This window comes from Xenorhabdus aichiensis (genome assembly GCF_028598775.1).
Classification (GTDB): Bacteria; Pseudomonadota; Gammaproteobacteria; order Enterobacterales; family Enterobacteriaceae; genus Xenorhabdus; species Xenorhabdus bovienii.
Genome location: NZ_JAQRFO010000034.1, coordinates 1 through 50,692, shown reverse-complemented (window position 1 = coordinate 50,692; position 50,692 = coordinate 1). Strand labels below are relative to the sequence as shown.

The 50,692-nt window shown below is 51.3% G+C and carries 20 protein-coding genes; 12 read left to right on the top strand and 8 right to left on the bottom strand.

What is annotated here, in order from left to right; genetic code table 11:
• Nucleotides 1-22,486, top strand: a 22,486-nt coding sequence (locus PSI22_RS14705) for a non-ribosomal peptide synthetase (protein ID WP_273580403.1), incomplete at its 5' end; no start/stop codon positions are given.
• A gap of 238 nt (nucleotides 22,487-22,724) precedes the next feature.
• Here the strand turns inward: PSI22_RS14705 and yegD are convergent.
• On the bottom strand, nucleotides 22,725-24,077 hold the full coding sequence (gene yegD, locus PSI22_RS14700; RefSeq protein WP_273580402.1) for a molecular chaperone: 1,353 nt from the start codon (nucleotides 24,075-24,077) through the stop codon (nucleotides 22,725-22,727).
• Nucleotides 24,078-24,340: 263 nt separating this feature from the next.
• Here yegD and PSI22_RS14695 point away from each other — a divergent pair, with 263 nt between their 5' ends.
• From PSI22_RS14695 to ulaA, 3 genes are read left to right on the top strand one after another with little or no spacing between them, the layout of a single operon-like run.
• Entirely contained in the window at nucleotides 24,341-24,784 is a 444-nt protein-coding gene (locus PSI22_RS14695) for a PTS sugar transporter subunit IIA (protein WP_273580401.1), read from the top strand.
• A 38-nt stretch (nucleotides 24,785-24,822) separates the two neighbouring features.
• Nucleotides 24,823-25,110, top strand: a complete 288-nt coding sequence (locus PSI22_RS14690; protein WP_273580400.1) for a PTS sugar transporter subunit IIB — start codon at nucleotides 24,823-24,825, stop codon at nucleotides 25,108-25,110.
• A gap of 12 nt (nucleotides 25,111-25,122) precedes the next feature.
• Nucleotides 25,123-26,379 (top strand): PTS ascorbate transporter subunit IIC, encoded by a 1,257-nt coding sequence (gene ulaA, locus PSI22_RS14685; RefSeq protein WP_273580399.1) that lies wholly within the window; start codon nucleotides 25,123-25,125, stop codon nucleotides 26,377-26,379.
• A 373-nt stretch (nucleotides 26,380-26,752) separates the two neighbouring features.
• On the opposite strand, the gene cdiI is transcribed toward ulaA, so the two are convergent.
• The 5 genes from cdiI to PSI22_RS14660 are packed head-to-tail and all read right to left on the bottom strand — an operon-like array spanning nucleotide 26,753 to nucleotide 38,620.
• Entirely contained in the window at nucleotides 26,753-27,106 is a 354-nt protein-coding gene (gene cdiI, locus PSI22_RS14680; RefSeq protein ID WP_273580398.1) for a ribonuclease toxin immunity protein CdiI, read from the bottom strand.
• Nucleotides 27,103-29,409, bottom strand: a complete 2,307-nt coding sequence (locus PSI22_RS14675) for a hemagglutinin repeat-containing protein (protein WP_273580397.1) — start codon at nucleotides 29,407-29,409, stop codon at nucleotides 27,103-27,105. Before PSI22_RS14675 ends, cdiI begins: the two co-directional genes overlap by 4 nt.
• Nucleotides 29,394-36,365, bottom strand: coding sequence for a two-partner secretion domain-containing protein (locus tag PSI22_RS14670; RefSeq protein WP_273580396.1), 6,972 nt, complete (start codon nucleotides 36,363-36,365; stop codon nucleotides 29,394-29,396). The genes PSI22_RS14675 and PSI22_RS14670 overlap by 16 nt, the downstream gene beginning before the upstream one ends.
• A complete protein-coding gene (locus PSI22_RS14665; RefSeq protein ID WP_273580395.1) occupies nucleotides 36,362-36,901 on the bottom strand; it encodes a toxin-activating lysine-acyltransferase in 540 nt (179 codons plus the stop codon). Before PSI22_RS14665 ends, PSI22_RS14670 begins: the two co-directional genes overlap by 4 nt.
• Nucleotides 36,902-36,913: 12 nt before the next feature.
• Complete coding sequence (locus tag PSI22_RS14660; RefSeq protein WP_273580394.1) at nucleotides 36,914-38,620, bottom strand: ShlB/FhaC/HecB family hemolysin secretion/activation protein; 1,707 nt, start codon at nucleotides 38,618-38,620, stop codon at nucleotides 36,914-36,916.
• A 747-nt stretch (nucleotides 38,621-39,367) separates the two neighbouring features.
• Here PSI22_RS14660 and PSI22_RS14655 point away from each other — a divergent pair.
• A complete protein-coding gene (locus PSI22_RS14655) occupies nucleotides 39,368-39,970 on the top strand; it encodes a phage baseplate protein (RefSeq protein WP_273580393.1) in 603 nt (200 codons plus the stop codon).
• Between the two features lie 310 nt (nucleotides 39,971-40,280).
• Here the strand turns inward: PSI22_RS14655 and PSI22_RS14650 are convergent, their stop codons facing one another.
• Nucleotides 40,281-40,472, bottom strand: coding sequence for a hypothetical protein (locus PSI22_RS14650; protein ID WP_273580392.1), 192 nt, complete (start codon nucleotides 40,470-40,472; stop codon nucleotides 40,281-40,283).
• Between the two features lie 545 nt (nucleotides 40,473-41,017).
• On the opposite strand from PSI22_RS14650, the gene PSI22_RS14645 reads away from it, so the two are divergent.
• From PSI22_RS14645 to PSI22_RS14615, 7 genes are all read left to right on the top strand, one after another.
• A complete protein-coding gene (locus tag PSI22_RS14645) occupies nucleotides 41,018-42,769 on the top strand; it encodes a type VI secretion system baseplate subunit TssF (protein ID WP_273580391.1) in 1,752 nt (583 codons plus the stop codon).
• A gap of 34 nt (nucleotides 42,770-42,803) precedes the next feature.
• Nucleotides 42,804-44,822, top strand: a complete 2,019-nt coding sequence (locus tag PSI22_RS14640; protein WP_273580390.1) for a type VI secretion system Vgr family protein — start codon at nucleotides 42,804-42,806, stop codon at nucleotides 44,820-44,822.
• Nucleotides 44,819-45,601 carry a DUF4123 domain-containing protein gene (locus tag PSI22_RS14635; protein ID WP_273580389.1) on the top strand — a complete coding sequence of 261 codons (783 nt, stop codon included), beginning with the start codon at nucleotides 44,819-44,821 and terminating at the stop codon, nucleotides 45,599-45,601. Before PSI22_RS14640 ends, PSI22_RS14635 begins: the two co-directional genes overlap by 4 nt.
• Nucleotides 45,602-45,643: 42 nt before the next feature.
• Entirely contained in the window at nucleotides 45,644-47,509 is a 1,866-nt protein-coding gene (locus tag PSI22_RS14630; protein WP_273580388.1) for a lipase family protein, read from the top strand.
• A 5-nt stretch (nucleotides 47,510-47,514) separates the two neighbouring features.
• Complete coding sequence (locus tag PSI22_RS14625; RefSeq protein ID WP_273580387.1) at nucleotides 47,515-48,300, top strand: hypothetical protein; 786 nt, start codon at nucleotides 47,515-47,517, stop codon at nucleotides 48,298-48,300.
• Nucleotides 48,301-48,508: 208 nt separating this feature from the next.
• Nucleotides 48,509-48,631 (top strand): PAAR domain-containing protein, encoded by a 123-nt coding sequence (locus PSI22_RS14620; protein WP_273580386.1) that lies wholly within the window; start codon nucleotides 48,509-48,511, stop codon nucleotides 48,629-48,631.
• 147 nt (nucleotides 48,632-48,778) lie between these two features.
• Complete coding sequence (locus PSI22_RS14615) at nucleotides 48,779-49,267, top strand: hypothetical protein (RefSeq protein ID WP_273580385.1); 489 nt, start codon at nucleotides 48,779-48,781, stop codon at nucleotides 49,265-49,267.
• A gap of 1,168 nt (nucleotides 49,268-50,435) precedes the next feature.
• Here PSI22_RS14615 and PSI22_RS14610 read toward each other — a convergent pair.
• On the bottom strand, nucleotides 50,436-50,692 hold a 257-nt coding region (locus PSI22_RS14610; protein WP_273580384.1), incomplete at its 5' end, for a hypothetical protein.

Here is a 50,692-nt window from a genome sequence, read left to right as displayed (position 1 = left end):
CCAAGAACCGTCCCTGGCGGCACAATCAATCCACAACCCAGAGGCGCAGGCGCTGGGGCTGACATCACGCCATCTGGCGTATGTGATCTATACCTCAGGCTCGACCGGTCAGCCCAAGGGAGTGGCGATCGCCCACCGCAATACGGTGAATTTCCTCACCTGGGCGCAACGGACTTTCAGCCCGGAGGAATTGGCACATACTCTTTTTGCCACCTCGCTTAATTTTGATTTGGCGGTGTACGAATGCTTTGTGCCGCTGCTTTCTGGCAGTACAGTTCACCTCGTCCCTGATGCGCTGTCGCTGATGACCGCAGCACAACCAGTCAGCCTGATCAACACGGTGCCATCAGCCATCGCGCACTTGATTGAAGCCAAGGCGGTTCCCATGACCGCCCGGACGGTCAATTTGGCCGGTGAAGCATTAAAACCCCACGTCATTGAGCATTTGTTTGCCGATACATCCGTACAGGATGTATGCAATCTTTATGGTCCCTCTGAGACGACAACTTATTCAACCTGGATACGGATGAACCGGGCGGAGGGCTTTGCCAGTCATATCGGCCGCCCGATCGCCAATACCCGGATCTATATTCTCGATGCCTACGGTCAGCCCGTTCCGCTCGGTGTGACCGGCGAAATCCATATCGCTGGCGCTGGTGTTGCCCGTGGCTACCTGAACCGCCCCGAACTGACGGCCGAGCGTTTCCTTGCCGATCCGTTCTCCGCCGATCCGGATGCTCGTATGTACAAGACCGGCGACCTCGGCCGCTGGCGTCCCGACGGCAATATCGAATATCTCGGCCGCAATGACTTTCAGGTCAAACTGCGTGGCTTCCGCATTGAGCTTGGCGAGATAGAGACCCAACTGATGCAATGTCGCGGTGTGCGCGAAGCGGTGGTACTGGCGCGTGAAGACGAGCCGGGCCAGAAACGTCTGGTCGCCTATCTGCGGCCTCTGGACGGCGTTGAGCTGGTTCCCGCTGAACTGCGTCAACAGCTTGCCCAGCGCCTCGCCGAGTATATGCTGCCCAGCGCCTTTATGACGCTCGACGCCTTCCCGCTCACCCCCAACGGCAAACTCGACCGTCAGGCGCTCCCTGCCCCCGACCTGTCTGCTGTGGTCGCTCGCGGCTATGAAACTCCGGTCGGTGAGGTGGAAATCGCTCTGGCACAAATCTGGCAAGATCTGTTGCGGCTGGAGCAAGTCGGCCGTCACGACCACTTCTTTGAACTCGGCGGCCACTCGCTGATGATCGTCAATCTGATCGAACGGCTGCATGGACTTGGTTGGCGGCTCGACGTCCGCAGCGTATTTGCCACCCCCGCTCTCACTGAGATGGCGCAGGCTATTCAGGGTGACACCAACGCCTTCGTCGTGCCGCCTAACCGTATCCCCGAAGACTGTACCGCCCTCATCCCCGACATGCTATCGCTCATCTCACTGTCCCAGGATGAGATTAATGCTATCGTCGACACCATCCCCGGCGGAGCAAGCAATGTGCAAGATATCTATCCGCTAGCACCGTTGCAGGAAGGTATCCTGTTCCATCATCTGCTACAGGCACAAGGTGATGCCTATCTGTTGCAGAGCCTGCTCGCCTTTGACAGCCACGAGCGTCTTGATACTTTCCTGTCCGCGCTGCAACAAGTTATCGACCGCCACGATATCCTGCGTACCGCCGCCTGCTGGCAGGGATTGGCGCAACCGGTTCAGGTGGTCTGGCGTCAGGCGCCGCTGTGTGTCAATCGCTTTACTCCAACCACAGCGGACGATGTCCCGGCTCAGTTATTGGCTCACACCGATCCACGCCAACACCGTCTCGACCTGAGCCGTGCGCCGCTGTTCGCTGGCGACATCGCCCATGATCCGGCACAGGATGAATGGCTGCTGGCTCTGCGTTTCCACCATCTGGTCAGCGACCATATGACACTGGAGCTGATTTTCGCTGAGATTGCCCAAATACTACAATGGCAGGCAGAGACACTCCCCACAGCACTGCCTTACCGCAACTTTATCGCCCAGACTCTGAATGTGCCGGCCGCAGTGCATGAGTCCTATTTCCGCGCCCAGCTTGCCGACGTCGACACACCGACGGCACCGTTCGGCGTGCTCAAGGTGCCGGGCGATAACGAGCCTGTCACCGAAGCCCGTCTCCCGATCACACCCGCTCTGGCAGAAGCTATCCGCGCTCAGGCTCGTCGTCTGGGAGTCAGTCCGGGCGTACTGTTCCATGTGGCCTGGGCTCAGGTACTGGCACAAACCAGCGGCCATAATGATGTGGTCTTTGGCTCTGTGCTGCTGGGTCGCCTGTTAGGGGTCGCTGGCGCTGATCGTATACTGGGGATGTTTATCAATACCCTGCCAGTACGAGTCTCTCTGGTCGGCCGCAGTGTGCAGGAAGTGGTGCAGGCCACCTACCGCGATTTGATGACGCTGCTGGAGCACGAGCAGGCACCGTTGGCGCTGGCACAACGCTGTAGTGGCGTGCCGCAATCAATGCCGCTGTTCAGTGCCCTGCTTAATTACCGTCATAGCCAAACCAGCGAGGCAGACGCGGTTAACACGATTTGGACAGGTATACGCGTGATCGCCGTTGAGGAACAGAGCAACTATCCGCTCACCCTGTCGGTGGATGATCTGGGAGCCGGTTTCCACCTGACCGCTCAGGCCGTAGTCGGGATCGATCCGGTTCGCGTAACCGCCTATCTGGTTACTGCCATCAGCGGTCTGGTCGATGCCCTGGTTCGCGACCCGCAACGATTGATTCAGGATGTACCGATCCTACCGTCCTCGGAGCGGCAACAATTGTTGATGGATTTCAACGCGACTCAGGCGGACTTCCCGCAGGACGCCCTGATCCACCAACTGTTCGAGGCTCAGGTAGCACACAACCCCGACGCCACTGCCGTAGTGTACGAGGATCAGACACTCAGCTATGGCGAACTAAACCGCCGCGCCAATCGGCTGGCCCATCATCTGATCGGGCTGGGCGTGCGTCCGGACGATCGGGTGGCGATTTGTGTCGAACGCAGCCCGGAGCTGGTGGTCGGTCTGCTGGGTATCCTCAAGGCGGGCGGCGCCTATGTACCACTCGATCCGGCCTATCCGGCCGAGCGGTTGGCCTATATGCTTGATGACGCGGCACCGGTAGTTTTACTCACCCAAACGACACTGGCTAACACGCTGACCAGCCCCATATCTACGCCCGTACCCACAATCGTACTCGATGCCCAAGAACCGGCTATGGCAGCGCAGCCAGACTACAATCCGGACGCTCAGGCGCTCGGTCTGACGTCACGTCATCTGGCGTATGTCATCTATACCTCCGGCTCGACCGGTTTACCCAAAGGGGTGATGGTCGAGCATCACGGACTGAGCAATCTGATCGCCACTCAGCAAGGCATCCTGGCGATCAAACCCGATAGCCGTATCCTGCAATTTGCCTCAAACAGCTTCGACGCCGGCATCTGGGAATGCTGCATGGCACTTCTAGCTGGCGCCTGCCTCCATCTTGCCCAGCGTATCCATCTCCTGCCTGGTGCTGCCCTGCTGAATACGCTAGAAACCCATGCCATTACCCATGTGCTGCTGTCACCAACAGCGTTGGCGGCACTGGATACAGTCCCGGTGACACTGCAAACTCTGATCGTAGGCGGTGAGGCCTGCTCACCCTCACTGGTCAAACGCTGGGCTGAGGGTCGGCGTATGGTTAATGCCTATGGACCCACTGAAAGTACGGTTTGCGCAGCCATTTATCTGTGCGATAGCCAGGAAGAAGGAGCACCGCCCATCGGCCGCCCGATCGCCAACACCCAGATTTATATTCTGGATACCCAAGGACAACCTGTTCCTCTCGGCGTGGCCGGCGAAATCCATATCGCGGGTGCCGGTATTGCCCGTGGCTACCTGAACCGCCCCGAACTGACCGCCGAACGTTTCCTTGCCGATCCGTTCTCCTCAGCCCCGGACGCCCGTATGTACAAGACCGGCGATCTCGGCCGCTGGCGCCCCGACGGCAACATCGAATATCTCGGCCGCAATGACTTTCAGGTCAAACTGCGCGGCTTCCGTATCGAGCTCGGCGAAATTGAAGCTCAATTGGTGCAATGCCCCGGTGTACGCGAAGCCGTGGTGCTGACCCGCGAAGACGAGCCGGGCCACAAGCGCCTGGTTGCCTATCTGCTGCCCCAGTCTGGTGTTAAGCTGGTGCCAGCCGAGCTGCGCCAGCAGCTTGCCCAACATCTTGCCGAGTACATGCTGCCCAGTGCTTTTATGACGCTCGACGCCTTCCCGCTCACCCCCAACGGCAAACTCGATCGTCAGGCGCTCCCCGCCCCTGATCCGTCCGCGATAGTGGCACGCGGCTATGAAGCCCCGGTCGGTAAAGTAGAAATCACACTGGCTCAGATCTGGCAAGACCTGCTGAGGCTGGAACGGGTCGGCCGTCACGACCACTTCTTTGAACTCGGCGGCCATTCGTTGCTTGCCGTCCAGCTCGTGGCACGCGTGCGTCAGGATCTGGCGCGGGAGTTGCCACTACAACAGATTTTCGCCCAACCCCTGCTGGCAGAGCTAGCCCAAACGCTGACCGGCACGTCGGCAACCACTCAGGTCTCTATCCCCGCCGCCGATCACAACCGACCGCTACCATTGTCTTTCGCCCAGCAACGGCTGTGGTTCCTTAGTCAGCTCGATCCCGCCGCCAGCCTGGCCTACCATATCCCGGTAGCGCTGCGTCTCACCGGCCAGCTTGACCGCCACGCCCTGCTCACCGCACTCGATCGCTTGGTCGCCCGGCAGGAAAGCCTGCGCACCCGCGTTGTCCTAGTCGAAGGACAGCCCTGTCAGCACATCGATCCCGCCGATATCGGCTTTACCCTGTCCTATCAGGACCTGCGCCCACTGGAACCACTGGCGCACACCCATCGTGTAGCCGAACTCGCCACCCTTGAAGCTCAGACGCCTTTCGACTTTACCCAAGGGCCACTGATCCGCGGTCAATTGCTGCAACTGGCGGACGAGGAGCATGTGTTACTGCTCACTCAGCATCACATCATGGCTGACGGCTGGTCCATCAGTGTGCTGGTGCACGAACTGGGCACCCTCTACCGCGCTATCCTCGGTGGTCATAGCGATCTGTTGCCGCCGCTGCCCATTCAGTACGCCGATTATGCGGTCTGGCAACGCGACTGGCTGCAAGGAACTGTTCTTACTGAGCAGCGCGATTTCTGGTGCGCCCAGCTCCAGAACGCCCCGACCTTTTTGGAACTCCCCACCGATCGGCCGCGCCCGTCGGTGCAAACCTATGCCGGCGATCGGGTTCCCTTCCAGCTTGATGCGACCTTGCTGGCATCGCTCAAGGGGCTCGGACAGCGCCATAACACGACCTTGTTTATGACCGTACTGACCGCCTGGAGCATCGTTCTCACCCGGCTCAGTGGTCAGGATGACATTGTCATCGGCACTCCGGTCGCCAACCGCCCGCACCGTGAACTTGAGAACCTGATCGGCTTCTTTGTCAATACTCTGGCCTTGCGCGTCACGCCGGGTAATGCCCCTCGTGTGGCCGATTTGCTCGCGCAGGTTCGTGAGCGTGCGCTCGCCGCCTATGCCCATCAGGATCTGCCCTTCGAGCAGGTGGTGGAAGCATTGCAGCCCGATCGCAGCCTGAGCTACAGCCCCGTCTTTCAGGTGATGCTGACCTTAAACAACACCCCAGCCCAAGATCTGACATTGCCCGGTCTACAACTCACGCCTCTTGAACAGGTGCGCCATAGCGCCCACTTCGACCTGACGTTATCGCTGACCGAAACCGAGGCGGGTCTGGTCGGTGATCTGGAATATGCCGCCGACCTGTTCGACTCCGCAACCGTTGAACGCATGGTCGGTTATCTGGAAAACGTGCTGAAGGCGATGGCGGCCGATGCGACACAAACTATTGTGGATCTGCCGATACTGCCGGCATCGGAGCGGCAACAATTGCTGACCGGCTTCAATGCCCTCCGAGTAGACTTCCCGCAGAACACCTTGATCCATCAGCGGTTCGAGGCTCAGGCGGCACATTCTCCCGATGCCACCGCCGTGGTGTTTGAGGATCAGACGCTCAGCTATGGTGAACTGAACCGCCGCGCCAATCGTCTCGCCCATCATCTGATTACGCTAGATGTGCGTCCGGATGATCGGGTGGCAATTTGTGTCGAGCGCAGCCTGGAGCTGGTGGTCGGTTTGCTCGCGATCCTCAAGGCCGGTGGCGCCTACGTGCCGCTCGACCCGACTTACCCGGCCGAACGGCTGGCGTATATGCTTGATGATGCCGCACCCGTGGTGTTGCTGACCCAGACGACGTGGGTTGACACGCTGACCCGCTCCGTCTCTACGCCCGTACCCACAATCGTACTCGATGCCCAAGAGACGTCCCTGACGGCGCAACCGGATCATAATCCGGATACGCCGACGCTGGGGCTGACGTCACGCCACCTGGCGTATGTGATCTACACCTCGGGCTCCACCGGACTACCCAAGGGGGTGATGGTCGAGCACGCCCATGTCACCCGCCTGTTAGCCGCCACCCAAGAACGTTTCCAGTTTGATGGCAATGATGTGTGGACCCTATTCCATTCCTTTGCTTTCGATTTCTCGGTGTGGGAACTTTGGGGTGCCTTGTCTCATGGCGGCCGGCTGATCGTCGTACCGACTGACTGTCTCCATTCACCGCAGGCGTTCTATGCGCTGCTGTGCCGTGAGCAAGTCACCGTACTGAATCAAACGCCCAGTGCTTTTCGTCAGTTGATTTCTGCCCAGGATGCCACACCGCATTCCCTGCGCTGCATCATCTTTGGGGGGGAAGCGTTGGAGTTGCATACACTTGCCCCGTGGGTCACCCGTAACCCCACCCGACAGACCCGTCTGGTCAATATGTACGGCATCACCGAGATCACCGTGCATGCCACCTATCGTGAACTCACGGAATCCGACATCACTCTGGGACGCGGCAGCTTGATCGGCCAGCCGCTACCCGATTTGCGGGCATATATCCTTGATGCCCACGGTCAGCTTGTTCCTCTCGGTGTCACTGGCGAAATCCATATCGCCGGTGCCGGCGTGGCCCGTGGCTACCTGAACCGGCCTGAACTGACCGCGGAGCGCTTCCTTGCCGATCCGTTCTCCTTCGATCCGGACGCCCGTATGTACAAGACCGGTGACCTCGGCCGCTGGCGTTCCGACGGCCATCTCGACTATCTCGGCCGCAATGACTTTCAGGTCAAACTGCGCGGCTTCCGCATTGAGCTCGGCGAGATTGAGTCTCGATTGGTGCAATGTCACGGCGTGCGCGAAGCGGTGGTGCTGGCACGCGAAGACGAGCCGGGCCAGAAACGTCTGGTCGCCTATTTGCGGCCTCAGGACGGCGTTGAACTGGTTCCGGCTGAACTGCGTCAGCAACTCGCCCAGCACCTTGCCGAATATATGCTGCCCAGCGCCTTTGTGACGCTCGACGCTTTCCCGCTCACCCCCAACGGCAAACTCGACCGTCAGGCGCTTCCTGTCCCCGACGCGTCCGCCGTAGTGGTGCGCGGCTATGAAGCCCCGGTCGGTGAGGTGGAGACCGCTCTGGCACGAATCTGGCAAAACCTGTTGGGACTGGAACGGGTCGGCCGCCACGACCATTTCTTTGAACTGGGTGGTCATTCGCTGATGATCGTCAGCCTGATCGAAGAGCTGCGCGGCCTTGGTTGGCGGCTTGAGGTTCGCAGCGTGTTCGCCGCGCCCGTCCTCGCCGAAATGGTACAAACCCTCCAGAGTGACACCGACGCTTTCGTGGTGCCACCCAATCGCATCCCCGAAGGCTGCACCGTCCTCACGCCCGATATGCTGCCCCTAGTCTCGCTGTCCCAGGCTGAAATTGATGCCATCGCCGACGTGATCCCCGGCGGAGTGGCCAATGTGCAGGATATCTATCCACTGGCACCACTACAGGAAGGCATCCTGTTCCATCACCTGCTACAGACACAAGGTGATGCCTATCTGCTACAGAGCCTGCTCGCCTTTGACAGCCGAGAACGTCTTGATACTTTTCTGGACGCTTTACAGCAGGTCATCGACCGCCACGATATCCTGCGCACCGCCGCCTATTGGCAGGGATTGGTGCAGCCGGTTCAAGTGGTCTGGCGTCAGGCGCTGCTGTGTATCAATCACTTCACCCCAGACACGGCAGACGGCGTTCCAGCCCAGCTACGGACTCACACTGATCCACGTCGACATCGCCTCGACCTGAGCCGTGCGCCGCTGTTCGCCGCCGACATCGCCCACGATCCGGCCCAAGATGAATGGCTGCTCGCTCTGCGTTTCCACCATCTGGTCAGCGATCATATGACGCTGGAGCTGATTTTTGCTGAAATTGCCCTGCTGTTACAGGGACATGCCGAAAGGCTGCCTACGGTACTGCCCTACCGCAACTTTATCGCCCAAACCCTGAGCATACCGGCTGCAGTTCATGAGGCTTACTTCCGCGATCAACTCGCCGACGTCGACGAACCGACGGTGCCGTTCGGTGTACTCAAAGTACAGGCTGACGGCGAACTCGTCACCGAAGCCCGTCTTCCACTTATACCTGCTTTGGCGGAGGCTATCCGCGCTCAGGCTCGCCGTCTGGGGGTCAGTCCGGGCGTACTGTTCCATGTGGCCTGGGCTCAGGTACTGGCGCAGACCAGCGGCCGCGATGATGTGGTCTTTGGCTCCGTGCTGCTGGGTCGTCTGCAAGGGGGTGCAGGTGCTGACCGAATACTGGGTATGTTTATCAATACTCTGCCAGTGCGGGTTTCTTTGGCCGACCACAGCGTGCAGGCCGTAGTACAGGCGACCTACCGCGGTCTGACCATGCTATTGGAGCACGAGCAGGCACCGTTGGCGCTAGCTCAACGCTGTAGCGGCATGGCGCAGTCGATACCGCTGTTCAGTACCTTGCTCAATTACCGTCATAATCAGGCCGGCAAGGCAGATACAGCTGAGACGACCTGGGCAGGTATGCGCATTTTAACAACAGAGGAGCGAACCAACTATCCGGTCACCCTGTCAGTCGATGATCTGGGAACTGGTTTCCATCTGACCGCTCAAACTGTGACGGGGATCGACCCGACCCGCGTCACCGCTTATCTGGCTACGGCAATCAGTGGCTTGGTCGATGCTTTGACCCACCATCCGCAACAGTTGATTCGAGATGTGCCGATCCTGCCGCCAGCAGAGCGGCAACAACTGCTGGTGAACTTCAACGCCACCCAGGCGCACTTCCCACAGAACGCCCTGATCCACCAACTGTTCGAGTCTCAGGTGGCATACAAACCCGATGCCACCGCTGTGGTGTTTGAGGATCAGGTACTGAGCTATGGCGAGCTGAACTGCCGCGCCAACCAACTGGCTCATCATCTGATCGCGCTGGGTGTACGGCCGGACGATCGGGTGGCGATTTGTCTGGAACGCAGTCTGGAGCTGGTAGTCGGCTTACTCGCTATTCTTAAGGCAGGCGGCGCTTATGTCCCGCTCGATCCGGCTTATCCGGCCGAGCGGTTGGCCTATATGCTTGATGACGCGGCACCCGTGGTCTTGCTCACACAGACGGCATGGGTTGACACGCTGGTCAGCCCCGTGACTACGCCCGTACCTATAATAGTACTCGATGCTCAGGAACCGGCTGTGGCAGCACAACCCACCCACAACCCGGAGCCGCAGACACTAGGGCTGACGTCACGCCATCTGGCATATGTGATCTACACTTCAGGCTCCACCGGGTTGCCCAAAGGCGTCATGGTCGAACACCGGAATGTCCTTCGTCTCATCATCAATAATGGTTTTGCCGATATTGGCTCCGATGACTGCATTGCCCATTGTGCCAATATTGCCTTTGACGCATCAACGTGGGAAATCTGGTCTGCTCTGCTAAATGGCGGGCGTCTGTATGTGGTTTCACCCTCAGTGCTGCTCGATCCGGTACGTTTCTGCGATTCGCTGATCAAAGGGCAAGTCACCGCCCTTTGGCTAACGGCCGGCTTGTTCAACGAATATCTCAGCGATCTCGGCCCCCTGCTTGGGCAACTACGCTACCTGCTCATCGGCGGCGATGTACTCGACCCCAGGAAGATTCAACGTGCACAATTGGCTGAATCTCAGCCAGCACATCTCATCAACGGCTATGGTCCGACAGAAACCACGACGTTTGCCACAACCTATCACATTGCATCACCCGTCGATGTTGCTCACGCTATTCCCATCGGCCGTCCGATCGCCAATACCCGGATCTATATCCTTGATTGCCACAACCAGCCCGCCCCCCTCGGTGTGGCCGGCGAAATCTATATTGCCGGTGCCGGCGTCGCCCGTGGCTACCTGAACCGTCCCGAACTGACCGCCGAGCGCTTCGTTTCCAATCCGTTCTCCGCCGATCCAGACGCGCGCATGTATAAAACCGGCGACCTCGGCCGCTGGCTTTTCGATGGCAACATCGACTATCTCGGCCGCAATGACTATCAGGTTAAACTGCGTGGCTTCCGTATTGAGCCCGGTGAGGTAGAGGCTCGTCTTGTGCAATGTCACGGGGTGCGCGAAGCGGTGGTTCTGACCCGCGAAGACGAGCCGGGCCACAAGCGCCTGGTTGCCTATCTGCTGCCCCAAACCGGTGTTGAACTGGTTCCAGCCGAACTGCGTCAGCAACTTTCTCAACACCTCGCCGAATACATGTTGCCCAGCGCTTTTATGACGCTTGAGTCCTTCCCGCTGACCCCCAATGGTAAACTCGACCGTCAGGCACTCCCTGTCCCCGACTCGTCTGCCGTGGTGATACGCGGCTATGAGCCGCCACAGGGAAGAATAGAAACCGCTCTGACCCAGATCTGGCAAGACTTACTGGGGCTGGAGCAGGTCGGCCGTCATGACCACTTCTTTGAACTCGGCGGCCATTCTCTGCTTGCCGTCCAACTCGCCGCGCGTGTACGGCAAGATCTGGCGCGGGAATTGCCGCTACAACAACTCTTTGCCCAGCCCATCCTGACGGATCTGGCCCACGCACTCACCGGCGCTTCCGTGACGACTCAGGTCATCATCCCTGTGGCCGACCGCAGCCAGTTGCTTCCGCTATCCTTCGCCCAGCAACGGCTATGGTTCCTTGGGCAGCTCGATCCCGCTGCCAGCCAGGCCTACCATATTCCGGCAGCGCTGCGTCTTACTGGCTCACTCAACCACCACGCACTGACCACCGCACTCGATCACCTGGTTGCCCGGCAAGAGAGCCTGCGCACCCGCTTTATCCTGGTCGAGGGCCAACCCTGCCAGCACATTGATCCCGCCGATATCGGCTTTGCGCTATCCTGCCAGGATCTGCGCCCGTTAGACTCAGCGGTACGTAACAACCGTGTCACCGAGCTCGCCGCCCTTGAAGCGCAGACGCCCTTCGACTTTATCCGAGGCCCACTGATCCGCGGTCAACTACTGCAATTGACGGACGAAGAGCATGTGTTGCTGCTCACCCAACATCACATCATCGCTGACGGCTGGTCCATCGGTGTGTTAGTACACGAACTTGTCGCCCTCTACCGCGCTGCCCTCGACGGCCACAGCGATCCATTGCCGCCACTGCCCATTCAGTACGCCGATTATGCCGTCTGGCAGCGTGACGGGTTGCAGGGAGCAGTCCTTGCCGAGCAGCACGGCTTCTGGAGCAGCCAGCTTCAGGGCGCTCCAGCCTTGCTGACACTCCCCACCGACCGACCACGTCCCCCGGTGCAGAGCTATGTCGGTGGCCGAGTGCCTCTCCACCTTGAGACTACGTTGCTGGCATCACTTAAGGGGCTTGGACAGCGCCATAACACCACCTTGTTTATGACCGTATTGACCGCCTGGAGCATCGTTCTTGCCCGGCTCAGTGGTCAGGATGATATCGTTGTCGGCACCCCGGTCGCTAACCGCCAGCATCGCGAATTCGAGGGTTTGATCGGCTTCTTTGTCAATACCCTGGCCTTACGCGTCACGCCAGGTGACGTCACCAATGTGGCCGGGTTGCTCACGCAGGTTCGTGAGCGAGCACTCGCCGCCTATGCTCATCAGGATCTTCCCTTCGAGCAAGTGGTAGAAGCCTTGCAGCCCGACCGCAGTCTGAGCTACAGCCCGGTCTTCCAAGTCATGCTGGCCTTAAATAACACCCCGACCCAAGATTTGTCGTTGCCCGGCCTACAGCTCGCTCCCGTTGAACAGGTACGCTATGGCGCTCACTTTGACCTGATGCTATCGCTGACCGAAACTGAGGTCGGTTTGGTCGGTGATCTGGAATATGCCGCCGATCTGTTCGACCACGCGACCGTTGAGCGCATGGTCGGCTATGTGACTCATGTGCTGGCGGCGATGGCGGCTGACACGACACAAGCCATTGCCGGCCTGCCGATGCTGCCAACCTCGGAACGACAACAGCTGCTGGTGAACTTCAACGCCACCCAGGCGGACTTCCCGCAAGACACCCTGATCCACCAGCTATTCGAAGCTCAGGCGGCACACCACCCCACCGACACCGCCGTGGTGTGCGGGGATCAGGCGCTCAACTATGACGAACTGAACCGCCGCGCCAATAGGCTGGCTCATCATCTGATCAATCTGGGTGTACGCCCGGATGATCGGGTAGCAATTTGTGTCGAACGCAGCCTGGAGATGGTGGTCGGTTTGCTCGCTATCCTCAAGGCAGGCGGTGCCTATGTGCCGCTCGATCCGGCTTACCCGACCGAGCGGTTGGCGTATATGCTGGATGACGCGGCACCCGTGGTATTGCTCACCCAGATGGCATGGGTCGACACGCTGAACAGCGCTATACCTACGGTGGTACTCGATACCCAAGAACCGTTTATAGAAGCGCAGCCAACCCACAATCCAGAAGCGCAGACGCTGGGTCTGACATCACGCCATCTGGCGTATGTGATCTACACCTCCGGCTCCACCGGGCTGCCCAAGGGAGTGATGAGCAGCCATCAAGCCCTGTGTAACCGGCTGTTGTGGTTCGTTCGCGACATTGTGACACCGCCACTGGTGGCAGCGCTGAAAACCAGCATCAGCTTCGTCGATTCAGTGACCGAGACACTTGGCGTATTACTGGCCGGTGGCAAACTGGTTGTTTTCGATAACCATGAAGTGAAAGATCTTACGCGTTTCGGCAAAGGCTTACGCCACGCCGAGGTTAACTACCTGGTGGTGGTGCCTTCGCTGCTGAAACTCCTGATACAGGGGAGTGGCAATTACCTGAAATCGATTAGGACGTTGATTTGCAGCGGGGAACGACTTGCGCCTGAGCTCGCTCGGCAGGTAATAACGGATTACCCTTGGATCCATCTGCTGAATTTCTACGGTTCATCCGAAATCAATGGCGATGCGACCTGGTATGAATACTGTGCTATGGCCGGCGTGCCGGATGTTTCAGTCATCGGCAGACCCATCGCCAATACCCAAAGCTATATCCTCGATCCCCACGGCCAACCCGTTCCCTTGGGCGTCACTGGCGAAATCCATATCGCCGGTGCTGGCGTTGCCCGCGGCTACCTGAACCGCCCCGAACTCACCGCCGAACGTTTCCTTGCCGATCCGTTCTCCGCCGATCCGGATGCCCGTATGTACAAAACCGGCGACCTCGGCCGCTGGCTTCCCGACGGCAATATCGAATATCTCGGCCGCAACGACTTTCAGGTTAAACTGCGGGGTTTCCGTATCGAGCTCGGCGAGATCGAGGCCAAATTGGTACAGTGCCACGGGGTGCGCGAAGCGGTGGTTCTGGCGCGCGAAGACGAGCCGGGTCACAAGCAGCTGGTCGCCTATCTGCGGCCCCAAACCGGCGCTGAATTGGTTCCGGCCGAGCTGCGTCTGCAACTCTCCCGGCAGCTCGCCGAGTATATGCTGCCCAGTGCCTTTATGACGCTTGAGGCTTTCCCACTCACCCCTAACGGCAAACTTGACCGCCAGGCGCTTCCCGCGCCTGACCCGTCCGCCGTGGTGACACGTAATTATGAAGCGCCAGTGGGAGAGGTAGAAAACGCTCTCGCCCAGATCTGGCAAAACCTGCTGGGGCTAGAACGGGTCGGCCGTCACGATCACTTCTTTGAACTCGGTGGACATTCGCTGATGATCGTCAGTTTGATCGAGCGACTGCGTGGCTTCGGCTGGCGGCTCGACGTTCGCAGCGTATTCGCCGCCCCCGTCCTTGCTGAACTGGCGCAAACCATCCTGATACATCAAGATGCTGCCGACGCCTTCGTGGTGCCGCCCAACCGTATCCCCGCGGGCTGCACTGCCCTCACGCCCGATATGCTGTCTCTGGTTTCGCTGTCTCAGGCTGAGATTGATGCTATCGTCGGCATGATCCCCGGCGGAGCGAGCAATGTACAAGATATCTATCCATTGGCACCGTTGCAGGAAGGTATCCTGTTCCATCACCTGTTACAGGCACAAGGCGATGCCTATCTGTTGCAAACTCTGCTTGCCTTCGACACCCGCCAACATCTCGATGCTTTTCTGACCGCGCTGCAACAAGTCATCGACCGCCACGATATCCTGCGTACCGCTGCCTGCTGGCAAGGGCTGACGCAGCCGGTTCAGGTGGTCTGGCGTCAGGCGCCGCTGTGGGTCAATCACTTTACCCCAGCCACAGAGGACGACGTCACGGCTCAGTTACGGGCTTATACTGATCCACACCAGCACCGTCTCGACCTGAACCGCGCGCCACTGTTCGCCGCCGACATTGCCCACGATCCGGCACAGGATGAATGGCTGCTGGCCCTGCGTTTCCATCATCTGGTCAGCGACCAAATGACGCTGTCGCTTATTTTTGCCGAAATTGCCCTGCTGTTACAGGGGCAAGCCCAAACACTGCCCGCCGCGCTGCCCTACCGCGACTTTATCGCCCAGACCCTGAGCGTGCCGGACACGGTGCATGAGGCCTACTTCCGCTCCCAACTCGCTGATGTCGACGAACCGACAGCGCCATTCGGTGTGCTCAAAGTGCAGGGCGACGGTGAACCCGTCACCGAAGCCCGTCTCTTGCTCACCCCCAATTTGGCAGAGGCTATCCGCGCTCAGGCCCGCCGTCTGGGAGTCAGTCCAAGCGTGCTGTTCCATGTCGCTTGGGGGCAAGTGCTGGCACAAACCAGCGGCCGCGACGATGTGATCTTTGGCTCCGTGCTGCTGGGTCGCCTGCAAGGAGGCGCGGGTGCCGACCGAGTTCTGGGCATGTTTATCAATACGCTGCCGGTGCGGATCTCTCTGGCCGATTGCAGCGTACAGGAAGCAGTTCAAGCCACCTACCGCAGCCTCACAATGTTGCTAGAGCACGAACAGGCACCGTTGGCGCTGGCGCAGCGCTGTAGTGGTGTGGCTCAACCGATGCCGCTGTTCAGTGCCTTGCTCAATTACCGTCATAGTCAAGCCGACGAAACCGGCGCGGTTGATACGATTTGGGCAGGCATGCGTATCGTCGCAACCGAAGGGCGAACCAACTATCCGGTTACCCTCTCGGTGGATGATCAGGGGATCGGTTTCCGCCTGACTGCCCAGACTGTGACGAGTATCGATCCGGCTCGCGTGACCACTTATCTGGCCACCGCTATCAGCGGCTTGGTCAAGGCGCTGGTCAGCGACCCGCAACAACCCATCCTGCAAGTGCCAATCTTGCCGGCATCGGAGCGGCAACAATTGCTGACCGGCTTCAATGCCATCCAAGTAGACTTCCCGCAGAACACCCTGATCCATCAGCGGTTCGAGGCTCAGGCGGCACATTCTCCCGGTGCCACCGCCGTGGTGTTTGAGGACCAGACATTCAGCTATGGTGAACTGAACCGCCGCGCCAATCGTCTCGCCCATCGTTTGATTGCGCTAGGTGTGCGTCCGGACGATCGGGTGGCGATTTGTGTCGAACGCAGCCTGGAACTGGTGGTCGGTTTGCTCGCCATCCTCAAGGCCGGTGGCGCCTATGTGCCGCTCGATCCGACTTATCCGGCCGAGCGGCTGGCGTATATGCTTAATGATGCGACACCAGTAGCTTTGCTGACCCAGACAACACAGGTTGACACGCTGACCAGCCACGTCCCTGCGCCCATACCCACAATCGTACTCGATGCCCAGGATGCATCCCTGATGGCGCAACCGGATCACAATCCGGATACACAGGCACTGGGGCTGACGTCACGCCATCTGGCGTATGTCATCTACACCTCCGGCTCCACCGGATTACCCAAGGGGGTGATGGTCGAGCACGCCCATGTCACCCGCCTGTTAGCCGCCACCCAAGAACGTTTCCAGTTTGGTGGCAATGATGTGTGGACCCTGTTCCATTCCTTTGCTTTCGATTTCTCGGTGTGGGAACTCTGGGGTGCCTTGTCTCATGGTGGCCGGCTGATCGTCGTACCGACTGACTGTATCCATTCACCGCAGGCCTTCTATGCGCTGCTGTGCCGTGAGCAAGTCACCGTACTGAATCAAACGCCCAGTGCTTTTCGCCCGTTGATTTCTGCCCAGGATGCCACGCCGCATTCCCTGCGCTGCATCATCTTTGGGGGAGAAGCGTTGGAGTTGCATACACTTGCCCCGTGGGTCGCTCGTAACCCCACCCGACAGACCCGTTTAGTCAATATGTACGGCATCACCGAGATCACCGTGCATGCCACCTATCGTGAACTCACGGAATCCGACATCACCCTGGGACGTGGCAGTTTGATCGGCCAGCCGCTACCCGATCTGCGGGCATATATCCTCGGCACCCACGGCCAACCCGTTCCTCTCGGTGTCACTGGCGAAATCTATATTTCCGGTGCCGGTGTCGCCCGTGGCTACCTGAACCGTCCTGAACTGACCGCTGAACGTTTCCTTGCCGATCCGTTCTCTTCTGATCCGGACGCCCGTATGTACAAGACCGGTGACCTCGGCCGCTGGCTCCCCGACGGCCATCTCGACTATCTCGGCCGTAATGACTTCCAGGTCAAACTGCGCGGCTTCCGAATTGAGCTCGGCGAGATTGAGTCCCGATTGGTGCAATGTCACGGCGTGCGCGAAGCGGTGGTACTGGCGCGCGAAGACGAACCGGGACAGAAACGCCTGGTCGCCTATCTGCGGCCTTTAGACGGCGTTGAACTGGTTCCCGCCGAACTGCGTCAGCAGCTTACCCAGCACCTTGCCGAGTACATGCTGCCCCGCGCCTTTATGACGCTCGACGCTTTCCCGCTTACCCCCAACGGCAAACTCGACCGTCAGGCGCTCCCTACGCCCGACTCGTCCGCCGTGGTGGCACGCGGCTATGAAGCCCCGGTCGGTGAGGTGGAAACCGCCCTGGCGCAAATCTGGCAAAACCTATTGGGACTGGAGCGGGTCGGCCGCCACGACCATTTCTTTGAACTAGGTGGTCATTCGCTGATGATCGTCAGTCTGATTGAGCGGCTGCGTGGCCTTGGTTGGCAGCTCGACGTTCGCAGCGTGTTCTCCGTACCTGTCCTCATCGATATGGCGCAAGCTATCCTGAAGTCCCAGAGTGACGCCGACACCTTCGTGGTGCCGCCCAATCGCATCCCCGAAGGCTGCACCGCCATCACGCCCGATATGCTGCCTCTGGTCTCGCTGTCCCAGGCTGAGATTGATACCATCGCTGACGCGATCCCCGGCGGAGTGCCCCATGTGCAGGATATCTATCCGCTCGCGCCGCTACAGGAAGGTATCCTGTTCCATCACCTGCTTCAGCCGAACAGAGATCCATACGTTATATCGTCGCTGTTGAGCGTCGAAAACCAGACAAAACTTGATGCATTCATTGCGGCATTACAAGCCGTCATCGACCGGCACGATATCCTGCGTACGTCTATCCACTGGATCGGGTTATCCCAACCCGTTCAAGTGGTACATCGACACGCACAATTGCCGGTCAATGTCCTGACATTCGATGACGATAGTGACGTGGTTGCCAGTATGCAAGCGCGCATGGCGCTGTCACATCAGCACATGGATTTGTCCCATGCTCCACTGATACGGTTGCAAGTCGCCACCGAACCATATTCGTCCAAGTTATACGTCTTGTTCCAGTTGCATCACATCATCGACGATAACCTCTCACTCCGGTGTTTGCTCGCAGAAACGGCCGCTTTCCTGATGGGACTTGGCGCGGATTTGCTGCCATCCGTTCCTTATCGTAACTTTGTCGCCTATGCACGCCAGGAAGGTAAAACTCAGGAAGCGGAAGCCTTCTTCCGGACATTGCTGGCCGATATCGACGAGGCCACCGCGCCTTTTGGCCTAGCTGATGTTCAGGGGAATGGCGAGCATAATGCGGCGGCACGGAAGGTTCTTGATGTTGAACTCTCACAAACAATTCGTAAAACAGCGCGCCGCTTTGGTACTAACCCCGCAATTTTGTTCCACGCAGCTTGGGCGCTCGTCGTCGCACGCACGAGTGGACGCGATGACATTGTATTTGGCACCGTTTTGTCAGGCCGCATGTCGGGAGTTGATGGGAGTGCACGCGCTTTAGGCATGTTCATCAATACCCTGCCCTTGAGACTGAAGCTAAGAGGAAGCAGCGTAGATGAACTCGTCAAAATGACGAACGACGCATGCGCCAGCCTGCTGCTTTACGAACAGACCCCATTGTCGCTTGCACAGCGTTGCAGTGGACTCGGTGGCATGTCCCTGTTCAGTGCCCTGCTAAATTTCCGACACGGTAATGACAAAAATACCCGTACACCTAGTCTGGATCTGTTTGGTCTGGCAAGTTTGGATAGCTGCGAGCGCACCAATTACCCATTTGAAATGTCCATTGATGATGATGGTGAATATTTTGTACTGTCAGCTCAAACCGTCAATGATATTGATCCAAATAGAATAAATACCTATCTCACAAGAGCGATAGAACAATTGATATCGATACTAATTGAAGCGCCAGATACGCCTGCGCTGGACTTGGACGTGCTGCCCGAAGACGAACGCCAACAACTGCTGGTGGACTTCAACGCGACTCAGGCGGACTTCCCGCAGAACGCGCTGATCCACCAACTGTTCGAAGCTCAGGCAGCGTACCATCCCGATGCCACCGCCGTGGTATGCGGGGAGCATGCGCTCAGTTATAGCGAACTGAACCGCCGCGCCAATCGTCTGGCTCATCATCTGATTGCGCTGGGGGTGCGCCCAGATGATCGGGTGGCAATTTGTCTGGAACGCAGCCCGGAGATGGTGGTGAGCCTGCTCGCTATTCTCAAAGCGGGCGGCGCCTATGTGCCGCTCGATCCGGCTTATCCGACCGAACGACTGGTGTATATGCTTGATGACGCGGCACCTGTGGCCTTACTGACCCAGACGACATGGGTTACCAGACTGGTCAGCCCCGTGCCTACGGTGGTGCTCGACGCCCAAGAACCGGCTCTGGCAGCACAACCCACTGACAATCCGGAGCCGCAGACGCTGGGGCTAACGTCACGCCATCTGGCGTATGTAATCTACACTTCCGGTTCTACCGGCTTACCCAAAGGGGTGGCGATCGCTCACCGTAATACCGTGAATTTCCTCACCTGGGCGCAGCGGACTTTCAGCCCAGAGGAATTGGCACATACGCTTTTCGCTACTTCACTTAATTTTGATTTAGCGGTGTACGAATGCTTTGCACCACTCGTCTCTGGCGGCACGGTTCATCTCGTTCCTGATGCGTTGTCGCTGGTCACCACCGAACAGCCGGTCAGCCTGATCAACACCGTGCCGTCGGCCATCGCGCATTTGATCGAGGTTAACGCGGTTCCCGCAACCGCCCGGACGGTCAATTTGGCCGGTGAAGCATTGAAACCGCACGTTGTTGAGCATTTGTTTGCCCACTCATCCGTACAGGATGTGTGCAATCTGTATGGTCCCTCTGAGACAACGACTTATTCGACCTGGATACGGATGAACCGGACGGAGGGCTTTGCCAGTCATATCGGCCGCCCGATCGCCAACACCCAGATCTATATTCTCAACCCACATGGTCAGCCTGTACCCCTTGGTGTGGCTGGCGAAATCCATATCGCCGGTGCCGGCGTTGCCCGTGGCTACCTGAACCGCCCCGAATTGACCGCCGAACGCTTCCCCGCCGATCCGTTCTCCCCGACACCGGACGGCCGCATGTACAAGACTGGCGACCTCGGCCGCTGGCATCCCGATGGCAATATCGACTATCTCGGCCGTAATGACTTTCAGGTCAAACTACGTGGCTTCCGTATCGAACTCGGTGAGATCGAGGCGCAACTGATGCAATGTCACGGCGTGCGCGAAGCGGTGGTGCTGGCACGCGAAGACGAGCCGGGCCAGAAACGTCTGGTCGCCTATGTACGACCTCTGGACGGCGGTGAGCTGATTCCCGCTGAACTGCGCCAGCAGCTTGCCCGGCACCTCGCCGAGTACATGTTGCCCAGCGCCTTTATGACACTCGACGCTTTCCCGCTGACCCCCAACGGCAAACTTGACCGTCAGGCGCTCCCCGCCCCTGATTCATCCGCCGTGGTGGCGCATGGCTATCAGGCCCCGATCAGTGCGGCGGAAACCGCCTTGGCGCAGATCTGGCAAGACTTATTGGGACTGGATCAGGTCGGCCGTCACGACCACTTTTTTGAGCTTGGCGGTCACTCGCTGCTCGCTGTGCAGTTGCTGAACCGCATGCGCGAGCAAGACATGGCGGTTCCGCTGACCACCTTGTTCGCTCATCCGACGTTGTGTGATCTGGCGATAGCCATTGGCGAGCGTTTTGCCCAATCAACGTCCCCGTTCGATGCGAATCCCGTGCCGCTAAACCCAACAGGCTGCCTGCCACCCTTGTTCTTGGTACACGAGACTTCCGGCGATCCACTGGTCTATTCGCCACTGGCAGCCTTACTGCCGCCTGAGCTTCCCGTCTATGCGCTGCAAGCCCTTGGCATCCACACGCTGGAGCATCCCCCAACGTCGCTTGAGGCGCTCGCGGCCTGCCATATTCAGGCTATTCGTCGCGTTCAGCCACAAGGCCCCTATCGTCTCGCCGGATGGTCAATTGGTGGCTTGATCGCCTATGAGATGGCGCAACAATTCATGAGCTGCGGCGAGACGGTAGAATTTCTCGGTATGATCGATTCCTATAACTCCATAAATGGGCTAGAAATCACCACCGACCAGCCAGTAGACAAGGAAGCAAAACGAATTGAGATAATCATTGACTCACTGCGTGCTCAAATCGGCGCTAATGATGAGCAGATATTAGAAGAACTTCACGATCTCAGTGATGTGAACCAAATCCTTGACCGCTGTATTGAACACCAATGGCTGCCGACCAGTATCACACGCGAGGATATCCTCCTTCGCCTATACACCTCCGAGATCATTACACAACTGGGTCAAGACTATATCGCGCCAAAATCCCCCTTGCCCATCCACCTGTATACCGCGGATGAGGCACTCAACGGAGAAATTTGGCACGGTTGGCATGATATCGTCGGCATTGATTCGACACTCCACGCTATCGGTGGAACGCATTTCTCCATCATGCGTCCCCCTTCGCTCAACCAGATAGCGGATTCACTCACCGAGCACTTACTGCCCGCTCCTCCCTACGACCCACGCGTTATCATCCAAAGCGGGTCTCGGTCGGTTCCGCCGCTATTTTGCATGCCCGGTGCAGGTGCCAGCGCCTCTAGCCTCCTCGGACTGACGCTGTCGTTCCCACAGCAACTCCCAGTCTACGCCTTACAGGCACGCGGCCTGGGCCTGACTGACGAACACAATTTTCCCTATGTCAGTGTCGAAGGTGCCGCTCGTGCCTATATCCAGATCATCCGTCAAACGCAACCCCATGGTCCCTATCACCTGCTGGGTCATTCTTTCGGGGGCTGGATCGCCTTCGAGATGGCCTTGCAATTACAGGCTGAAGGGGAACAAGTCTCTGACCTTATCCTCGTCGATACCGATGAACCTGATCCGCAAGGTCGTACTCCCAAGCCAGTCAACCGTACCGAAACGATAATGAAGCTGATTGAGATCTACAATATGATATTGGATCGACCGCTGCCGCTTACGAAGCAAGATTTTGACGATCGGGCTCCGGATGAACAGCTTCAATATCTACTTCGTGCTCTGGTGAACGCAGGTCTCTTCCCAGCTAAAACACCAATGTCACTGCTGCAAGGTGTCGTTCGCGTCATGCAAGCCAATCTGAACACTGGCTATACGCCTCGTGCTCGCTATGAGGGTCTTGTTCATCTGATTAGCGCAGAAGAGGGAGATGTGGATGAAACGAAAACACGCGAAACCCTGTGGAATACACACGTTGCTCAACTCAGCACTATGCATGTACCCGGTAACCACATGACCATGTTGTCCAGCCCGCAGATTGAGCACTTTGTTACTGGGCTATGGCAGAAATTGGATTACGCGAACAACCCAAGGTCTGCGGTTTGGTTCGGATATGTAAAACCTCACGGATCTGGTCGGAAGGATAAATGAGTAAGCACTTGTCAGAGAGGTGGAAACCTCCCTAGTCCAGAGCTGGCTAGATCTTCTGGAGCTGGATCGGCCGCCATGTAGGCCTGCCGAAAACCAGCTCATGCCTACCAACGGAGACTTTGCCGGCCTCGCGCGTGAGAGGCTGGTGCCGCTTTGTGGAAAAGGCGAGTCCTGTACACCCAGTTAAAGGTAAATATCAAGGATAATTATCGAAACTACGATAATCAGACTCACGTCATTAAGCGAAACAAACTTTTGCCCAACGCGCCAAACCGGTAGTCACTGAACCAAAGTAGTTACCGCTGACCAGCGGGATGCCCGGCAATACTTGCTCCACCGCTTGGCGAAGGATCGGAGAGCTCGCTGAACCACCGGTCATGAAGATAACATCTGGCTTGGTGCCACCCTGTTCCACCGCCTCACTGACTAATTTAGCCATTTTGTCTTTGGTAGATTCAATCGCTGTAATCATTTGATCACGATGAAGATCAATCTCAATCACTTCCGATAGTAGGTTCAATTTCACACGATGCTCAGATTGATCTGAGAGGGCAATTTTGGCTTCTTCTGCACTGCGGACTAAGCTATATCCCAGTGTGTCGTGATATACCTTCAATAATCGCGCTAATTTCTCTGGCTCCTGTGCTTCCATATGCAGGGATTTTAACGCTCTCAGGTTCTCGCGAGAGTAAAATTCTTTTTGCGCTTGTATGTCGTTGATGGCAATGGGGTTCCAAAATTGGATCAGTGGCATTTCAATACCTGATGCAAATTGACTTCCCAATCCAAAAGGATGCATCAGTTGTTTAAAGGTCAGATTGATATCCAAATCATTACCGCCGACACGCTGCCCGCTGTGCGCCAATAAGCTCTCGTTGCGCTCAGACTTCCCTTTCCAATCCGGCCCCATTTGGATGAGGGAACAATCTGTCGTTCCGCCGCCAATATCGACCACCAGAACAATTTTATTTTCGGTCAGAGTATCTTCATATTCCAGACCTGCTGCCACAGGTTCAAATTGGAACTCAATGTTGCGAAACCCTGCACGTTTTGCAGCATGGAGCAAAATTGTCTCAGCCTGTTGGTTCGATTTATCTCCGCCACGACCATGAAAGTTAATCGGCCGCCCAATCACCACGTCTTCAATGCTCTGCTGTACATTGGCTTCTGCCCGCTGCTTGATATTTGCCATCATGGCGCAGACCAAATCCTCAAAGAAGCTGATTTGTATCTCTCTCAGTCCCATTGCACCCAGGAAAGATTTCGGCGATTTCACGTAGTAAATTTCTTGCGGATCTTCCAGATATCGATTCAACGCCGCTTGCCCAAAGACGATATCTTCCGAAAGAAGCTCGATACCTTCCTCACGATTTGTAGCTATCGCGCTGCGAAGAAGCTGCTCCCCCACTTGATTGCCCGGTCGGATATTCCGGTGACGAAACAAGTGTTCAGAAACTGATTCACGAGTCGGGGCTGCTAACGTCGAAGGCATGTAGAAATTGTCATGCTCAATAGCAAGCAGTTGTGGTGTATTACCCATCATCTTCGCGACTGAGCAATTTGATGTGCCATAGTCAAAACCGATGAACATATGTTGCCTCCTCTAATCGTGGAAAATCGTAAAAAAGGCCGCAAATGCTATCGCAAATCAGATGGGTGCGCGAGCGACTTTTCAATAACAAATGATAGCGCTATGAAAAATGTGATCTATAAATAGAGATAGCACGACCATTTAAATGGGTTATTCCTCAGTAATTAATTTCATCACCAAATTATCTAACCAGCATGATCCAATATCGTGCTGTGATGCCTTGTTACTGGATTCTGAAAAATAAACTTAATAAGGAGAACATCATGCTAAACAACCTATTATCCCCTGACGTTATCCAGAGAATATCCTGTGTAAAAGACTGGCGTGAAGCCATCGCAATTTCATGTCAACCACTTATTAATAACGGGGCGATTGAACCTCGTTATGTCGATGCCATTTGCCGTTCTCATGAAGAACTCGGCCCCTATTATGTTGTCGGCTCAGGTATCGCAATGCCGCATGCAAGGCCGGAAGAAGGTGCCAATCGCCTTGCGCTGAGTTTGACCGTCATCAGTAAAGGCGTGGCGTTCGGCTCAGAGGGCAATGATCCCATCAAATTACTTATCGTATTGGCAGCGACTGACAGTAGTAGCCATATTGGCGCAATCGCTAAGCTCGCAGAACTTTTTGATAGTCAACAGGATATCAACCGCTTAATACAGGCCAGTACTCAAGAAGAGATCCTTTTAGTTATCCAACACTATTAATCAGCACGCTTAATCTGAGTTTATTACGGGAAATTATGATGAAAATTACAGTGGTTTGCGGTAACGGTTTAGGCACCAGCCTAATGATGGAAATCAGCATTAAAAATATCCTGAAAGAGTTAGGCGTTGATGCTAGCGTTGATCACGTCGATTTAGGTTCAGCCAAAGGAACTATCAGCGATATATTTGTTGGAACAAAGGACATCACTGAACAACTGATCATCCAGCAAGTGAATGGAAAAATTGTTGCGCTGGAAAACATGCTCGATAAATCCGCGATGAAAACTCGTTTATCTGCGGCTTTGCGTGAACTCAGTGCATTGTGATTGGAGGCAGATATGGAATTTTTGCATTTTCTGATGAACGATGTGCTATCAGAGCCTGCGATTCTAGTCGGAATCATTGCTTTGATTGGTCTACTTGCCCAGAAAAAACCGGTGACGGAATGTATTAAAGGCACCGTAAAAACAATCATGGGATTTGTGATCTTAGGAGCTGGAGCAGGGCTGATTGTCAATTCTCTGGGAGGATTCTCCACCATCTTCCAGCATGCTTTTTCCATTCAAGGAGTTGTGCCAAATAATGAGGCTATCGTGTCGATTGCTCAGAAAGATTTTGGCCGAGAGATGGCGATGATCATGTTTTTTGCGATGATTATCAATATCCTGATTGCCCGTTTTACACCATGGAAATTTATTTTCCTGACTGGGCACCATACACTGTTTATGTCCATGATGGTGGCGGTGATTCTCGCAATGGCTGGCTTTAACGGCATCTTGCTGGTTGCGATTGGTTCTCTGATTGTTGGGGTATCGATGGTGTTTTTTCCAGCCATTATTCATCCTTACATGAAAAAAGTCACCGGCTCCGATGAGGTTGCCCTTGGGCATTTCTCAACACTTTCTTACCTGTTAGCCGGTTTTATTGGCAGTAAACTGGGCAATACATCCCATTCAACAGAAGATATGGATGTGCCGAAAAGCCTGCTGTTTCTGCGTGACACCCCTGTCGCTATCTCTTTTACAATGGCCATCATTTTCATAATTACCTGTTTGTTTGCCGGAGAGGATTTTGTCGAAAAAGTCAGTGGAGGAAAAAACTGGCTTATATTTGCCTTGATGCAGTCCATCACATTTGCGGCTGGTGTCTATATCATTTTGCAAGGCATCAGAATGGTGATTGCTGAGATTGTGCCAGCATTCAAAGGCATTTCCGATAAATTGGTGCCCAATGCCAAGCCTGCGTTAGATTGCCCGGTGGTGTTTCCTTATGCCCCCAATGCGGTGTTGGTTGGCTTTTTGAGCAGTTTTGTAGCAGGGATCATTAGCATGCTTATCCTCTATGCACTCAACATGACCGTGATTATTCCGGGTGTTGTGCCTCACTTTTTTGTCGGTGCGGCAGCGGGAGTTTTTGGCAATGCGCTGGGAGGAAGAAGAGGTGCTATTCTGGGAGCCTTCGCTCAGGGGCTGCTGATTACCTTTCTACCCGTGTTCTTACTGCCCGTTCTGGGAAGTGTCGGTATCGCCAATACCACCTTCAGTGATGCCGATTTTGGCGTAATAGGCATTTTGTTGGGGATTATCATTCGCTAATCTTTACCCAACTTTTACTATTCAGAAAAATCACGCCAGAACACTGAACAAATCACACAGCCAGCATGATACATGCTGGCTGTAAACTGAGGTTTATAGGTAACGTGTAATCCGTGTTACTCATCACCGTCTCTCCTATTAACAAGATTAAACCGATCATTTAAGTAACCAAACCAAGATGAGGATAAAGAGTGAGCATTTCAAACTAGATATTCATTGATGTGAAGTTTAAGGGGTCTGGCTAGCTGTACTGGGATTTACCACGGACAAGCGATCACCATTATCAGCGAGGCCGGGCAATTGATCATCCGGCTGGCTGAGAACGGCTGATGGCTAACATCAAGATCCCAGCACTTAGGCTGGGATCTTGATGTTAACAAGGTAACTTGGCTAGTAATGCACTTACTTTGTCTTTATCTTCCGGATGTAGTTGAAGATACTTTTCACAGGCCAATCTGACATACTCAAAACCGACAGATTCAGACACGATAATTTCTCCCTCCCATACACCGAACGTAATGCCGTCAAAATGATATTCTGGATCGGGATCATCTAAATTCGGAAAAATGCAATAGGTTTCATTAACTCCACACCCATTTTTTTTCAGAATATGTGGTAAAGCCCATAAAAATTTATCTTGGGTATATAGAGAATTAAAAAACTCTTTCATCACCCATTCAGAGTCATTGTCATAGTCTATTTTTTCGAAAAGACGTTTACTATTCATTGCGCCACCGGGAAAAAGTTCATAACTCTACCTGTTTCTTTATCCAAATAAACTTGGAATTTAACACCACCGGCTGTCGATTCATACTCACGCAGGCCTTGAGAAATAGCTTTTTCATAACCCTTGGAAGCAGCCTGTTGACCCAGTTCCAACATTTTCTGATCAGTGAAAATTTTCGGGTCATATACTGTTTTCGTCAATACTTGTGCTTTATGTCCTGTGACATTTCCTTCCCTATCTTTTGATGGAATCTTATACTCAATTTGAGTAATGCCTTTGACACTACTTGGCGTTTCGCTGACAACCTTAATTCCTTGCTCCGATGCTGTTCGCTTAAACACGTCAGCGTTGTGTGTACCACTTACTCCTTTTTTAGATATTCCATCAAAATCAGTCAGATGATGCTTTTGATTTAGATTAAAATTGATCCCATCAGGATAAGAGTTTTTAGCCAGTACCAAAAAGGTCTTCGCAGCCACATACTGCATCACCTTTCCTTCACTGGTCGGAATGCCGCTGCTCACAATTTCAGCGGCTTTCTCCGGCGTCATTTTCTCATTGGACATCACCACATCCAACGGCACACCGAAGAAGTTCCCCCACGCCACAATCAGTCCCTTCGCCGGATCTTGCCCTTCCGGGTGTGTGCCTCTCGCTTGCTTCGCCAAGGCTTCTGACAATTCATCCGGTGTTGCACCCTCTTGGATCATTTTGTTAGCTAATGAACCCTGCGTCTGTCCATAATTCGCCAGCCCACCAAAGTCACTGTGCTTCAAAAAGTTATTCTCAATCGCATTCTTAGCACTCTGCGCCCCGGCCACCCCACCCGCTGTGGAATCCGTCGCCAGCCCTGCGGCTATCCCACCAGCAAGTGTAGACAGGTTACTGATTTTTTCCTTCTCATCCGGTGGCAATTCACTCCGTTTCTTATCAGGGTAAAGTGCACTGGCTATCGCCGATGCTGCCAGTTCACCGCTGACTGCCCCCGTTGCACCCGCTGTGGCAGAGCCGCCTTTTATCTCGGCGATCACACCGCCGAGAATGGCATGAGCCAGCAGGTTTGTCGCTTTCTGCTCCGGCGTCAGATCATCGTAGTGCTCCTTGCCCTGATAAGTGAGCAGTTTCACGCCATTGGCAAGGTAAGGTGCCGCACCACTGGCTATCGCCGCTTTAATATCGCCGCCCGCCAGCCCTTGAAGCGCCGTGACGACGGCCGTAACTGCCTGACGTCTTTCTCCACCGATGTCAGCTTTTTGGTCGCGAATAGCGGCATCATAGGCCAGCTTGTACGCCCTGTCCGCAATGTCCTCCGCAGAAATGTCACCGCTTTCCTTTTTACGTCCGGCTTCTGCTTTCAGTTGTGCTTCCGCTTCAGTTTTCCGCTGTTGCAGTTTTTGCGGGTTTTTCAGCTCTTCAGTGGCTTTCTTCGTTGCGGTGATAGACTCTTGGGTATTGTAAATATCCAGTACCTGTGTGCCGATGTTGGCAATAGCCTGCGCTTGCTCCAGCCGTTTCTGCTCTTTCTCCTTGTCGAAAATCGGATTCAGGCCATTGGCGGCGTTGTCGGTATCGCGGCTCAGGCTGGCAACGTCCTGTTTCTGCTTTTCAGAGTCACGTATGGTGATCGTGCCGTCACTCACCGCCGCATGAGTGGTCGAGGATTGACTGTCATTCTTGTTGGTGCCTGCCAGCATATTCGACGACATATTGGAGACCAACTGACTGCCAATAGCTCCGCCCGTACTGACACCAACACTCTGGTGTTCGGTTTTGTATTCCGCCTGGTTCTCGATATTGCTAAAACCCAGCGTCCCCGTTTCCAGACGGTTTTTGTCTTTGTCGGCCGTACTCGCGATGACTGCACCATCAAGCTGGGTGTGCTCCTTCACATTGACATCAAACCCGCCTTTGCCCGCAAGAATCCCTGTCTGCTCTTTCACCGAATCAAATTTGCTGTGCATCTTGTCGCGGCTGGCATTGGCACTATATGAACCATTCATCGAACCGTAAGTGAAGCTGGTGCCAGCACTGGCGTTTTTCTGCTCGCTGTCGTAGTTGTTTTTATCCTGCTCGCTTTCCAGATGTAAGTTACGGCCGGCCTGTACCGTGACCTGTTCACCGCTGACCTGCGCACCTTTGAGCGTAATGTCCTGCCCTGATTTCAGTTTCACCTGATGACCCGCATCGATCAGGGTTTCGGTATGGGTGACGCCATCGCCTTTCTCATGCCCTTTGCCAGCATTGACACTGGCCGAGAATTTAATCCCTGTCCCACCCTGACCCACAGTCAGTCCGACACCCACGCTACCGCCTTTACTGCTGTTTTCACCACGGGTAGTCTGGGTATTTTCTCTGCTGATTTCAGGACGATATCCCGTTTCGCCTCCAACTCGATATCGTGGCCGGCTTTCAGTGCGCTGCCCTGAACCTGAATATCACCCCCGCTATTTTGAACTTGTTTGTCTCCCGTTGCAGTAATGCGGATATCGCGTCCGGCACTCAGTGTACTGCCCTGAGCATCGGTCTGTTCACGGCGGGTTTCTGATTCCGAAGACTGCTTGCCGTAGGAAAGCTGGATACCCACCACATCGTTGGGCTTCGCGGCTTTGCCATCGGTCTGGTTGATGGCATCAGCACTGGCGGATTTGGCCTGACTCATTTCCCATGCTTGATAACTCTGTACACCGGACAGCGCCGCCTGCGTGCCTTTCAGGGACTGCATCCGGCTGTCTTTGCTCTCCTTCGCTTCATTAACGGCCTGAACCGCCGTATTTATCGCACTGCCCACCGTGCCACTGAGCGCCAGTGTCAGGCCGCTCTGTTTCTGTTCAGTTTTGTTTAATTCAGTATGGCTGTTTTTCGCCGACGTAATGGCAACGTCTTTACCCTGAATGGCGATATCTTTTCCAGCCACCACATCACTACCGTGCAAGGTAGCCTGATTTTGAGCGGTCAGGGTGACGTTCCCCGCACTGCTGCCCACCGTACTGCCTTTATGCAGCACGTCATCGCTGTTATTCGACTGTGTAAACTTTGCAGAACCGACGGTGAAACCAATCCCGCCCGTTCCCATCAAGCCGGATTTTTTCTCTTCCTTGCGATAAGACTCGTGATGGGTTTCTTTGGCGGTGGTGATATTCAGGTTATTACCGGCGTCCAGCGTGACATCCTGTGTACCCACGACGTTACTGGCACCCACGGTGATGTCTTTGCCAGCCTGAACATTCACGGTGTCACCGCTCAGGGTACTACTCAGTGCCTGTGTGCGGTCAAACTGGTACTGGGTCGTCGTGGTTTTTGATGACACCAGGCTGTTGCTACCCTTGATCCTGTGGTACTCATCGTGACTCTGCTGCTGCTCGCCCGCCAGAATATTCACGTCACGTCCGGCGCTGACTTGCAGGGCGCTGCCCGCGATCATTTCGGCAGCCTTGGTATTGACATCACGTCCTGCCGACATCTGAATCTGACCTGTGCTGTTGACCGACGAGCCCACATCACTTGATTGAGTACGGGTGATACGGTGGTCACTGCCCGCCTCAGTATGTTCATAGCGGGAGGTTCTGACCGTATCGAGCTTAATATCACGCCCGGCCGCCAGCCTGATGTCACTGTTTTTCCCCTGCGCCCCCAACTGGGCAGCTGACAAGGTGATATCGTTACCGGCCTGAAGATGCAGTTTGCCATCCGCGCCCTGCACATAGAGACCTGCCACATTATCTACATAGGTGGAACTAAAACGGTTATTGCCTGCCTGATTGTCGCCGGAGCGAGTCGTGCTGGCGATATCAATATTGTTGCCTGCTTTGATATTCAGCGAGTTTTTCGCACTGATCATACCACCGCGCTGAACCATATCGGTTCTTGCCTGTAAAGCCAGGTTATCCCCTTGCAGATGGCCGCCTTGATTACGGATATTATCGGCCAGCATATGAATATCCTGTCCAACAATCCGCCCCTGATTGAGCAGGTCACCTGTTAATTGTAGATTGACCTGACTGCCGCTTAACAATGCACCGCTGCCATCCAGTTTACCCGACTGGGTACGCACATAGACCTGCGGCACCAGCACCGTTTGCTGGCTGCCATCTGGCAGGGTCACGGTGGTATTGACCAGCCATACCATATCTTCGGTCAGTCTGGCCATCTGCTCGGCATTGAGTGCCACACCGGGTGCCAAATCGAAAATTTTCTGGGTGCGCAAACCCGCGTTCATCAGCGCCTTAAACTGTTCTTCGTCATTCTGATGCCCCGGCAAATAGCGCTTACCCGTCAGGTTGACAATCTGCTCACGGATCAAGCGCTGCTCGTAAAAGCCATCCCCCAAACGCTTGTGTACATTATTATGATCCCAGCGTATCGCCTGTTGCATATAATCCGTACCCAACCACTTTTTCAGTTGGGTAAACTGCGGATCGGTTTCAATCAGTACCTGACTGTCCGGTGCAGGATGCAGCTTAAACAAGCTGTTATCTGGCAAATGGTAATCAGGCATTTCGGTGCGGATCAACGGCGGCTTTTCACCGTTTGCCGTGGGCTGCTGACTCACGACTTCCCAGCGCTGGCCGGGTCTCAAGGCAGTTTCTGCGACCTTGGCGTCACCGCTGGCAAAACCTGCATCGATTTGACCATTGTTCAGTTGTGCAATTTGCGTAGTAGCTCCCTGATATTTGTCAGGACGCTGGCCATTCATCGTCACAGTACCCTGCTGTTCCTGAACGGTACTGGGCTTCAGGGTGATGGTCTGAATTTCCGTAGGGGGGACATACGGTTCTTGTTTCCATCCTTGATTATCTTTGCCTTTTTTCTGGTTACGCCAAAAATACTCGATACGCCCTTTATCGATAATGTGGTGTTCTCCCGGCACATCAATATTGTTGATACGCCCGCCCGTCACCGTAAGCTGACCGCCTGCCACTACCTGGCTTTTATCGTTCTTCAGTTCTGTGGTATCGATCGTCAGGTTTTTACCTGCCAGAATTTTGGCGGGATCAGTTTTTTTTACGCGGGATTCCTCTATCGTGCGCGTGTATTTCAGGTGCTGGAATTTATCCTGCCACTCCATACCATCAACACTAATCTCATCTACCTCATTATCTCGGATACGGATTTGGTGCTCTTTGACATTATAACGCTGGCCATCAATCTGATATTCCTCAACGGGTTCCTGCGATATTTGCCGGAGTTCAGTCTCAAAATGGTCGTTGAGATTATTGATGTTAGCCATCGCCAGCCTCATATCGCCAGTGGCTTCAATGCTGGAACTGTGGTTGTTGAGGATTTTCCCTTTGCCGCTGGCGTGTTGCTGGCTGTCGAGCTGCCCACCAATAGATAAATCGCCGTCACTGTAGAGCAGGCTGTGCGCCATGTTATTGAGTTCGCCCGCGCCAATATCCAGCCGATTGCGAGCGGCAATCACCGCTGATTTACCCCCCTCTGCCAGATTATCCAGTTTACTGACACCAAGGGCGATATGGTCGCCATAAATGCGCCCAGTCCCCTGATTATTCAGGTGCTGCGCCTGCAAATAGGTTTGAGTACCATCGATCAGACCGTAATTGTTCAATGTCTGCTGGATGTTCCACTGGTGAGCATTGCCCAATATCCTGCCGGTTGCGCTGTTGGTCAGATCGGTAGCATTGCCTTGTAGTGTCGCGGCGCTGATCAGACCCTGGTTGAGGATATCGCCCTGAATGTCCAGCGTCAGGCGGTTGTTGGCAATGATTTCGCCCGTATGGATAAATTTTTCCAGTAATGTCAGGGTGATATCGCCCAATGAGCGCAATTTACCGTTCCCTGTGATAGATTTCGCATCAACTACCAGTTTTTCCCCAGTTTTGATATCACCGTCGGTATTGGTGAGGATCAGTTTCTTCCCTTGCGCCGTGAGCTGCTGGTTGGCCTGCAATTGCCCTTTGGTGTTATTGAGTACTGAGCTCAGTTTCAAGTCCGCATTTCCAGTAGCTGCCAGTTGTCCTTCGCTGTTATCCAGTGTGTCAGCGGTGATATCGATATTCTTACCGTCTATACCTTTATCAGGTTGCCGGGTTTGTTGGTTATTGATGTGCCGGGTAGTCAGGCGGATATCGCCACCACTGCGCATCAATCCTGCCGTGTTATCGATATGATCTTTTACATCAGCCTGAAGATGGTTCAGTGCCAGTATCTGTCCCTGTACGTTCAGGAATTTATCCGCTGTAAGCTGGAACCTATGCTCACTGAAAATCTTGCCGTTCTTCTGATTATCCAGTTGTCTGGTGGTCAGCGTGACCCCTGATTTACCGTGTAATATGCCGTTATGGTTAATGACATCCCCGCTATTGACGGTGAGAGCATCCTGACTGTTGAGTACGCCGTCCTTGTTATTCAGTTCTTGACCATGTGTATCGATGGACAGCGCCTGTGTGGACTGAATACGTCCGGCCTGATTGTTCAGTGCCTGACTGCTAAGGTCTAAGATCGACTGTGCCGCCAGTAATCCCTGTTGATTATTTATCTGAGCGGCATTTATTTGAAGACGATCAGCCGACACCATCACGCCTTTTTCGTTATCCAGATCACCTGTTTCCAGTTCCAGTACCTGTTTGCTGGTGATACCCTGCTTATCTCCGCTGTTACGGTTACTGAGAGATTGCGTGTGCAACATCAGCTTCCCACCACTTTGCAACAAGCCCTGATCGTTGTTCAGGTGAGCCAATGTAAGTAAGCTGTCTTTCCCGCCCAGAATTTGTCCCTGTTGGTTAGAAACTTTTTCCCCAGTTACGGACAGGCTGTCATGGCCTTCAATTTGGCCATGCTGGTTATCCAGCTCACCAATATTCAGGATCATAGCTCCCTGGCTGAACAAACCACCCTGTTTGCCACTGTCGCGGTTATCCAAGCGCTGTCCGTGTGTGTTCACGGTCAAATCCTGCCCGCTTTGTATCAATCCGCGCGGGTTTAACAGTTCACCGCTATACAGTGTCATGGCTTTTTCGGCCGCAATCAGTCCATCAGTATTATTCAAGTACTGTTGAGCCGTCTCGATATCCACTGTACCCGCACGGATTTGGCCTTTTTCATTGTTGATACCCTGCGTTTTCAGGTTCAGTCTTTGTTGCCCGGCGATACTACCGGAGGTATTCGCCAGATGCTGAGTGGTCAAGGTGATATCCCCTGACGAGGAAGCAATCTGCCCCTGTTGGTTATCGATGGCTGAAGCCGATAGCTCGGTCTGCTTCGACGCCATTAACTTACCGGACTGATTGTTCAGACTCTGTTTCAGCTTAACTTTAAGCTGACCATCCTCAGCCGCAATGATGCTGCCCTGCTGGTTATTGAGTTCGTCGGCGCTGATATCCACCGTACCATTGGCGGCTATTTTGCCGCCGCGGTTATCCAATGACTTTTGTACCCTGAGAGTCAGTGGATTTTGTCCAGTCTGAGTCATTTTTCCCTGATGATGGGAAAGTGATTGAACCTGAGCCGTAATATGCTGCGCCGAAATCTGGCTATCGTTCAGGTGATAGTCACCGCCTCCCAGTTTAAGCTGGCCGTCAGACAGTAAACGGCTTTTTTTGCCCTGAAACTCTGTGGTATTGATATCCAGCACGCCATGACCAGCATGGGTCAACGTACCGTTTTGGCTGGAGATGGTATCGGCCTTAAGGATCAAATCCTGCCCATTGGACGCAATCAAACCATCATTGTTTTCAATGCCGGCCTGATGATTAAGCGACAATGAACGCTGTCCGCTCTGGGTGATGCGTCCCCAATTATTCAGGAGTTTCTGGCTGTTGAAGGTCAAGATTTCCGCACTCAGCTCACCGCGCAGGTTATCAATCAGCACTGGTGCAACCAGAGTGAGGTTTTTACGGGCGCTAACTTTCGAATTCTGCAAGTTTAACTGTGTATTGGAGGTCAGTTGCAGATTATCAGCAGCGGTCTGGCTACCTTTGAATGACACCGTTTTCGCCTCAACGGATAAATAATCGTGCACCAGATTTTGGCCATTTAACTCGGCCGTGTTGCGAGTTTTGATCGTCAGATTTCCCGCTTGAGTCAGTTTACCGTGGCTATCGACACCCGCCGCCAATACGCTGTTTGACTGGCTATGTAACGAAGTACTTTTCATTTCAAGATGACGACCTGCAAGTATCCGGCCTTGATTATCAAGATGATCGCGAGTTTTTATCAAAATATCCTGACCTGCCGTGATATCACCCTGATGGGTTAAATTACCCTGATTCTGGATAGTGACATCTGTAGAGGCAGTGATAACCCCGCTGTTGGTGAGTTCACCTTCACTACTAAGTGTCAGATTACCCGCCTGCGCACCCAGTTGCCCCGCGTTGCGCACGCCCACACCCTGCTCTGTTCCGACCAGCTTAATCTTGTTAGCATACATTCCACCAATCGCTGCTACATCAAGGCCGAACTCATGTTCCTTCGCGTTATCTCTGGCATGAATTTTCACCACGTTACCCTGTGCATCGACGCGGTTACGACCTGTCGTCACGGTCAGATCTTTAGCATGCAGTTTGGCATTGATATTGACGGCACGGGCAATCAGGCGGGTGTAATCACTCTGTGCATCGTTCATTCCTTTGTCGTTGACGGAAATGATACCCTTATTAACTTCAAACCCTTTCAGGCGGCCATTTTCCAGAATTGCCTGCCCTGCCGCCAGTGACGTCTGACTGGCATTGATAAAACCACAGCCGCTACAGGTAATACCTGCGGGGTTGGCAATAATGACATCCGCGCGTTTCCCGGCTACTTCAATAAAACCATTCAGTTGACTGGGATCACGGCTGTTAACTTCATTTAAGATAACCTTGGCTTCACCTTGTGCCAGCCACGGGTTGGCTGTGACCAAGCCTCCCAGTTTCGTTTCAGTGTTAACGCCGCTGTTGTTGAGGATCGCGCCTCGTTTATCTACATCAAATTGGCTGTACTGGTTACGGGAAATCCCGTCACTGTTAGGCGTCTGGATGTTGACCTGTGGCACTCCATTCGCTGAGGAAATGACGGAAGGCTGCTGCGGGTTGGGCACGTTATTGTCTGCCGCAATCCCCGCCTGCACCGAAGTACTGACTAGCCCTAACGCCAATGAAATCCCCAATACCAGCGGTATCAGCGATACGCTGGCAGAATGCGATGAATGTGAAGACATTTCGCCACGTGACTGCCCTGCCGTGTGACTGTACGCAAGGTCGGAAACCACCATCAACATCTGACGGGTTTTATTGAAAATCACTCGGTAACAATGCTTGTTCATCGCGAAAAACCTCTTTCGGGTAATGCCTGTGTGAGAGGATGGCTATCCCACCAGTGTGCCGCCTGTTCACGGCTGACACCTCTTCCGCGAAATCGGATAACCTGTGCGCCCCGCTGAGATCCTTTGTGATAAAGGGCGCGGTAGCAGTGGTGTAAAAATAGTTCTTGCCTGACCAGACTGTTCATCTCTCGGCTATGGCCAAACGGTGCAATCCAGTCCAGTATCCAGAGCCGATCACCGCCGTGTAGCTGCGGATCTCTGTTGTGCTCATGTCGTTTCGTGAGGTAACGTAATTCAGTTTCTTCGGTAAACAGCGCCCAGCTCAGGTAGAAAATCGGCTGGCCGTTATGACTCACCAGTACATACTGACCCGCCTTAATCATCGGCAGCAAGAGCGTAGATAACGCAATCAGCGGTGCATTCTGGTGCAGAGGAGAGTGCATCCACAGCCAAGTCGCTGCACCCAACATCTCGGTTTCATTCTCTTCACTGCCTAAAATCAGGGGTGCACGCACGTCGTATTGACCTATCAACATGATTTGACTCCTTCAGTACTGCCAGTTCAGGCTAAAACCTAGGTGAGCGTTGTCAGTTTTAAAGCCATCAGGTTTGGAGAACGGCGTACCCACCGAAACATCGTATGAAAGATTAGCGGGACGAATATTACCCCTGAGGCCGAGAACACCCCCCGCCAACGTACGGCCGATGATGATATCCGAACCCTGTCCCCCGACCCGGCCATAATCCGTACCCAGATACAACTGCTGATCAGGCAACGGCGTCTGCCATGACAAGGTATTACGCAACGTCCAGCCTTTATCTGCACTTAGCGTCCGTTCGCCATCAAATCCGCGCACACTCCAGCGGTTGCCGATACTGAACTGATCTTGTGGCGTCAGCGGGGTATTGCTCCACTGGCGCTGATACTCCACACGGTGCTGAAATTGTTGATTGCCCAGCGTAAAGGGCGTGTTGAGCGAAGCAGAAAGCTGGATAATTTCCGATTTCGCCGTCGCATAGTCAGTGCTGTCACGGTCATTCCGCTCTTCATAAGCAGATAGCGCCCCAAACCAGCGGGTGCCTTTCTGGTAACGAATACCTGCATCCAGCACCGCCGCACCGATATAGTGGCGATGATCGAGCCCTAAATTCCAGCTACTGGTGCGACGCTTTTGGCCTTCAATTTCCGTATCCTTGATGAAATTACGAGTCTGGCGGAGATTGACTCCATAGGTCAGGGTGGTTTTTGAACTGGCATTGCGATGCAATACCCGGCTTAACTGCGCATTCAGGCTCTGGCTACGGCCGCGATATTTCGCCTCTTCATTGAGCTGGGGTACGGTTTGTGCATAGGTGTAGCTACTGCCTGTTATCGCAAACTGCGAATAGCCCAAGGGCACTGAATAATGAGCAGTGTAATTGGTCGAGTTTTTGCGATTGGAGAAAGCCAAATCACGCGTCATGGAGATATAAAACAAGTCACTGAGTGACGTCGGATTATCCAGTGCCAACATCAGCCCGCCCTGTGTACGCCCGGTGGCCTTAGTTCCGCTGTTATCGACCCAGGCACCCATATGCCAGAAACGGGGCTGCTGGCGCTTAATCACGATGCCACTTTCTCCCGGCTGTTCCCCCGGCACTATTTCCATGCTGGCCTGAACGTTGGGTAAACGTTGCAGGTTCTCCATCCCCTGTTCAATATCACGCAAATCCAGTAACCTTCCTTCACTGGCCGGCATGGCGGTATAGAGCGTTGCGTATTTATCAGAATCATCGGTATAACGGATATGCCGCACCGTTCCCGGTAAAACCCGCAATTTCAGTTCGCCTTTACTCAAACCCTGTTCAGGTGCTAAAACTCGCGTGGTTACCCAACCATGCACAATCAGTCGGTTTTGCAGGTTTGACATCACTTGATTAATGCCCCTTACGCCCAAGCAATGATCCTTGGCAAGATCGGCCAAGCGCTGTACAGGCACCCAATGGGGAAGCGCTTCACGGCCGGAGACCGTCACCTTCTGTATCAGGAAACAGGGAACTTCTTTAGGAAACGCCAAAGAGAACGGTGAGGATAATGGTGACGACAAACGCACATCCGGCGGATGGGCATCCAGCTTTTGTTGCTGTGCCTGTTGCTGCTGTGACTGATGAATGAAAGGCTGCTCATCAGCACGCGGTTCAGTTGATTGTTCAGCCTGTGCACCAAATGAAACTAAGCAGGCCAGACCGATAAAATGCGCTTTTCGTCTTTCCACTTTCGTTATCTCATCTCGTAACCAAAAAAGTAACACTCATCCTAAGATCTAAGAGCAAAAATGTGCTGATTATGTTCAGAGCGGTACACTTTTCAGGCAGGAAAAATATCAATGCACTGGGTATATATTGATATTCACGATAAGAGATAAATTAGTAACACTGACAAATCAGGACAGTTATTAATTTGATATAAAAAGAAAAAATGAGGTTATTTGATATATTTGGTAAATATTTTGAAAGAGAATATAACAACTTTTTATGATTAAAATTACATTTATTTATCAAAAATAAATATAACTTAATTGACTACCATTTAAATTATTTCTTTCTGTCAAGTGAAGAATACAAGCTGAAAGTTTAATTGAGTGTAACTTTCTAAAACGTTAATTACCTGTTCGGGGAAAGAAAAATTACTCTATCTCGCCATTGTCGTCTATCGAGTGGGAGTAATGACAGGAGAAATCAACAAGGGTGGCACTGGTGAGTTTGACTTCATAAAAAAGCTCTATCAATCAGCCATAGAAGAATAGATTTTGTTAATGCCCAATTCACCATTGTATGCGATCCTGACATCGTAAACATACAAGTAGCCAAATCTATAAAACAACCAATTGAATTCATTCTCTAGTATTGATGAACCTTTTTATTGATGTTCACAGGCGGAGAAATAACCCGCCTTCATTATTGCCAAAGTATTTCCTTGGCTGAATTAGTAATTTATATATATTAATACATGAGGAACCAATATGAGCATTCAAGACAAAAAGCACAAAATAAAAATGTTAACTGACGATGAATTGGCTTTAGAACGTGCAAAACATGCTGTAACCATTGATATATTATATCCCGTTGGAATTGTTGCGCTGTTCGCTCAAAGTAAAGACCCAAACCTCCTATTCCCTAGCACAGTCTGGAAATACATTGGTGAAAATAAAACTATCAGGCTGGGTCAAAATATTTTATCAACAGGAGGAAATGATACGATTACCTTAACCACTGGGCAACTCCCTCCTCATAATCACCCGTTTTTAGCCACAACAGACTCATTTGATTATGGAACAAAAACAACAAATAGTGCCGGTGCGCATTATCATGATAGCGGTTGGGGGGAGTCTAGGGAGGGACGCTATGGTTATTATGATGATACAAATGGTAACTTTGGCTCCAGCTCCAGTGACTGGGATAATTATAAATATAACACCAGCACTGAAGGCGAACACCAACACAAAGTTGATATTGGCAGTCATAGCCACGCGGTGTCTGGCACAACATCAAGCACTGGTAAAAAAGAAGCCATCGATATTACCAATGCTTATATTATATTGATGGGATGGTACAGGATAGAATAAAAAACACGACCACATTAAGTATTAACGGACTTTAATAGACTTTGGGAGATGTGTGTTTGGAGGAGTGAAGGGCATAGAATTCAAAGCTTAATTAATTGATATTAAATATAAATATTTATTCTATTTTTAATTATATACATATCATATTGATGCTAGATGCTCTTCATCTGCTGAAAAAATAATACCTTATTTAAGGTGATTATTCGTAGAATGTCAGAAAAGTGAGTAATAACTTCAAATAATAAAATCATATATCTATGAGCATAAAAACAATAATCACAAACGTTATTCATTCCTGCTACTCCTTCCATTAATTAATCATTGATGGTGGTGATTCAGACAAGGTTCGCAGTACCGGTAACGTCCAACCGGCGAGGCCAAGGCCTCCCCTGCCTGAACCGCCATTGAAAGGACGATAGCAGACGCACTGGCAGAAACATCCTACCCGTGTTTGGATACTCAGAGATGCGAAACCCTGACCATTGGATTTTGCCAATGGCACGATTACTTTAATTGATTGTTTTATCTAATTTAATAACTAAACCTCTAAGTTTAACGGCTATAAACCCGCTCAATATAACGCCCACACCCATCACCATTCAATTTTTGAACGTGCAGATTTCTGCGTCATCCGCGCCTCTTCTATCATTTTCAGGCTACTTCGCATCAATTGTTATTCCGTTTTTGAACATTCCCCGCGTGTCGGTTTCGGTTCACCGTTCTGTGGTGCGTCAGATAATGTGTAGCAGCGCGAGGCTATGTTGAGTTTTTGCAGGAGTTCGCGATGTGCTCTGCACGGCGATAGAGTACTCCCCGTTCAGGGCCTGATCACTCGTTAGCGGTTGGGGAAGGTGGGGTCAAATGGTTGCTTCTCCTATTTTTTTAAGACTTTTCTTGAATGACAAAAAAATTAAAACTAATTAATTAAATTAACGATAATTTTCGTATGATAGGTAAATTAACACCCCACTCTAAATTATTCATAAATATTATCAATTAAATACCGATAGGTAATTAGTTTGAATATATGTATAAGAAAGAAGAAACATGAAAAACCGTAAGGAATCGCTGTACCTGCAAGAGCTGACCTACCTGCGGGAATTGGCTCAGCGAGTGGCAAAAGGATCGACTCATCTGGCGAATATTCTGGATACGCCCCACGATCCAGATATTGAACGTGTCTTCGAAGCCTTTGCCCTGTTGATTTCCAACTTACGGGATAAACTTGAGGATGATTTCCCCGAAATTACCCACGGTATCCTGTCCCGTATCTGGCCGTTAGCCCTGTGCCCTATTCCCCCCACGACGGTAATGCAATTCTACCCTACCGATGGGGAGCATCAGGGGACTGCCGATATTCCGGCAAGCACTCCGGTTTCAACCAACATGAACGGGCAGTTACTCACCTTTAAAACCTGCCGCCCCCTGCATATCGAACCCTTAATGGTGCGGGATCGCACGGTGAAAAAAACCAGTACTCACAGCGAAATCATCCTGACACTTTGCCAGACGGGGCATCCTTCACCCGTCTGGCAAAGTGGGCCACTGTCTTTTTTCCTTGGTACGGACATCGGGCGGACTGCACAGCTAAGCCTGTGGCTGGATCAGCATATCTGTGATGTCAGCCTGAAAACACAAGGCGAACAGCGAAAACTGAGCTGTTTCCCTTATGGCTGGCATAATTTATTTGATAATCCGGTGCTGCCCACGGAAAAAAGCACCTATGCCGGCCTACAAACGCTGGTTGAATATTATGCACGGCCCCCTCTTTATAATTTTATGACTGTGGATTTAAGCCGTAGCTGCCGTGAGGTGCCGTTAGAGGCGGACGGCACCTTTGAGCTGATTTTCCGTTTCGAAGGCGAATTGCCATTGGATGATGTCAATGATGCCTTTATGTTGGGCTGCGTCCCGGCCATTCATCTGGAAACTCGGGTAAGTCCTCCTATCCCGCTGAGTGCAGAAAATCACAGCTACCCCCTGCCGCTGGGGGAATCTGTGCAATTGTTCCGGTTACGCGATGTTCAGGTCATTCAACAACCCGGTGAAGGGCCGCAACGGGGCACACCTTACCGTTACCTGCCTATCGAGCAGTTTACCCCTGCAGCGGATTTGCTTGCTGGGGAGGAGCCAGACTATTTTTACTACCAGCTCCGCACGGAACGTGATTTGCTGGACCGCATTCAGCATCGGTTGCATTTTTTTGATCTGACTGGCAAACCCGCCAGGAACTTACCTGCACTCTCTGTCGCCTGCGATTTCCTGGGCTACCATAAATCCGCCATAAAACTGGGACAAGGCACCATCACCGTGATGCAGGAAGGTTCCCCCGCCCATCTCAGCGTGCACAATATTACGTCCGTTGCCACCGATTCCCCGTCGATGTTACAGGATAATTCCGGCTGGCCGCTGCTGTCCTGCCTCTCCAGCCCGCCCGTGTTGTTGTTTACCACGGAGGGCATGAAGCATTTCCTCCGTTTGTTTGATCATTATGCCGAATTCAATCGCCCGTTGAGTCGCCATATCCGCCAGCACATTGACGGCATTCTTCACGTGGAGGAACGCCTGATCGATCGAATGTGGCGCGGTAGACCCATCCGGGGGCATTTGTTGTTGCTTACCCTAAACCCGGACTGTTACGCCAATCCGGGCGAGATGTACCGTTTCTGCCGGTTGATTAATCAGGCGATGGCCTGTTTTGTCAGCCAGTCCACTTACGTCAAGCTGGATGTGTATACCCCTAACCAAAAATTACTTTGGGAATTCAATGAAGTATACGGGGCATGGATGGACATGTAACTCATCAAGCAATAACAACAAGGAGCAAAATAGCATGAATAGACTGAACGCCCCAAAAAGTGGATTACGCTTTGTTTGCCAGATAGCTGACCTGCCTGAAACCACCTTTGCCGTGGGAGAATTCGCCCTTCAGGAAGGGTTGTCTGAACTGTTTACCCTCAATCTGACGCTGGTCCGCCAGCTCAATCAGAATCGGTTCAAACCGCTGCCGGAGATTGATCTGGCTTCACTGCTGATGCAGGAGGCGGTATTTCAGGTCATGCAGGGAGAGACGCTGCAACGCAAAATCACCGGCATCATTTCTCATGCTGACTGGGCGGGAACCGATGGCAACAAAACCCTCTATTCCATGACCATCCGCCCGTCCCTCTGGCGTCTAACCCTCAATCAGGATAGCCGGATTTATCATCAACAAAATGTGCCGACCCTCTTAAACAGCCTGCTGAAAAAACACCGGGTACGGGCAGACTCTAAGCTCTACGATCCGCATCAGGACAGGGAATACGTGACCCAGAAACGGGAATCTGACTATGCCTTCTTCTGTCGGTTGGCCGCCGAAGAAGGGATCAGTTTCTGGTTTGAAGATGAAACGCTGTTTTTCAGCGACAGCCATCTGGGGATGACGGCAGGCCTGCCGCTGGTGTATAACCCGCAACCGGAAACCGCCCACGGACTGGATGCCATTTATCAGGTACGGTTGGGCGTCGGAATGAGTCCACAACGCAGTTTCCACAAAGACAACAACCCGGACAACCCGCGTTATCACCTCTCCCATATGCAAAGCAGCGAAGGTTTCCGTGATTTCGGGGCTCAAACCCCTTATACCGTTTTTGAGAGCTATGGCCGTTTCCAGAAAGATGCGGCGGCCAAACCGTTTTTAAAATACCGCCATGAAGCGCTGGATAACCAGAAACAGACCGGCAGCGGCAACAGCGACTGCATCAAACTGATGCCGGGCAAAATCTTCGAGATCAAAAGTCACCCGCACGCACCGTTGAATACCCGCTGGCAGGTGGTCGGTATCAGCCACCACGGGCGCTGTCCGCTGGCACTGGGTCATGATGGTGGCGACGGCACGACGCTCTCCAACCAGTTCAGCTTTATCGACGGCCTCGACGACTGGCGTCCGCCTTTCCACTACAAACCGCTGGCGGACGGGGATGAAACCGCGATGGTAGTCGGGCCGGAAGGCGAGGAAATCTTCGTCAATAAAGACGGGGCGATTAAAATCCATTTCCACTGGAACCGTTACGACAAAGCCGATGATGGCGCGTCCTGCTGGGTACGCGTGGCACAAGGCTGGAACGGTAATGGCTTTGGCTTTATGGCGATACCGCGCATCGGGCAGGAGGTGATTGTCTCTTACCTGAACGGCGATATTGACCGGCCGATTGTCACCGGTTGTGTCTATAACGGCCTGAACCGCCCGCCATTGGATTTGCCGGCCGAGAAAACTCGCACCACGTTTAAAACCAAGACGCACAAGGGCAAAGGCTTTAACGAGCTACGCTTTGAGGATGCCAAGGGCAGCGAGGAAGTCTATATCCACGGCCAGAAAGATTTTACCGCCCATATCGAAAACGATGCCTACTGGCATATCAAACATGACCAGAAACAACGTATCGATAACAACCGTTACCACGATATCCGCGCCGATGACCATCATCAGGTCGCCGGTTCACGCAAAATCACCACCGAAGGGGATGTCTCGCACCGGATAGCGGGCAGCCAGCATATCCAGACCGGCGACGCCACCGTGATTGACAGCGGACAGGAAATTCACCTGAAAAGCGGCGGCAAAGTGGTACTGGAAGCGGCGTCAGAAATCACCCTGAAAGTGGGCGGCAGTTTTCTCAAAGTGACACCGGGAGGGATTTTGTCTTCACCGATTAATGTTGGCCAAGGCTCAGGCGGCAGCGGACGCGGGGTGGAACTGCAACTACCGGAGGGCGTGGCACCGCTACCAGCGGTGGAGTTTCCGGCCAAATCACCCTGTGCCATTCTCGCGCAGCAAGAAGAAAACTGGATTATCACCGGAGCAGAAGAAGCATGATGGAACTTACCGATTGGAAAACCTGGTTAGCACATCAGGACAGAGGGGAGTGTTATTTTCTGGTCAACAGTTTGGCGGAACCGAACCCCGTCCAGCTCTTTTACCTTAACGGCTGGACAGAGCAGGCTTTTCCGCTTTACAGCGGCACGCCGATGAATGCCATGCTGGCGCAAAGCCCGTGGCTTATCAAACCTAAAGCTAATTACCTGTCGGAAGTGGCCTTACAGCTTGATAAACATGAACTCAGCGATACCAGTTGGGGATGGGCTTATCGCAGTACATTACCCTGGTCATTTCAGTTAGAACACTGGCGTTTACACCAGCAGGTTTTGCTGCGTGGCCGTGTGGTTGTTTTGCGTTTGATGGATAACCGTATCTTCACGCCTCTGCTGCCTGCCCTGCAACCGGGTGACTGGCGCGAACTCTTAGCCCCGGTTAACGAGCTGATGATAGATACCCCTGAACCACAGTGTTATTACCGACCTGAAAATTGCAGTCAAGAATTGAAAAAGAATTTATTTGTGCTTGGCGAGCATCTTATTGAAGCGCGTTATTCCGCCGATACTACCCTCAATAATCTGGCTTATGCCTTAAGTTGCCAGCTTTGGGAGGACAATGCCGAATTAGCGCTCAAACTGGATGAGCCGGAAGGGCAATTGCAGAACAGTCTTGTCATGTGGCTGAAACAGGCGAGAGATGAAAAACATAACCTGAATAAACTCACTGTTGAACACTTTATTACAGATAACCAAAAAATTGCACCTAATAAAGACATTTAAGATTAATTTTCCACTATCTATAATCAATTAAGGAAGAAAAGGATGAGTCAGTTACAACCGACGGATTGCATTGATTGCCAAAAAATACTGAAACACTGGATAGAATTTCAATTGGTTGACGAGCAAGGAGAACCTTTGGCTGGAATGCCTTATAAATTAGTTAGTATAAGTAATAAAAAAGATGTCCGTACAGGCGTTACCAATAGCGAGGGGTTATTGCGAGAGGAAAACCTACCACCAACACCAGTGAGACTATGGATTGATGCGCAGAAACTCACCGATGAAATGGAACTTAGACCCTTAAGAACAGTACGTGGGCCGCTAGGTTCAAAAGTAAAACCCAAAGCCAGAACACAAGGCCACTTCTATCGCTATATTAAAATTGGTGACCTTTGCGATAAAACACCCCAAATTGATAACTGGAATGAAGAAGAACTTCCCAAATATCACTTCCCAGATAACAAATTCCTCGGATTTAAAGCCGTATTTGTTGATGCTCGTTGGATATTGGAAGTTTGTCCTTTCCGGGTTTGGGTGTTGTTATTACATCATCAAAAAGAATATTCGCTGGTGAATGCCTATAATCAGGGGTTAATGTCCGTACTGGCTTATGCCAATGCAACAGATAATGGCGACAAAGATACAAAAGAATACAGCGGTTCTGTCTTTCATTTCTTTAAAGAACAGCTCCTCGATTTATCTCGTTTACCTAACCGAATTGAAAAAAAGGATTTTCAGCCTATTGTGTATGATGCACCTTTCAGGGATCGTTATATAGTTGTGGAATTTATTGATACTGATTATGATTTAGATACACAAATGTTTTATGTCGCGAATAACAAGGAATTGATTATCAGTTGGCGAGGTACAGCTAGTTGGACAGATGCTGTTACCACTGATTTAAATTTCAAGCCGACTAAGCTACCCAGTGATTTCATTGGAAAAGGTAGGGTGCATGATGGTTTTTGGAAAGCTTTTTTGGTTGGAATTAATAAATCACCCATAGGAAAAACAAGTGCTTTTGATGATATAAAGGAACTAACAAAAGATAGAAATATATTTATTTGTGGACATAGTTTAGGGGGCGCGCTGGCATTAATTCATAGCGTACAATTAAAAGAATACAATCCATGTTTATATACCTATGGCATGCCCAGAGTATTCACTTACAGTGCAATAATGGAAATTCAGGACATTATTCATTATCGCCATATTAATCGGAATGATTTAGTACCTGGTGTACCTTTCGAAAAAGATATGAATAATTATTACTTTGAAAATGGTTGGGACCCTATGGGTTATGCTATCGAAGCATTGAGTCTTCCGCAGTCTGCCATAGTCACATCTATGTCGCCACTCACAGCGGGTTTGACACCCGCAGCAATGATAACTAGTAGACTCGATAAAATAAAAACAAATGATTTATTTTTACATCAAGGAGAAATTGTCCATTTATATAAGGGGGAGATTGTATATGGTTCCACTGCAAATATAATTTCCCCAATAAATATTGCCGAAAAAGTAGCATTTAATTTTTATTTAATTCCATCATTATTACCCGAAGATTCTATAATTGACAATTTCTTTCCAAAGAATAGACAGCCTGATAAATCAACCTCAAAAAACATACTCCACCATTTTAGTGGGGTTTATATGGATTTTATAAAAGAAAAACTCGTTTCATTATGTATTCCTGAGTACAATGTACTTTATAAAGAAAATATGCAGAATTTTAAAGATAAGATGAATAAACAAAAAAATGAATTGAAAGAGGAATATTTCAATTATCAGTATTTTTTTAATCTGGAACAACAAATTGGCTCACGTTTATCCTTTAGTCAAGAAAGTGAATCAGGGAAACGAGCGATTGCTTATTTTTTATACGGTGAAAAATATAATAAGGACTAATTGACATGAGTAAAGTAAAAATTTTTTTTATTACTACAATTATTCCACTATTATCAGGATGTAGTGAAATCATTGATTCTCAAATCGATAAATACTTTCCACTCAACCCACAATATGATAGTCAATCTATTATAATTTCAAGTATTCCTCCACTTAATACTGAGCTTAGAATTTTGGCAGAGTATTTCTCTAGTAAATGCTCAACGATACAATTAAATTCGGATTTTATGCCTAGTGGAAAAAAATATAGAATAAGAGAGGTGGAATGGGATATTAGTTCTAATAAAAATAATAGATTCGAAACAGAAATTCCTATTAATGGAAGAGGATGGTGCAACTGGGAACTAAGTAAAATTACAATAGGAATTTCTTATGATGAAAAAAACATCACTGATAAAAAAATCAAGATCAATACAGGTGGATTTCTTACTGTTCATATAGAAAACGTAGATGATAAAAAAAATAATGAAACTAAATTGGATAAAATAAATAACATTGTTAACTATACCTCTACGCTTTTTCCTATTTATAAAGAATTTAAAGGGGAATATACAAGGGTGTTTTTTGTTAAGCCTAATGGTGAAGGTGAGCCAAAAATTTCCCTATCAAAAAAAATGAATGGGTATATTTACTATAATCCAAAGTTAGATGAGACAAAAATCACTAAAATTATTATACCTAAAGGAAAAGAACCATCCAGAGTTGAATACCCAGATGGTAAAGTGGATTTTAACAGAGATTCAATTGACTATTGGAAAATAAATAATACATCCCAATGGGAGCGAAAATAAATATCAACATTAGGAACCAAGATAGGGATATCAAGGTTCCTTTAAAAAATAACTGAGGCACAGTAACTGCATAATTAAAGTTTGGATTATGGTGTTTTTATAAAATTATTTCTTTACAAGAGTGTAAAATAATAGACAAAAAATTGAGAAGTATCTTCTTTTTGACTTAATTTATATAATTATTTTCTTTCAAATCTGAGGCGAAATCATGACTAATAAAGCCGTTATTTTATTGAATGACACAACTGATCACGGTGGAAAAGTGGTTACTGCTGTGAGTGGCTACACTTATAAAGGCATTCCTGTTTCTGGAGAAACGGATTTAGTTTAGCTCCCCAAATACAAAGGAATTTTTCCTATTTTCGAGGACGGTGATAATTTAAAAAATAATGGAAAATCCATCGCAGTTGAGGGTATGCATACTGAAGGAGAACGTGCTCTAAATTATTATTTAATACACAATAAGGATTAATTTAACATGAACACAATAAAACTTATTCTCGTTTTCACATTAATTCCATTTTTGACTGGATGCAGTGAAATTTTAGACAAAAAACTTGATGAACACTTCCCACTTAATCAAAAAAATGATGGGCAAGAAATTATTGTATCTGGTATTATACCTGCCAATACTGAACCAAAAATTAGAGTAAGATATACATCGACAAAATGTACTAAAATACATTTGAATTCTGATTTTATGCCCACAGGGCGAGATCAATGGAATACCAATATAGAATGGACTATCCAATATAAAGATAGTAATAAATTTGACACCAGAATTCCTCTTAACGGCGGTGGGTGGTGTGATTGGAAACTTGTCAATATATCTACCGGACTTATTTATACCCAACATCCACTTGCAAATAAACAAACAAAATTTCCTAGAAGCGGGATTCTATCAGTTTATATTAACGGTATGGATGAATCACGTTACTCAAATGAAAAAGATATTGAAAAAAAATAAACTATGCTCCTATATTTTATACGGAATATGAAGAGTATATAGGTAAATATTCTGAAATTTTATTTTCATCCAATGAAAAAACTTCAAAATATCGTCTATGGTTGCATTCAAACAATGATGGGTATATCAATTACAATCCTAAATTAGATAGCTCAAAAATTAAAAAAACATTCGAAGATAAAGAAAGGAAATGGATTGAATATCCGAATGGGGAAATTAAGTATGAAAAAAAATAAACCAGCCATAGGTATGTGAATATCATTCTAAGGAATGACATATATGAATATGCTAAAGATAATCAATTGAAAATTTTTAGATTCTACTCATCCCATTTTAATAGGGGTGAGTATACAGACCATTTGTCATATAAGTTAATATGACATGGCAATGGCAATGGCAATGGCAATAACTTTTCAGAAGAATGGATAATATGGAAATAACAGCAATGCAGCTAAAATTTATCCCATTGGGGAGTCATGATTTATTTTACCAAGGCTCTATTAAGTAATAAAATAAATGATAAAAATATTATAGATAAAGAGAGTGAATTTGTATCATTTTTTTAATTCATTTAAACTGACCATAGCGAATCTTTTATCTATAATTTTTCAGATGTTTTTATTAATTAAGAATATATGGTTATTTTTTAAAAAATAGGATAAAAATATGTATAACAAAGTCATTATTTTATTAAACAACACAGCCGATCACGGTGGAAAAGTGATTACAAGACGGGGCGATTAAAAACCATTTCCACTGGAACCGTTACGACAAAGCCGATGATGGCATGTCCTGCTGGGTACGCGTGGCACAAGGCTGGAACGGTAATGGCTTCTGGTTTATGGCTATACCGCGCAAGGGCCGGGTTTTATCAAATATACAAAGCATCAGTTTTTGACTGAGCTAAAAATGACGATTTTAACAAAGTGACTACTCTTATCAATGGAGGATTCACTGGTTATAATGATAGGTTAGCTTATCTAAAAAGAGCGATTAAGGCATTGAAGGCTGAACATCTTAATCAATTGTTAGACAATGAGAGATTCGAGTTTGCTCGTAGTTCTATCTACAATTACAAAGTTTATTCTTTTGCATAGGGACTCTGGCATGACCCTAATGTAACAGCACACCGAGGAACAGTGAAGGACAGAGATGAAGCTTTGAGAGGTTATGAAAGAGCACAGGAATTAATCACTGCAAATCCTTTTAGGGCTGAACGGTTAAATAGAAGAATGTACGGAATCAGATATCGTGATGTATCAATTATATAAACGGAATAATCACTACCCTGAAAGAAAGAGAAGGAAGAGAAAATTAAAATGTATAAAAAAATTATTTTTTTTATTTTTACCATATTGTCTTCTAATGTTTTTGCTTCTGAGTGGTCTATTGAATTTAGATGTTTTACTTCTGATAGTAAAAAAC

Coding starts and splice junctions, on each gene's coding strand:
- yegD (WP_273580402.1), bottom strand. CDS start 24,077: ATGTTCATCGGTTTTGACTATGGCACATCAAATTGCTCAGTCGCGAAG.
- PSI22_RS14695 (WP_273580401.1), top strand. CDS start 24,341: ATGCTAAACAACCTATTATCCCCTGACGTTATCCAGAGAATATCCTGT.
- PSI22_RS14690 (WP_273580400.1), top strand. CDS start 24,823: ATGAAAATTACAGTGGTTTGCGGTAACGGTTTAGGCACCAGCCTAATG.
- ulaA (WP_273580399.1), top strand. CDS start 25,123: ATGGAATTTTTGCATTTTCTGATGAACGATGTGCTATCAGAGCCTGCG.
- cdiI (WP_273580398.1), bottom strand. CDS start 27,106: ATGAATAGTAAACGTCTTTTCGAAAAAATAGACTATGACAATGACTCT.
- PSI22_RS14670 (WP_273580396.1), bottom strand. CDS start 36,365: ATGAACAAGCATTGTTACCGAGTGATTTTCAATAAAACCCGTCAGATG.
- PSI22_RS14665 (WP_273580395.1), bottom strand. CDS start 36,901: ATGTTGATAGGTCAATACGACGTGCGTGCACCCCTGATTTTAGGCAGT.
- PSI22_RS14655 (WP_273580393.1), top strand. CDS start 39,368: ATGAGCATTCAAGACAAAAAGCACAAAATAAAAATGTTAACTGACGAT.
- PSI22_RS14645 (WP_273580391.1), top strand. CDS start 41,018: ATGAAAAACCGTAAGGAATCGCTGTACCTGCAAGAGCTGACCTACCTG.
- PSI22_RS14640 (WP_273580390.1), top strand. CDS start 42,804: ATGAATAGACTGAACGCCCCAAAAAGTGGATTACGCTTTGTTTGCCAG.
- PSI22_RS14635 (WP_273580389.1), top strand. CDS start 44,819: ATGATGGAACTTACCGATTGGAAAACCTGGTTAGCACATCAGGACAGA.
- PSI22_RS14630 (WP_273580388.1), top strand. CDS start 45,644: ATGAGTCAGTTACAACCGACGGATTGCATTGATTGCCAAAAAATACTG.
- PSI22_RS14625 (WP_273580387.1), top strand. CDS start 47,515: ATGAGTAAAGTAAAAATTTTTTTTATTACTACAATTATTCCACTATTA.
- PSI22_RS14620 (WP_273580386.1), top strand. CDS start 48,509: ATGACTAATAAAGCCGTTATTTTATTGAATGACACAACTGATCACGGT.
- PSI22_RS14615 (WP_273580385.1), top strand. CDS start 48,779: ATGAACACAATAAAACTTATTCTCGTTTTCACATTAATTCCATTTTTG.